Below are 56572 nucleotides of genomic sequence, written 5' to 3' on the forward strand. Positions count from 1 at the left end.
GCCGCGCTCGATCGGGCGGTTTGCATTACCATCGACGCCTGGCACCCGCAGCGGATGCCCGACCAGCACCGCGAGCCCGTCGAACGCCTTCAGCTCGGCCGCGAGCGTGTCGAGCGCCGCCGCCGACGCCGCGTAGAACGCGGGCCGCAGCAGCAGGTCCTCCGGCGGATAGCCGGACAGCGCGAGTTCGGGCGCGATCATCAGCTGCGCACCATCGTTGTGCGCGGCGCGCGCGGCCGCGACGATCCGCGCGACGTTGCCGGCGAAATCGCCGACGGTGACGTTGATTTGAGCGAGAGCGATACGGGTCTTCATGACGGGATCGGCGCTGCCCGGCGGCGCGCCATGAACGGCTGACGAAATCGTCCCGGGGGCGTGCCGCGGCAGGCGGCGCGCGTCCGGCGACATCCAACGGTACGCATTCAAACGGTTGACACGGTTGAAACACGAACGCATCGATTATCGCACGGGCATCCTGTCGTCCCCGGCCGAAGTGCCGGCCGCCGAATGGAACGCGCTGCTCGCCCGCGACGCGCGCCCGACGCCGTTCCTGCGCCACGAATTCCTCGACGCGCTGCACGTCGCGCGCTGCGCGGTGGACGCGACCGGCTGGTCGCCGCGCTTCGTCACGCTGACCGACGAGCGCACCGGCCGGCTCGCGGCCGCCGCGCCCGTCTACCTGAAGGCCCATTCGTACGGCGAATACGTGTTCGACTGGGCGTGGGCGGACGCATATCAGCGCAATGGCGTGCCGTATTACCCGAAGCTGCTGTGCGCGGTGCCGTTCACGCCCGTGCAGGGCACGCGCGTGCTCGCGGCCGACGACGACGCGCGCCGCCGCCTCGCGGCCACGCTGCTCGCGCTCGCCGAGCAGAGCGACGTGTCGTCGCTGCACGTGCTGTTCCCGACCGAAGCCGAAGCGCAGCTGTTCGACTCGATGGGGATGATGCTGCGCCAGGGCGTGCAGTTCCACTGGATCAACGACGGCTATCGTCACTTCGACGACTTCCTCGGCACGCTCGAGCAGAAGAAGCGCAAGAACATCCGCGCCGAGCGGCGCAAGGTGCACGACGCGGGCGTGACGTTCCGGCGCCTGACGGGCGACGCGATCCGCGACGCCGACTGGCGCTTCTTCTCGCGCTGCTACCGGCAGACCTATCGCGACCACTATTCGAGCCCGTACCTGAACCTCGAGTTCTTCCGCACGATCGGCGCGACGATGCCGGACAACCTGCTGCTCGTGATCGCCGAAGCCGACGGCAAGCCGATCGCGAGCGCGCTCGCCGTCTACCAGCGCGACGCCGGCGGCGGCGGCACGCTGTACGGCCGCTACTGGGGCGCGGTCGAGCACGTGCCTTGCCTGCATTTCGAGACTGCGTACTACCAGCTGCTCGAGTTCTGCATCGAGGCCGGGCTCGATACGTTCGAAGGCGGCGCGCAAGGCGAGCACAAGCTCGCGCGCGGCTTCCTGCCGACCGTCACGCATTCCGCGCACTGGCTCGCGCATCCGGCGTTCTCGGACGCGGTGTCGCGCTTCCTCGAACGCGAGACGAACCACATCCACGCGTACGTCGACGAATTGCACGACCACAACCCGTTCAAGCGCGGCGCGGACTAGCGCGCGGCGCGCGCCTTTTCTGAGACACTGGCGGCTTCGCCGAATTTCGCCACATTCCGCCGTCCTGTCATGTCCTGGTTCCTGTATCTGATCGAATGCGCCGACGGCAGCGTCTACACCGGCATCACGACCGACGTCGCGGCGCGCTTCGACGAGCACGCGGCCGGCAAGGGCGCGCGCTATACACGCTCGCGCAAGCCGCGCGCGGTGCTCGCGTCGTTCCCGCTCGCCGACCGGTCGAGCGCGTTGCGCGCCGAATATCGGGTCAAGCAGCTGACGGCCGCGCAAAAGCGCGAGCTGGCGGCGGGCATCAGGACGCTCGAATCGGTGTTGCCGGTGGTAGCAGCGGCCGCGGACGACGCTGATGACGATGGCGGAGAAAAGGCCGCGCCGGCCCGCGCGTCGCGCAAGCGCGCGCCGAAGGGCGACGTGACGGCAACGGACGCCGCCGCGGTCGATACGGCCGCCCCGAACGGCGACGCGCCGAAGCGTGGACGCGCGTCGGCCAAGACATCGCCGGCTCGCACGGCCCCTGCCTCAAAGACGACGCCCAAGGCACGCACGCGCCCGGCCTTGAAGGCCCAACCCGCGCCCGCCGCCGCGCCGAAGAAAACCGCCCGCGCAAAACAAAACCGCGCGGCCTCGTAACGAGGCTCGCGCGGTTTCTTCGCATCGAACGGACCGGCCGTCGCGGCCGGCACGCCGCTTACTTCTTGAAGTTCGCGGCGCCGTCGGTGATTTCCTTGTGCGCGGCGTCGATGCCGGCCCAGCCCTCGACCTTCACCCACTTGCCCTTCTCGAGCGCCTTGTACTGCTCGAAGAAGTGCTTGATCTGGTCCTTCAGGTACTCGGGCACGTCGTCGATCGATTTCAGGTTCGCCGTCATCGGGCAGACCTTGTCGTGCGGGACCGCGATCAGCTTCGCGTCGACGCCCGACTCGTCGGTCATCTGCAGCATGCCGAGCGCGCGCGAACGCACGATCGAGCCGGCCAGCAGCGGGAACGGCGTGATCACCAGCACGTCGACCGGATCGCCGTCGCCCGACAGCGTCTGCGGAATGTAGCCGTAGTTCACCGGGTAGCGCATGCCCGTGCCGATGAAGCGGTCGACGACGAGGAGGCCGAGCTCCTTGTCCGCTTCGTACTTCACCGGGTCGCTTTGCGCGGGAATCTCGATGATGACGTTGAAATCTTGCGGCAGGTCCTTGCCGGCCGGAACATGGTTGAAGCTCATGTGCGTTCTCTGTTGGTCGAAGGGAATTTCGGGACAGGGCACGCCGCGGTCGAGGCACGCGCCGCCGGCATGTCCGGAAAGAATGCGCCATTATAGCCAATCGACCGATGGCGTCCGGATGACGAACGGCGCGATAATCGCGCTGACGTCCGGCCATCGAACAATTGCGGCGTGGCATTCGAGCACGAAGCATGGGATCGGAGTAACCGCTACAGCGCTAACTCCGATCGACAGGAGCAAGCATGGAAGAGGCAAGGCACTTCATCGCGGGCGAATGGACATCGCCCGCGCAACCGGACTCGATTCCCGTCCTCGATCCGTCCGACGGCCAGCCGTTCGCGTCGATCGCGCGCGGCACCGCCGCCGACGTCGACCGCGCGGTCGCGGCGGCCCGCGCCGCGTTCGCAGGCGCATGGGGCGCGGCGAGCGCCGCCGAGCGCGGCCGCGTGCTGTTCCGGCTGTCGATGCTCGTCACCGCCCATCACGACGAGCTCGCCGCGCTCGAGGCGCGCGACACCGGCAAGCCACTCAGGCAAGCGCGCGCCGACGCGGCCGCCCTCGCGCGCTACTTCGAGTTCTACGCGGGCGCCGCCGACAAGCTGCACGGCGAGACCCTCCCCTACCAGGCCGGCTACATGGTGCTCACCGTGCGCGAGCCGCACGGCGTCACCGGCCACATCGTGCCGTGGAACTACCCGATGCAGATCTTCGGGCGCAGCGTCGGCGCGGCGCTCGCGGCCGGCAACGCGTGCGTCGTCAAGCCGGCCGAGGACGCGTGCCTGTCGGTGCTGCGCGTCGCCGAGCTGGCCGCCGAAGCCGGGCTGCCGGCCGGCGCGCTGAACGTCGTCACCGGCTACGGCCACGAGGCCGGCGCGGCGCTCGCCCGCCATCCGGGCATCGACCACATCTCGTTTACCGGCTCGCCCGCGACCGGCAAGCTCGTCGCGCAAATGGCCGCGGAAAACCACGTGCCCGTCACGCTCGAACTCGGCGGCAAGTCGCCGCAAATCGTGTTCGCGGACGCCGACCTCGACGCGGCGCTGCCGGTGCTCGTCAACGCGATCGTGCAGAACGGCGGCCAGACCTGCTCGGCGGGCAGCCGCGTGCTGATCGAGCGCGCGGTCTACGAGCCGCTCGTCGAACGGCTCGCGACCGCGTTCAACGGCCTGAGGGTCGGCCCGAGCCGCGCGGATCTCGACTGCGGCCCGCTGATCAACGCGAAGCAGCAGCAGCGCGTGTGGGATTTCCTGTCCGACGCGCAGCACGACGGCATTCCGATGGCCGCGCACGGCCAGGTGGTGCCGGACGCGCCCGAAAGCGGCTTCTACCAGGCGCCCGCGCTGCTGCGCGACGTGCCGCCAGCGCACCGGCTCGCGCAGGAGGAAGTGTTCGGCCCGGTGCTCGCCGCGATGCGCTTTGTCGACGAGGACGAAGCGGTCGCGCTCGCGAACGGCACGCCGTACGGCCTCGTCGCGGGCGTCTGGACGCGCGACGGCGCGCGCCAGCTGCGCGTCGCGCGGCGTATCCGCGCGGGCCAGGTGTTCGTCAACAACTACGGCGCGGGCGGCGGCGTCGAGTTGCCGTTCGGCGGCGTCGGCCATTCGGGCCACGGCCGCGAAAAAGGCTTCGAGGCGCTGTATGGCTTTACCGTGCTGAAGACGATCGCGATCCGGCACGGCTGAAGGGTCGGCGCCGGGGCGGCGCACGGCGATGCGGTAAACGGTAATTCGGCAGCCCATCACATACACATCCAGTCAGGAGACACACCATGCGGTTGAGCGGCAAGACGGCGATCGTCACGGGCGGCGGCTCGGGCTTCGGCGAAGGCATCGCGAAAACGTACGCGCGCGAAGGCGCGAACGTCGTCGTCAACGACCTGAACGGCCCGGCGGCCGAGCGCGTCGCGAGCGAGATCGCGCTCGCGGGCGGCAAGGCGATCGCGGTCGCGGGCGACGTGTCGCGCCGCGACGACTGGCAGGCGCTGCTCGCCGCCGCGCTCGACGACTTCCACGCGGTGCAGATCGTCGTCAACAACGCCGGCACCACGCACCGCAACAAGCCGGTGCTCGACGTGACCGAAGCGGAGTTCGACCGCGTCTACGCGGTCAACATGAAGAGCCTCTACTGGTGCGTGCAGACCTTCGTGCCGTATTTCCGCGAGCAAGGCGGCGGCGTGTTCGTGAACGTCGCGTCGACGGCCGGCGTGCGGCCGCGCCCCGGCCTCGTCTGGTACAACAGCACGAAGGGCGCGATGATCACCGCAAGCAAGTCGCTGGCCGCCGAGCTCGGTGCGGACCGCATCCGCGTGAACTGCATCAACCCGGTGCTCGGCGAGACCGCGCTGATGACCGAATTCATGGGCTGCGAGGACACGCCGGAAAACCGCAGGCGCTTTCTCGCGACGATCCCGCTCGGCCGCTTCTCGACGCCGCAGGACATCGCGAACGCGGCGCTCTACCTCGCGTCGGACGAAGCGGAATTCGTCACCGGCGTCTGCCTCGAGGTGGACGGCGGGCGCTGCATCTAGCCGCACCGGGCCCACGGGCCCGCATCATACAAATGACGACAGGAGACAACATGGCGACATCGACGCATTCGCTGCCGGGCTCGTCCGGCGCGTTCGAGGAAGCGACCTACCGCAAGGTGTCGTGGCGGCTCACGCCGCTCCTGCTGCTGTGCTACGTGGTCGCGTACCTCGATCGCGTCAACGTCGGCTTCGCGAAGCTGCAGATGGCGAGCGACCTGAACCTCAGCGACACCGTCTACGGCCTCGGCGCCGGAATCTTCTTCTTCGGCTACTTCCTCTTCGAAGTGCCGAGCAACATCATCCTGCACAAGGTCGGCGCGCGCGTGTGGATCGCGCGCATCATGGCGACGTGGGGCGTGATCTCGATCCTGACGATGTTCGTCACGACGCCGGCGATGTTCTACGTGATGCGCTTCCTGCTCGGCGTCGCCGAAGCAGGCTTCTTCCCCGGCGTGATCCTCTATCTGACCTACTGGTATCCCGCGCACCGGCGCGGCCGGATGACGACGTTCTTCATGACGGCAGTCGCGTTGTCCGGCGTGATCGGCGGGCCGATCTCGGGCTTCATCCTGAAGACGTTCGACGGGCTGAGCGGCTGGCACGGCTGGCAGTGGCTGTTCCTGCTCGAAGGCACGCCGTCGGTGCTGGCCGGCGTGCTGGTGTTCTTCGCGCTCGACGACCGGATCGCGAAGGCGACCTGGCTGACCGACGAGGAAAAGGCGCTGCTCGCCCGCAACGTCGATGCGGAGGAAGCGACCAAGGAGGACCCGTCGCTCGGCACCGTGATGTCGAGCCCGCGCGTGTGGCTGATGGCGCTGATCTACTTCTCGTTCGTGATGGGGCTCTACGGCGTCGGCTTCTGGCTGCCGACGATCATCAAGGCGACCGGCGTCACCGATACGTTCGCGATCGGCCTGCTGTCGGCGGTCCCGTATGCGGCTGCGGTGGTCGCGATGATCCTGATCGCGCGCAGCGCGGACAAGCGCCGCGAGCGCCGCTGGCACCTTGCCATCCCCGCCGCGTTCGGCGCGCTCGGGCTCGTGCTGTCGGTGGTCTGGGCGCACGAGACCGCGCTCGCGATGCTCGGCCTCACGCTCGCGACAATGGGCATCCTGACCACGCTGCCGCTGTTCTGGAGCCTGCCGACCGCGTTCCTCGGCGGCACGGCGGCCGCGGCGGGCATCGCGATGATCAACTCGATCGGCAACCTCGCGGGCTTCCTGAGCCCTTACCTGATGGGCTGGCTCAAGCAGGCGACGGGCGCGAACGACTCGGGCATGTACATGCTCGCCGGCTTCCTCGTGCTCGGCGGCCTGCTCGCGCTGTCGGTGCCGAAGCGGCTGGTCGACAAGTGACGCGCGACCATGAAAAAACCCCGAACTCCTGCCGGTGTTCGGGGTTTTTCGTACGCGCGGCGCGGCCGCGCGTCAGACCACGGTGATCGCGAGCGCGCTTTCGCGGTAGTGCTTCGCTGCCTTGTCGGTTTCGCCGAGGTGCTCGAACAGGCGTGCGAGCGCGCGATGCGTGCGCACCCTGAGCGCCTCGTTGTCGGCAAGCTTGAGCGCCGACTCGAGGAACGACTGCGCCTTGCCCCACAGCTGCTGCTGCTGGCACAGGCGGCCGAGCGCGAACAGCAGGTCCGCGTCGTCCGGGTGATCCTTCTTCCACCCTTCCGCCTTCTGGATCAGCGGCAGCGCGTCCGCGCCGGCGGTGTCCGGGTAGCGGCGCAGCAGGCGCGCATCCCAGTTGTGCGCGAGCGCGTCCTCGACGATGCGGCGCGCTTCCGGCCGGCGTTCGAGCGACACGAGCAGGTCCGCCGCGAGATCGGCGAGACGCGGCGACTGCCGCTCCGCCGTCGACAGCGACTGCCACACCTCGAGCAGCGCGTCCGGATCGTGACGGCGCTCGCGCAGCAGGTTCTCGGCCGCCTGCTGGCGCAGCCGCACCGCCGCGGCAGGATGCAGCGCCTCGCGCTTCTCCAGCGCCTTCGCGAGCTTCAGCACCTCGGCCCAGTTCTTCAGCTGCTGCTGCGCGCGCAGCGCGACCTGCTGCGCGTGGATGCGCTTGCCGCCCGCCTGCATCTCGGACAGCGCGGCGAGCGCGCCGTCGGCGTCGTGCGCGTCGGCGCGCATGTCGGCCGCCGCGAGCAGGCGCGCGTCCTGCCACTCCGGCGCGCCGACCTTCGACAGCCAGTCGTCGCGGCGCGCGTATTCATGCATCCGGTGCGCGGCGGTGGCCGCGACGAGGCTCGCCGCGCCCTGGTTCGCGTCGATCGACAGCGCGTCGCGCGCGGCCTTCTCGGCGCGCGAGAAGCGGCCCGCGTACAGGTTCGCGATCGCGTCGCGCAGCGACGCCTGCGCCTTCTCGTTGCGCGCGCGGGCGCGATACGCGGCGACCCGCTGCGGCATGCGCCAGATGTTGCGCACGATGCGCATCAGCGCGTAGACGACGATGAACAGCACGACGATGCCGACCACGAACAGGTTCAGCGACAGGTCGACCCGGTACGGCGGATAGACGAGCAGCACCTGGCCGGTATCGAAGCGGCCGACGGTGGCGAGCGCCGCGGCGATCGCGAACAGGACCGCGAGCCAAACGATTCCTCGAAGCGTCATCGTTACCCCCGGCTCTTGAACTGCTGAACGGCGTTCAGGCTCGTGTTCAGGTTCGGCACCGCGACCGTCAGCGACGCGCCGTCGACCTGCTTGAGCAGATCCTCGACGGTCTGCGTGTCCTTCGCCGCCCGGTCGAAGTACTTCGCGAGCGACGCTTGCGCCGCGTGCAGGTCCGCCTTCATCGCGGCGTCGTTGCGCGCGAGCAGCGACAGCCGGGCGGTCAAGAGGCGCAGCTTCACGTTCTCGCGCACGAAGTAGCCCTGGTCGGGCGACGCGAGCATCGCGTCGGCGTTGTCGATCCGGCGCACCTGCACGAGACCCTTCAGCTGCTCGCCGATGCCGGCCGAGAAGCCGTGCCACCAGACCTTCCAGCGCGGCTCGCCGGTCGCGGCGGCCGTCTTCGCGACGTCGGCCGCCGTATCTGCCTTCGGCGCCGCATGCGGCACGATCGCCTCGCCGGCGAGCGGCAGCGCGTCGATCTTCGCGATCGCGTCGTCGAGCCTGATCGCGAGGCCCGTGAGATCCGCCGACGGCGCGGCCTTCAGCTTCTCGATGTCCTGCGCGAGCGCCTTGCGCACCGTGACGGCCTGCGCGCTCTGCGAGCTCGCGAGGCGCGCATCGGCGTTCTGCAGCGCGATCAGCGCGAGCTGCGTGTTGCCCGTCAGCTGCAGTTGCTGGCTCGCGCTCGACAGCATCTGGTCGACTTCCTCGAACATCCACGCGTCGCGGTTGCGCGCGAGATCCTGGTATTGCTGCTGCAGCGCCTGCTGCGCGTTCTGCGCATCGGCGAGCTTGCCGTCGAGCTGCGCGAGCTGCGTATCGACCTGGTGCGCGCTCGCGAGCGCCTGCTCGGTCTTCGTGCGCGTCTCGGCGGCCTGCGCGTCGAGCGTCTTCTGGCGCGCCGCCAGCGTGGCGTCGAGCCGGTCGACCTTGCGGTTCAGCGCATAGCCGCCGACGCCCGCCGCGCAGCCAAGCACGACGACGACGAGCCACAGGAACGCGCTGCCGCCCCGGCGCGCGGTCGGCTCGGGCGACAGGTAAGGCGGACTGGACGGCGTTGCGGATGCAGCGGCCGGCTGGGAAGCGACGCTTTTGGAATCGTTGGTATCTGTCATGCGTTTAGTCACCGGTGCGGCTGTCGCCGGTTGGACGGCCTCGTCGGCCATCGATCGAAACGCGCGGACGATGCGCTCATCGCCCGCGCCGGTCAGCGTAATCCTATCAAAACCCAATGCGCGCGCGGTCTGCTCGATCCGCGGGTGCGGCGTCACGAGCGGCGCGTGCTTCAGCGCGTCGATCTCCGCCTCGGTGAGATGCGCCTGCGCGAGCTCGTGCAGGTTGCGCACGCCTTCCGAGCTCGTGACGAGCCACGCGTGCGGCTCGCCGCCGAGCAGCGCATGCACGCGCTCCCACGCGCCGATGCGCGGCTCCGGCACGACGCGCCGATACGCGGCGACGAGGTGAACGTCCGCGCCCGCGTCGCGCAGCCGGTCGGCGAGCCATTCGCGGCCGCCGTCGCCGCGCACGATCAGCACGCGCCGGCCGGCGAGCGCGGCCGCGCCGCCGAACGCGGCTTCGATGCACGCGAACAGGCTTTCGGAATCGTAATGCGGCGCGCCGCCGTCGGCGGGCGCCTGCGGTGCGATCACCCGGTATGCGGGCGCCGCGATGCCGTGACGTTCGAGCGCGGCGACGCTGCCCGGCCCGACGACGCCGACCGGCAGCGCGTTCGGCCAGATCGCGCCGTACTGCGCGAGCGCGCGGTCGATCGCGTTCGGCGACACGAAGATCACGAGCGCATAGTCGGCCAGCGCCGCGAACGCGGCGTCGAGCGGCGCCGGATCGTCGAGCGGCGCGATGTCGATCAGCGGGAAATCGAGGACGTCGCAACCGGCCTGGGCCAGTTGCGCCGCGAGCCCGGCGGACTGGCCGTCCGGGCGCGTCAGGACGGCGGTGAACGCGCGTGCGCCGCCCGCCATCAGGCGTCGCCCTTGCCGGCCTGCGAGCCGGCAAGCAACGCGTGGACGATGTCGAGCGCGCCCTGCGCCTCGAGCTCGTCGGCGACCGCGCGGCCGAGCGCGAGCGCGTCGGCGACGGTCATCACCGAAGCGCATTCCTCGGACGTCAACACGCGCTTGCCGTCGGTCGTCGACACGCGGCCCGTCAGGTACAGCTCGCCCGCGCGCCACACCGCATGCGCGGCGAGCGGCACCTCGCAGCTGCCGCCGAGCGCGCGCGACACCATCCGCTCGGCCTCGACCGCCAGCGCGGTCGCGTGGTCGTGCAGCGGCGCGAGCCACGCGGCGACGTCCGCCCGGTGCGATGCGATCTCGATGCCGAGCGCGCCCTGGCCCGCCGCGGGCGGGCTGTCGTCGACGCCGATGAGCGCGCGGATCCGCGCGTCGAGGCCGAGGCGCTTGAGCCCGGCCGCCGCGAGAATGATCGCCGCGTAGTCGCCGCGGTCGAGCTTCGAAAGGCGCGTGTCGAGGTTGCCGCGCAGCGGCTGCACCTGCAGGTGCGGGTAGCGCGCGCGCAGCATCGCCTCGCGGCGCAGGCTGGACGTGCCGACGACGGCGCCGGCCGGCAGTGCGTCGAGCGACGCGTAGTCGTTCGACACGAACGCGTCGCGCGGGTCTTCGCGGTTCAGGATCGCCGCGAGCGAGAAGCCGTCGGGCAGCGCCATCGGCACGTCCTTCAGCGAATGCACGGCGAGGTCGGCGCGGCCGTCCGCGAGCGCGTTCTCGAGTTCCTTGACGAACAGCCCCTTGCCGCCGACCTTCGACAGCGTCCGGTCGAGGATTTGATCGCCGCGGGTCGTCATCCCGAGGATTTTCACGTCGCAAGCTGGATATAATTTGCGCAGCGCATCACGCACATGTTCGGCTTGCCACATCGCCAGGCGGCTCTCGCGCGAAGCAATCGTCAATGTCGCGGGCGGCTGTGCCGAAAGAGTCTCGGAATTCATTGCAGGAACATCGAAGAACGGGATTGAAGATCGAACAATGGTAGCACGCACGCCCACGCCCGCCCGGGCGCGGAGCCGGCCCGCCGCCGCCTGGCACGGGCCGCGGCGCGGATGCGCGGAAGTGCCGCAGTAGTCGCAGTCGCTGGATCGCAGTTCCCTTTCACTCGAGCTTTCCCAAGGAAACCCATCGTGAAGTCTTCCGGATCGGCGCGCGCGGCGCGCCGCAATGCTGCCTTGCCCTCCTCCGACGCCCAGACGGGCTCCATCGCCGCCGCAGCGAACGGTCGTGCGAAATCGGCAACCCAGCCGGCAACGAAACCGAAAGACCCGATACGACAGACGAAACGCGCGGCCAAGCCCGCCGCGAACGGCGCGGCCGCCGTCGCCGCGAAGCCGGGCGCCCGCACCCGCGAGGACAAGGACCGCCCGCTGTTCGAGGACATCCGCTTCCTCGGCCGCCTGCTCGGCGACGTCGTGCGCGAGCAGGAAGGCGACGCGGTGTTCGACGTCGTCGAGACGATCCGCCAGACCGCGGTGAAATTCCGCCGCGAGGACGACCGCGACGCCGCGCAGACGCTCGAGAAGAAACTGCGCAAGCTGACGCCCGAGCAGACGGTGAGCGTCGTGCGCGCGTTCAGCTATTTCTCGCACCTCGCGAACATCGCCGAGGACCGCCACCACAACCGCCGCCGCCGCATCCACGCGCTCGCGGGCTCCGCGCCGCAGCCGGGCACCGTCGCGTACGCGCTCGACCAGCTGAAACAGGCGGGCGGCGCGTCGAAGGGCGTGCTGCAGCGCTTCTTCGACGACGCGCTGATCGTGCCCGTGCTCACCGCGCACCCGACCGAGGTGCAGCGCAAGAGCATCCTCGACGCGCAGCACGACATCGCGAGGCTGCTCGCCGAGCGCGACCAGGAGCTGACCGCGCGCGAGCGCCAGTACAACGAGTCGATGCTGCGCGCGCGCGTGACCGCGCTGTGGCAGACGCGGATGCTGCGCGACGCGCGCCTGACCGTCGGCGACGAGATCGAGAACGCGCTGTCGTACTACCGCGCGACGTTCCTCGACGAGCTGCCCGCGCTGTACGGCGACATCGAGGCCGCGCTCGCCGAGCACGGCCTGCCCGCCCGCGTGCCGGCGTTCTTCCAGATGGGCAGCTGGATCGGCGGCGACCGCGACGGCAACCCGAACGTGACCGCCACGACGCTCGACGAGGCGATCCACCGCCAGTCCGCGGTGATCCTCGAGCACTACCTGGAACAGGTGCACAAGCTCGGCGCCGAGCTGTCGGTGTCGAACCTGCTGGTCGGCGCGAACGACGCGGTGAAGGCGCTCGCCGCCGCATCGCCGGACCAGTCGCCGCACCGCGTCGACGAGCCATACCGCCGCGCTCTGATCGGCATCTACACGCGGCTCGCGGCAAGCGCGCGCGTGCGCCTCGGCGAAGGCACGGTGCCGGTGCGCAGCGCCGGGCGTGGCGCGGCGCCCGTGCGCGCGACGCCGTACGCCGATTCCGAGGAATTCGTCCGCGACCTGAAGGTGCTGATGGAATCGCTCGACGAGCATCACGGCACGTCGCTCGCCGCGCCACGCCTAGCGCCGCTCGCGCGCGCGGCCGAGGTGTTCGGCTTTCACCTCGCGAGCATCGACCTGCGGCAGAGCTCCGACATCCACGAGGCGGTCGTCGCCGAGCTGTTCGCGCGCGCGGGCGTCGTGGCCGACTACGCGGCGCTGTCCGAGGACGACAAGCTGATCGCGCTGCTCGCCGCGCTCGCCGATCCCCGCCCGCTGCGCTCGCCATACTTCGAATACTCGGCGCTCGCGCAAAGCGAGCTCGGCGTGTTCGAGAAGGCGCGCGCGGTGCGCGCGCAGTTCGGCCCGCGCGCGGTTCGCAACTACATCATTTCGCATACCGAGACGGTCAGCGACCTCGTCGAGGTGCTGCTGCTGCAGAAGGAAACCGGCCTGCTCGACGGCGCGTTCGGCGCGAAGCACGGCGGCGCGAAGAACGGCCTGATGGTGATCCCGCTGTTCGAGACGATCCCCGACCTGCGCGACGCGTCGCGGATCATGCGCGAGTACTTCGCGCTGCCGGGCGTCGACGCGCTGGTCGCGCACCAGGGCGGCGAGCAGGAAGTGATGCTCGGCTACTCGGACAGCAACAAGGACGGCGGCTTCCTCACGTCGAACTGGGAGCTGTACCGCGCGGAGCTCGCGCTCGTCGACCTGTTCCACGAGCGCGGCATCACGCTGCGCCTGTTCCACGGCCGCGGCGGCACGGTCGGCCGCGGCGGCGGCCCGACCTACCAGGCGATCCTGTCGCAGCCGCCCGGCACCGTGAACGGCCAGATCCGCCTGACCGAGCAGGGCGAGGTGATCGCCAGCAAGTTCGCTAACCCGGAAATCGGCCGCCGCAACCTGGAGACGGTCGTCGCCGCGACGCTCGAGGCGTCGCTGCTGCCGCAGTCGAACGCGCCCGCGCAGCTGCCCGCGTTCGAGACGGCGATGCAGACGCTGTCCGACACCGCGATGGCCGCGTACCGCGCGCTCGTCTACGAGACGCCCGGCTTCACCGACTACTTCTTCTCGTCGACGCCGATCACCGAGATCGCCGAGCTGAACATCGGCAGCCGTCCCGCGTCGCGCAAGCTGCAGGACCCGAAGCAGCGCCGGATCGAGGACCTGCGCGCGATTCCGTGGGGCTTCTCGTGGGGCCAGTGCCGGCTGCTGCTGACCGGCTGGTACGGCTTCGGCAGCGCGGTCGCCGCGTACCTCGACGGCGCGCAGGACGATGCCGAGCGCGGCAAGCGCCTCGCGCTGCTGAAGAAGATGAACAAGACCTGGCCGTTCTTCTCGAACCTGCTGTCGAACATGGACATGGTGCTCGCGAAGACCGATCTCGCGGTCGCGTCGCGCTACGCGCAGCTCGTCGCCGACAAGAAGCTGCGCAAGCACGTGTTCGAGCGGATCGTCGCCGAGTGGGAGCGCACGTCGCAGGCGCTGGCCGAGATCACCGGCCAGGACACGCGGCTCGCAACGAACCCGCTGCTCGCGCGGTCGATCAAGAACCGCTTCCCGTATCTCGATCCGCTCAACCACCTGCAGGTCGAGCTGATCAAGCGGCACCGCGCGGGCGACACCAACGCGCGGCTGCGGCGCGGGATTCACCTGACCATCAACGGGATCGCGGCCGGCCTGCGCAACACGGGCTGATCCGCGCGAGCGCGAGCGCGTGCGACGCACGCGCCACGCAGCACGCACAGCGGCCGCGACACGCCTTGCCGGGCGTCGCGGCCGTTTCGTTTCAGCGCGCGTCGATCAGCAGCGCATCGTGCTCGAACGAGCCGTCCGGCTGCACCGCGTAATGGCTGCGCACCTCGTCCGGCGCGTGCGCCCACAGCGCGCGGATGCCGGTCACGCTGTCGGCCGGCGTGCGCATCCGCGCGACCCACGAATCGAACTCGATCGGCAGGCGCCAGCGGCTCGCCACCTGCGCGTCGAAGCCCGCGCCGCGGAACATCGCGAGCCATTCGTCGGCCCGGTAGTTGCGTACGTGCGACGCGTCGCGCAGCACTTCCAATGCCTGCAGATAGGTGTCGAGCAGCGGATGGCCGGGGCCGGCGATGTCGATCATCAGTACGCGGCCGCCCGGCTTCAGCACCCGGCGCGCCTCGGCGAGCGCCGCGGGCACGTCGTGCCAGTGATGCGCGCTCATCCGGCTCACGACCCAGTCGAACGTCGCCGCGTCGAACGGCAGCCGCTCGGCCGGCCCGTGGCAGGTGCGGATGTTCGCGAAGCCGCGCTCGCCCGCCGCCGCGTCAACGGTCGCGAGCATCTGCGGCGCCAGGTCGTACGCGACCACTTCGCGCGCGTGCGGCGCGACCGCGAAGCTCGCGTGGCCCGCGCCGCAGCCCAGGTCGAGCACCGCGGCGTCCGGCGTCGCCCGCACCGCGTCGGCAAGCGCCTGCAGGTCGGCGCCGGTCGCATGGACCGCGCTCGTCAGATAGGCGGCGGCAGTCGAGCCGAACGCGTCGGCAACCTGGTCGTGATGTTTCATCGCACTCTCCTTGATGGGAACCGTCCGCGCCGATGCGGGCAGACGCGTGAGCCGCTACAATAGGCCCGCCCATGTACCAGTACAAGTTGAGCAGTTATTCTGGTATTCGATCCACCCGCCTGACGATTTCGCATGAGTCTTCCGCCCGCCGCCCCCACCCCGCCGCTCGACGCGACGCCCGCCCGCGCGCTGGGCGACTTCATCCGCGCGCACCGCGAGCGCCTGTCGCCGCAGGCGGTCGGCCTGCCGCCCGGCCCGCGCCGCCGCACGCCGGGGCTGCGGCGCGAGGAAGTCGCGCAGCTGTGCGGCGTCAGCCCGACCTGGTACACGTGGATCGAACAGGGCCGCCCGGTGTCCGCGTCGGCCGACGCGCTCGCGCGGATCGCGGTCGCGCTGCAGCTGTCGCGGGCCGAGCGCGCGTACCTGTTCGAACTGGCCGCGCAGCGCGACCCGGCCGAGCCGGACGTCGCCGCCGGCGACCTGCCGCCGACGCTCGCCGCGACCGTCGCCGCGATCGCGACGCCCGCATATGTGCTCGACCGCCAATGGAACGCGCTCGCGTGGAACCCGCCCGCCGCCGCGCTGTTCACCGGCTGGCTCGACGGCGGCCACGACCGCAACCTGCTGCGCTTCGTGTTCATGTCGGCGGCCGCGCGCACGCTGATCGTCGACTGGGAGACCCGCGCGCGCCGGCTCGCCGCCGAATTCCGCGCCGACTCGATCCGCCACCTGAACGACGTGCCGACGCGCGCGCTGATCGACGCGCTGACGGCCGGCAGCGACGCATTCGCGCAGTACTGGGCGTCGCAGGACGTGTTCGAGCGCGAAGGCGGCCAGCGCGCATTCGACCACCCGGCCGACGGGCGGCTCGTCTACCAGCAGATCACGCTGAAGCCCGCGCATCGCGAGGACCTGAAGCTCGTCGTGCTGGTGCGCGAGTGACGGCGGATCAGAAGCTGATCGTCGCGGTGATCGTGTCGCTGTAGCTGCCCGGCGCGGGCGTATTCTGCGCGGGCACGCGACCGTAGACCGTGACCGCCTGCGCGAGCCCGCTGCCGGTCCCCGTCGCCATCGACGTGCCACCGGTGCCGTCGCCCCACGGCGTCGAATGGCCGGCGTCCTGGTAGAGCTGATAGCCGACCGCGCCCCCGCCGCCCGAGCGCTGCATCGTGCGTGCGGCGACATTGCCGCTGCCGCCGCCGTTCAGCGCGATCTGGTACGCATCGCCGTTCGTGCACTGCGCGCTGATCGAGCCGGTCGCCACCAGCGGCGACGCCAGCACGCCCGATGCGGGAAATGCAACATTCGTCGCACTGATGAAGCAATTGTTCACGACGGTCGCGTTCGCCGCATACGAGAACGTGCCGGCCGACGCCTGCGACGTGCACGGCACCAGCTGGATGCCGAGCACCGCGAAGTTGTAGCTGTACGACGCCTCGTTCCCGGCGAACGTCTGCGAGTAGACCGTGCTGCTGTTGTTGACGGTCGGCACCGTCGGCTGGTTCGACGCGACGCGGCCGTAGACGGTCAGGTTCGCGTTCGCGGTCGTGCCGACCCCCGGCCTCGTCAGCGTGACCGACATCGGCGTCGTGCCGCTGGCGACCGCGCCCCAGGACTGCGTATAGCCCGCATCCTGGTACAGGTCGTACTGCATCTGGTTCGCCCCGTTGGTCAGTGCGCGCGGGGTCCCGGTGAGGTTCAGGCAGACGAGCGCGGTCGTATTGAGGCTGACCGTATCCCACGTGCACGTCACGCTCACCGTGCTGGTCGTCGGGTACGCGAGCTGGGTAATCGGGCTGACCGACCCGAAGCTCGTCGTCGGCGCGCTCACCGAGCAGCTGTCCGCGCGCGCGGACAGCCACGGCGCGCCCAGCACCGCGGCCAGCAGCCAGCACGCCACCCAGCGCAGGCGCCGGTGCGCCCGCCCGATCCGCTCGTCCGTCATGGTTTTCCCTGTCAAAAGACCTCCGGCATGACCGCCCGCCGAAACCGCCGCCGGCCCGTCTGCCGTGTCGGTGCTTGATCCAAATCAACCCGTCGACCCGCAACACCCCCAAATAATGCAAGCCGTGACAGCACTTCTACCATTGCATGCAACCAAATACGTAGAGTAGTCTAGTTCTGTCAGACGAATGTGCGGTTCCGTCGCATCGGCGGCGCATCACGCGGGTCGGGCACCGCGAGCCGGGCGACACTCCCTGAACGGCTGGAGACAATCACAATGAATGCCACCACACGTCGCGGACTTTCGGCTGCCTTCGCGGCCACCCTCGCCATCACGCCGGCATGGCGCCCCGTCGTCGCCGCCACCTACTCGAACGGCACCGCCACCGCGCAGTTCAACGTCACGCTGACGATCCAGGCAAACTGCTCGGTTTCTGCGAACCCGCTGGCATTCGGCACCAGCGGCGTGCTGACGTCGGCGATCAACCAGCAGACCACGCTGTCCATCACCTGCTCGAACTCGACGCCGTACAACGTCGGGCTCGACGCAGGCGGCGTCAGCGGCTCGACGGTCTCCGCGCGGCTGCTGGCCGGCACGGCCAGCGGCAACACGAGCACGACGCTCGGCTTCCAGCTCTACCAGGACTCCGGCCATACGACGATCTGGGGGAACACACAAGGCACCGACACCGTCGGCGGCACCGGCACCGGGTCCGCCCAGACGGTGAACGTATACGGCCAGGTGCAGACCCAAACCACGCCGAAGCCGGACACCTATCAGGCCACCGTCACCGCGACCGTCTATTTCTGACGCGTCGTGGCGATCCGCCTACGTCTTTTCGCCGCGCTGTGCGCCGCGTCCTGCGCAGCCGCGTCGGCGGCGACGCTGCAGATTTCGCCGGTGACGCTCGAACTGGCGCCGTCGGTGGCGGCCGCCGGCGTCACGCTCAGCAACTCGGGCGCGCAGCCGATCTACGGCCAGGTCCGCACGTTCCGCTGGACCCAGGAAAACGGCGAAGACGTGCTGACGCCGACCGATTCGCTCGCCGCGTCGCCGCCGCTGCTGCAGATCGGCGCGAACGCCGAGCAATTGATCCGCCTCGTGCGCACGACGCGCGCGGCGCCGGCCGCCGAGGAGAGCTTTCGCGTGCTGATCGACGAGCTGCCCGCGCCCGGCACGCCGGTGGCGAACGGCATCACGCTGCGCCTGCGCTACTCGGTTCCCGTGTTCGTCGAGCCGGACAGGACACCCGCGCCGCCGCGGCTCGACTGGCGCGTCGAATCCGACCCGCGGGGCTGGCGGCTGTCGGTCGCGAATCTCGGCGGCCGGCGCGCGCAGATCTCCGCGGTGCGGCTCGTCGATGCGCAAGGCAATGCGCACGAAGTCGCGCGCGGGCTGCTCGGCTACGCGCTGGCCGGCAGCGTGCGACGCTGGCCGCTCGAGCTCGAGACGCGCAAGGCGCCGTTCGTGAAGGTCCGGGCGACCGTCAACGCGCAACCGGTCGAGGCGCGGCTCACGCCGCCTTGAACCGGGCGCCGGCCTCCCTCCCTTCACGTTGCGCGTGCCGACGACGCGATCCGCCGACCGACCGACGCCCTGCGGGCGACATGCGCTGCTGGCCGCCGCGGCGTCGGCCGTCGTCGCGCTCGGGCCGCACGCCGCCTGCGCGGCACCGGCGCCCGTGCCGCCACCCGTCGCCCCGGCGCCCGGCGCGCTGTATCTCGACGTGTCGATCAACGGCGAACCGACCCGCCGGATCGCGCGCTTCCAGCTGGTCGACGGACGCCTGTTCGCGGCGTCGGCCGACCTGAACGACCTCGGCATCGCGGCCGGCGACCGCGCGCACGCGCCGTCGAACGCACTGGTCGCGCTCGACACGCTCGAGGGTGTGCACTACGACTACGACCCCGGCCGCCAGACGATCGACCTGCGGGTGCCCGACGCACTGCGCATTCCGCACACGTTCGACACGCGCGCGCTCGCCGCCACGCCACCGGCCGCGTCCGGGCGCGGCATCGTGCTGAACTACGATGCGTACGCGCAGACCGCTGCGCACGCGCCGCTCGCGATCTGGAGCGAGGCGCGCTACTTCGATCCGGCGGGCGTGTTCAGCAACACCGGCATCGCGTACCTGTACCGCGACCGGCAGCGCTACGTGCGCTACGACACGTCCTGGACGATGTCCGACCCGCGCGCGCTCGCGACGACGCAGATCGGCGACACCATCTCGTCGTCGCTGTCGTGGACCCGTTCGCTGCGTCTCGGCGGCGTGCAGTGGCGCAGCAACTTCGGGCTGCGCCCCGACCTCGTGACCTTCCCGGTGCCGGCGCTGTCCGGCAGCGCGGTCGTGCCGTCGGCGGTCGACCTGTACGTAAACAACGTCCGCCAGTTCAGCGGCGCCGTCCCGAGCGGCCCGTTCGTGATCAACAGCGTGCCGGGCATCACCGGCGCCGGCAACGCGACCGTGATCACGCGCGACGCGCTCGGCCGCACGATCACCACGTCGATCCCGCTGTACGTCGACACGCGCCTGCTCGCGCCCGGCCTCGCGAGCTATTCGGCGGAAGCGGGCTTCCTGCGCCGCGCGTATGGCGTCGACACGTTCGACTACGCGCGCACGCCGGCCGCGAGCGGATCGCTGCGCTACGGGATCGACGAGCGGCTGACCGCCGAAGCGCACGCCGAAGTGACGAGCGGCGTCTACAACGCCGGCGCGGGCGTGCTCGCGCGCATCGGCAACGCGGGCGTCGCGAACGCGTCGCTGGCCGTCGGCGCGGGCCGCTTCGCCGGCGCGCAGGCGGGCCTCGGCTACCAGTACGTGACGCCGCGCTACTCGATCGACGCGCAGACGCTGCGCGCGTTCGGCGGCTACGGCGACCTCGGCTCCCGGGAGGGCGTGCCGGTGGCGACCGCGAGCGACCGCGTCACGGTGTCGTTGCCGTTCCTCCACGCGCAGACGCTGTCGTTCAGCTATCTCGGCCTCAAGTATCCGGGCGCCCGCGCGTCGCGGATCGGTTCGGCTGCGTGGTCGGTGAACTTCGGGTGGCGCGCGTCGATGACCGTCAGCGCATTCCAGGACTTCCGGCAGCGCGACGCGCGCGGCTTCTTCGTCAGCCTGAGCATCGGCCTCGGCGACAACACGTCGATCGCCGCTAGCGCCGGCCGGCAGAACGGCAAGTCGAGCTACGCGGTCAACGCGTCGCGCGCGCCCGACTACGACGGCGGCTTCGGCTGGAACGTGCAGGCAGGCGGGAACGGCGGGATGCGCTACGGCCAGGGGCAACTGCAGTACCTCGGCCGCTCGGGCCAGGTCACGCTGCTCGGGCAGTCGTTCGCCGGCGAGCGCAATGCGGCGGTCGACGTCGCCGGCGCGCTCGTGCTGATGAACGGCCGGCTGATGACGGCGCGCCGCATCGACGACGGCTTCGTGCTCGTGTCGACCGACGCGGGGCGCGTGCCGGTGGTGCACCAGAACCGGCTCATCGGCGAAACCGATCGCGCCGGCTATCTGCTGGTGCCCGACCTCAACGCGTACCAGAACAACCGCGTCGGGATCGACGGCACGACGCTGCCGGCCGACGCGCGCCTCGCGGGCACGACGCTCGACGTCGTGCCGCAGGCCCGCTCCGGCGTGCTCGCGCGGTTTCCGGTCACGCGCTACCGCGCCGCGTCGATTGCGCTGCGCACGCCCGACGGCGCGCCGCTGCCGCCCGGCCTCGAAGTCGTGCACGTCGAAAGCGGGCAGCGCACGATCGTCGGCTACGACGGCCTCACGTTCGTCGACGGCCTCGCCGCCGACAATCATCTGGAGATTGGCAGCGACGGACGCCGCTGCAGCGTCGAATTCGCGTACCGGCGCCCGGACGACGGCACGCTGCCGCGCATCGGCCCGCTGACCTGCGCGCTGCGCTGACGCCCGCCCGGTCGCGCGGCCGCGAATGCTAGAATTCCCCGATTCCCTCGCGGCGCACGCCGCCCAACACCCTTCGAAGATTCGCCATGACGTCCCAACTGCACAAAAAGGGCGAGGCCTGGTCGGCCCGCTTCTCGGAACCGATGTCCGAGCTGGTCAAGCGCTACACGTCGTCGGTGTTTTTCGACAAGCGCCTCGCGCTCGTCGACATCGCCGGCTCGCTCGCGCACGCGAAGATGCTCGCGGCGCAGAAGATCATCAGCGCCGACGACCTGGCGGCGATCGAACGCGGGATGGCGCAGATCCAGGGCGAGATCGAGCGCGGCGAATTCGAATGGCAGCTCGACCTCGAGGACGTCCACCTGAACATCGAGGCGCGCCTGACCGCGCTGATCGGCGACGCCGGCAAGCGCCTGCACACGGGCCGCTCGCGCAACGACCAGGTCGCGACCGACATCCGCCTGTGGCTGCGCGGCGAGATCGACCGCATCGGCGGCCTGCTGGGCGACCTGCGCAGCGCGCTGATCGACCTCGCCGAGCAGAACGCCGACACGATCATGCCCGGCTTCACGCACCTGCAGGTCGCGCAGCCGGTCACGTTCGGCCACCACCTGCTCGCGTACGTCGAGATGTTCTCGCGCGACGCGGAGCGCATGCGCGACTGCCGCACCCGCGTGAACCGCCTGCCGCTCGGCGCGGCCGCGCTCGCGGGCACGAGCTACCCGATCGACCGTCACGCGGTCGCGAAGACGCTCGGCTTCGACGGCATCTGCGCGAACTCGCTCGACGCGGTGTCGGATCGCGACTTCGCGATCGAATTCACGGCCGCGGCCGCGCTCGTGATGACGCACGTGTCGCGCTTCTCGGAAGAGCTCGTGCTGTGGATGAGCCCGCGTGTCGGCTTCATCGACATCGCCGACCGCTTCTGCACCGGCAGCTCGATCATGCCGCAGAAGAAGAACCCGGACGTGCCCGAGCTCGCGCGCGGCAAGACCGGCCGCGTGAACGGCCACCTGATGGCGCTCCTCACGCTGATGAAGGGCCAGCCGCTCGCGTACAACAAGGACAACCAGGAAGACAAGGAACCGCTGTTCGACACGGTCGACACCGTCGCCGACACGCTGCGGATCTTCGCCGAGATGGTCGCGGGCGTCACCGTGAAGCCGGATGCGATGCGCGCGGCGGCGCTGCAGGGCTTCTCGACCGCGACCGACCTCGCCGACTACCTCGTGAAGCGCGGCCTGCCGTTCCGCGACGCGCACGAGGCGGTCGCGCACGCGGTGCGGATCTGCGACGATCGCGGCATCGACCTCGCCGACCTGACGCTCGACGAGATGAAGCAGGAGCTGCCGAACGTCGCGCACCTGATCGGCGACGACGTGTTCGGCTACCTGACGCTCGAAGGCTCGGTCGCGAGCCGCAACCACCCGGGCGGCACCGCGCCGGACCAGGTTCGCGCCGCGGTGAAGGCCGCGCGCGCGGCGCTCGGCAAGTAAGCTTCGCCGCGAACGGACGCCCCCGCGGCGTCCGTTTTTTGTTGGTGCGGGCCGCGCACGCTGCGTGCGTCGCCCGCCCTCTCCCCGACTTCCGGACCTCAGCAATGACGTTTTCCGCCGCGATCTTCGACATGGACGGCCTGCTCATCGATTCCGAGCGGACGATCATGAACACGTGGATCGACGTCGCCCGCGCGCACGGCGTCGGGCTGTCCGCCGCCGACTATGTGCAGATCGTCGGCCGCTCGTTCGCGGAAGGCCAGACGATTCTCGCGGGCATCATCGGCGACACCGGCACGTTCGACGCGGTACGCACGCGCGTGCGCGCACAGCTCGCCGCGCCCGAACCCCATCCGAAATTCCCGCTGAAGCCCGGCGCGCACGCGCTCCTGAGCGCGCTCGCGCAGGCCGGCATCCCGTGCGCGGTCGCGTCGTCGTCGGCGCGCGACGTGATCCGCGCGCGGCTCGACGCAGTCGGCGCGCTGCCGTTCTTCCACGCGCTCGCGGGCGGCGACGAAGTCGCGCGCGGCAAGCCCGACCCGGCCGTCTACCGGCTCGCCGCCGAACGGCTCGGCGTGCCGGCCCATGCGTGCATCGCGTTCGAGGACAGCGATTTCGGCGCGCAGGCCGCGGCCGGATCGGGCGCGTCGGTCGTCACCGTGCCCGACCTGAAGACGCCCACGCCGGAGATCGTCACGCTGAGCCTGCACGTGCTCGCGTCGCTCGATGACGCGCTCGCCCTCGTGCCGGCGTGGTTCGGGCTGCAAGACGCGCAGCGCACGTAGGCGCGCGTCGGCAGCAAACTTTCGCCGCAATGCAAACGGGCACCTCCCGGTGCCCGTCTTTTCTTGCCGCGATGCGTCACATGGCCGTCAATTGTTGCCGGCCGTCTCGGACAGACGCTTCATCGTCGCGATGCGCGCGCCGATCAGGTCGATCCGCCCGTCCTCGCCGACGAGCGGCGCGGTCGCGTCGCGGTACGCGACCCACGCGCGCTGCGCATGCACGAGCGTCGCGGCCGAATGCGCGGGCATCTTGCGCCGCAGCTTCTGGTAATAGCGGTTCAGGTCGAACAGCGCGTGCTCGCACGCGGCGTCCTGCTCGCACGGCCGGATGCGGCGCAACGGATCGCGCGCGTCATTCCTGGGCGTGTTCGCCGGGCCGCTCGTCGCTGCATTCGACGCGCCATTGTCGGCCGCCTTCGCCGCCGCCCCGCCCGGCCCGCCGGCCGGCGCCGCATAACGATCGGCCGCCGCCCGCAGCGCGAGCGCGCGCTCGCGCACCGGCTGCAGCTGCATGTCGGCGCTCGCCATCGTGTACATCGTGCCGCGCGTCGTGTCGTACACGGCCTTCAGCAGATGCGCGTCGTCCTTGCGCCACATGAGCCAGCGCCGCTGGCTCTCCTGCCAGCCGCGCTTCGCGTCGGCGGGCGCGTCGTTCAGCAGGCGCGTGTACGCGGCGTCCATCACCGTCTGCCACTGCTGCTGCGCTTCGCCCATGCACTGGATCTGCCCGGCCGTCGACGAGCGGTCGCGCTGCGCGAGGCACTGCCGCATTGCGACGTCGACCGGATCGGCCGCGGCGACTTCCGCGTGCGCCACCCCCAACCCCGCCGACCAGGCCGCCCAGGCGACGAGCGCGGCCGCGGCCGCGCGCATCGTCCCGATTCGATTCCGTTCCATCGTCAATCGCGCACGCAGTCGACGAAGTACTCGACGCGCCCGTTCACCTCTTCCGCGACGAGGCCGTGGATGTCGGTGTGGAAGCCCGGGAAGCGCTCGTTGAAGTCGCGCGCGAACCGCAGGTAGTTGACGATCGTCTTGTTGAAGCGCTCGCCCGGAATCAAGAGCGGAATGCCCGGCGGGTACGGCGTCAGCAGGATGCTCGTCACGCGGCCTTCGAGCTCGTCGAGCGGCACGCGGTCGATCTTGCGGTGCGCGAGCTTCGCGAACGCGTCCGACGGCTTCATCGCTGGCTCCATGTCCGACAGGTACATCTCGGTCGTCAGGCGGGCGATGTCGTTCGCGCGGTACACGTCGTGGATCTGCGTGCACAGGTCGCGCAAGCCGACGCGCTCGTAGCGCGGATGCTGCGCGACGAATTCCGGCAGCACGCGCCACAGCGGCTGGTTGTTGTCGTAGTCGTCCTTGAACTGCTGCAGCTCGGTCACCATCGAGTTCCAGCGGCCCTTCGTGATGCCGATCGTGAACATGATGAAGAACGAGTACAGGCCCGTCTTCTCGACGATGATCCCGTGCTCGGCGAGGTACTTCGTGACGATCGCGGCCGGGATGCCGGTCTCGCCGAATTCGCCGTCCACGTCGAGCCCCGGCGTGATGATCGTCGCCTTGATCGGGTCGAGCATGTTGAAGCCTTCCGCGAGCGGGCCGAAGCCGTGCCAGCGGTCGTTCGGCTTCAGCATCCAGTCTTCGCGCGAGCCGATGCCTTCCTGCGCGAGGTCTTCCGGCCCCCACACGCTGAAGAACCAGTCGTCGCCGTACTCGGCGTCGACCTTGCGCATCGCGCGGCGGAAGTCGATCGCCTCGGCGATCGATTCCTCGACGAGCGCGGTGCCGCCCGGCGGCTCCATCATCGCGGCCGCGACGTCGCACGACGCGATGATCGCGTACTGCGGGCTCGTCGACGTGTGCATCAGGTACGCCTCGTTGAAGCGGTGCTTGTCGAACGTGCGGTTCTCCGAATCCTGCACGACGATCTGCGACGCCTGCGAGATGCCGGCGAGCAGCTTGTGGGTCGAGTGCGTGGCGAACACGAGCGCGCCGGTGCGCGGACGGCCGTCGCCGATCGCGTGCATGTCGCGGTAGAAGTCGTGGAACGTCGCATGCGGCAGCCACGCTTCATCGAAGTGCAGCGTGTCGAGCAGGTCGCCGAGCAGGTCCTTGATCATCTCGACGTTGTAGACGACGCCGTCATACGTGCTCTGCGTGATCGTCAGGATCCGCGGCTTCATGTCGGGGTTCTGGCGCATCGCCTCGCGCGCGAACGGGTTCGCCTCGATCTTCTTGCGGATGTTCTCCGGCTTGAACTCGTCGCGCGGGATCGGGCCGATGATGCCGAAGTGGTTGCGCGTCGGCGTGAGGAACACGGGGATCGCGCCCGTCATCGTGATCGCGTGCAGGATCGACTTGTGGCAGTTGCGGTCGACGAGCACGATGTCGCCCGGCGCCACCGTCGCATGCCAGACGATCTTGTTCGACGTCGACGTGCCGTTGGTCACGAAGAACAGGTGATCGGCGCTGAAGATGCGCGCCGCGTTGCGCTCGGACGCGGCCACCGGGCCCGTATGGTCGAGCAGCTGGCCGAGTTCGTCGACGGCGTTGCAGACGTCCGCGCGCAGCATGTTCTCGCCGAAGAACTGGTGGAACATCTGGCCGAGCGGGTTCTTCAGGAACGCGACGCCGCCCGAGTGGCCCGGGCAGTGCCACGAGTACGAGCCTTCGTCCGCGTACTTGACGAGCTCCTTGAAGAACGGCGGCGCGAGCGAGTCGAGATAGACCTTCGCCTCGCGGATGATGTGGCGCGCGACGAACTCCGGCGTGTCCTCGAACATGTGGATGAAGCCGTGCAGCTCGCGCAGGATGTCGTTCGGCAGGTGGCGCGACGTGCGCGTCTCGCCGTACAGGAAGATCGGGATGTCCGCGTTGCGGCGGCGCACTTCGCTGACGAACGCGCGCAGTTCGATGATCGCGGTGGCCAGTTCGGGCAGCTCGCCGTCCGGACCGGTCTCGCCGAGCATGAGTTCGTCGTCGTCGATCGACAGGATGAAGCACGACGCGCGGCTCGACTGCTGCGCGAACGACGTCAGATCGCCGTAGCTCGTGAGGCCGAGGACTTCGACGCCCTCCTTCTCGATCGCTTCGGCCAGCGCCCGGATGCCCGAGCCCGAGATGTTCTCGGAGCGGAAATCTTCGTCGATGATCACGACGGGGAAACGAAACTTCATGGGCGAATCTCCAAAAAGAACGACCGCGGCGCGTCACGCGCAGCGGTCACCCGATAACCGGTCGGTGTTCAGCGGATATGCAACCAGATCAGGTTTTCGGCAGCGTGACACCCCGTTGCCCCTGATACTTGCCGCCGCGATCCGCGTACGACACGTCGCACACCTCGTCGCTCTCGAAGAAGAGCACCTGGGCGACGCCTTCGTTCGCGTAGATCTTCGCGGGCAACGGCGTGGTGTTCGAGAATTCCAGCGTGACGTAGCCTTCCCATTCGGGCTCGAACGGCGTCACGTTGACGATGATCCCGCAGCGCGCATAAGTCGACTTGCCGAGGCAGACCGTCAGCACGGTGCGCGGAATGCGGAAATATTCGACGGTGCGGGCCAGCGCGAACGAGTTCGGCGGGATGATGCACACGTCGCCCTTGAAGTCGACAAACGAACCCTCGTCGAAGTTCTTCGGATCGACGATCGTCGAGTTGATGTTCGTGAAGATCTTGAATTCGTCGGCGCAGCGGATGTCGTAGCCGTAGCTCGACGTGCCGTAGCTGACGATCCTGCGGCCGTCTTCGGACGCACGGACCTGATCGGGCACGAACGGCTCGATCATCTTGTGCTCTTCGGCCATGCGCCGGATCCACTTGTCGGACTTGATGCTCATAAATGGGCGCCAGAAAACGCTGCGTGACTGTCAGGGAAGGCCGTCCGCACAGGGCGGCGGCCGGGAAAGGCGCACATTTTACGCGATCGCGCGGGCACGCATGCGGCGCCTTTTCATCGGATCACGCCGCACGCGAGCGCGGGCCCCGCGCCGTGCTGCGGGAACGCCGGATCGCTCGGGTCGCGATGCACGAGCGCCGAGCGGCCGAACGCCGAGCGCACGCCGTCGAGGGCCAGGTCGGGCGCGACGATGAAGCCCGCCGCGACGCCGTTCGCGTCCGCGTGGATATTGCCGAGGTCGCCGGCGACGCGAGCGCCCGCGCGAAGCCGGTCAGCCGCCGGCGCGAACACCTGGCCGGCGCTCGAGCCGTCGCCCGCATTGCAGTCGCCGCGCTCGTGCACCTGCAGCGCGTGGTCGCTGTTCGGCGGCAGGCCCACCAGGTTGTAGGTGACCTGCACGCCGTCGGGGCGCTCGACGAGCGTCACCATGCCGCGCGCCTGCGACCCGACCGTCGGTTGCAGTTGCGCGTCGGCGCGCTTTTCGTGCGTCGATGAAAAGGAAGTACAGCCGGCCAAGAGGCCCAGCGCGGCGGCGGCCAGCAGCGCGTGCCGCACGCTGCCGGCGCGCGCGCCGTGATGTCGTTCGTTCATGCGTTCCTCATGCCGGCGGGTGCCGCGTGTGACGTGGCGCCCGCCGGGCGGGTAAAGGGACCCTGGAAAAGTCGCCATGATACCGCGCCTCGCGGCGGCGTAAACAGCGTCCGGCCCCGCCCCGCAAGGGTTTTACGTATTTTGAACAACGATGCTCGGAAACTTCGACGTCATGTCGCGCGCGCGCTCGGCAATCGCGAGCGCGACGCCGCGCGCAATTTCGCGATAACGCTGCGCGAGCTTGCCGTCCGGATCCGCCGCAACCGTCGGCGCGCCGCTGTCGGCCTGCTCGCGGATCGCGATGTCGAGCGGCAGGCTGCCGAGCACGTTCACGCCGTAGTCCTTCGACATCCGCTGCGCGCCGCCGGCGCCGAAGATGTGCTCTTCATGGCCGCAGTTCGAGCAGACGTGGATGCTCATGTTCTCGACGAGGCCGAGGATCGGGATGCCGACCTTCTCGAACATCTTCAGGCCCTTCTTCGCGTCGAGCAGCGCGATGTCCTGCGGCGTCGTGACGATCACCGCGCCCGTCACCGGCACGCGCTGCGCGAGCGTCAGCTGGATGTCGCCGGTGCCCGGCGGCATGTCGACGATCAGGTAGTCGAGCTCGCGCCAGTTGGTCTGGCGCAGCAGCTGCTCCAGCGCCGACGTCGCCATCGGGCCGCGCCACACCATCGGGTTGTCCTCCTCGATCAGGAAGCCGATCGAGTTGGCCTGCAGCCCGTGGCCGACGAGCGGGTTCATCGACTGGTTGTCCGGCGACTCGGGCCGCTGGCCATGGATGCCGAGCATCGTCGGCAGCGACGGGCCGTAGATGTCGGCGTCGAGGATGCCGACCGACGCGCCTTCCGCGGCCAGCGCGAGCGCGAGGTTGACGGCCGTCGTGCTCTTGCCGACGCCGCCCTTGCCGGACGCGACCGCGACGATGTTCTTCACGTTCGGCAACAGTTTGACGCCGCGCTGCACGGTATGCGCGACGATGTCCTGCGAGACGGCGACGCGCGCGTCGCGCACGCCCGGCACGGCCTTGAGCGCCGCGCTCACACGTGCGCGCACGTCGTCGTGAAGGCTCTTCGCCGGATAGCCGAGCACCACGTCGACGCTCACGACGTCGCCGTCGATCGCGACGTTGCGCACGCCTTTGCTGGCCGCATACGGGCGGCCGGTGTTGGGATCAACGACAGCCGCGAGCGCGGCGTCGACGAGTGCCCGGTCAATGCTCATCGAAACTCCGTGAAAACGTTCTTTTCGCGCTCAAACGTCAAGAATTATCAAATAACGCGGCGAAAATCGGGAAAAGTGAAAGAATCTGTTGCATGCCATTGCGCGAACGCGCGGGCCGGCGCAATCTGCGCGTGCGGCACGCCATGGGGCCAAATCGACCCCGTACCGCCTATATTGTAGAGGCTGACGCGTCGCGCTGCCCGAACAGCCACGCTGCCGGGCAGGGCATGCGGCCGCCGCGCGTGCAGGATCGCCCCCTTTTTCCGGGCGGGCCTGCCCAGGAAGCCGTACCTGTTGTTGTTGTCGTTGTCGACTCGTTCAACCAAGAGAGGAATCCCAGATGAACATGAAAATCGCGACCCGCTTGTCCGTCTTCGTATTGGCCGGTGCGGTTCTCGCCGGCTGCGCGACGTCGCCGCAAGGCACCAGCACGGCCGTCGGCACGGGCGCGGGCGCCGCGCTGGGCGCCGGCATCGGCGCGCTGGCGGGCGGCGGCAAGGGCGCGGCGATCGGCGCAGGCGTCGGCGCACTGGTTGGCGGCGTGACGGGTTACAACTGGCAGGCGATCAAGAACAAGCTCGCGCCGTCGGCGGCCCAGACCGGCACGCAGGTGACCGAGCAGCCGGACGGCTCGCTGAAGCTGAACGTGCCGAGCTCGGTGACGTTCGCGACGAACCAGTACGCGATCACGCCGGCGTTCACGCCGCTGCTGAACGACCTGGCCACGACGCTGAACCAGAACCCGCAGGTCACCGCGTCGGTCGTCGGCTACACCGACAGCACCGGCTCGGCGGGTCTGAACCAGACGCTGTCGCAGAACCGCGCGCAGAGCGTCGTCAACGCGCTGACGCAGCGCGGCGTCTCCGGCGGCCGCCTGTCGGCGCAAGGCATGGGCGCGTCGAACCCGATCGCCGACAACGCGACCGAAGCCGGCCGCGCGCAGAACCGCCGCGTCGAGATCTACCTGCGCGCTGCCCAGCAGCAGTAAGGCGCGCGGGCGGGGAATGCGCGGGCGCGCCGCCCGCACTGCCCCGCCGGACAACGCTTCCGGCGGGGCATTAACAAATCGAAAAAAATTTCGAACTTTTGTCACGGCCCGTGGTCTTTCTTTACGGTACGTGGCTGGTGTTGCCGGCGCGTCACCATTCTCCTCTTGTCGTTGTTGCTCCGGGGCCGTATCCGCCCCGGTTTTTTTTGCCTGCGCAATTTGTGCCGCAGCGCAACATCCGACACCCCGGCACGCCGCTTGCGGTGCTCTGCGTCCCGCCCGCGCCGCCTGCGCCGGCCACCCGCCTGTCCGGCCCGCGCCCCTGCTAGAATCGCAATTTCCAGTGGTTTCCCGCCGTTCCTCTACAGACCCTATGTCCGCATCCGACCTCACTTCCGTGCAGGCCGCGCCGCAAGGCCGCCGCCAGATTCTCGTCACGTCCGCTCTGCCGTACGCCAACGGCCAGATCCACATCGGCCACCTGGTCGAGTACATCCAGACCGACATCTGGGTGCGGACGCTGCGAATGCACGGCCATGAGGTCTACTACATCGGCGCCGACGACACGCACGGCACGCCGGTCATGCTGCGCGCCGAGAAGGAAGGGCTGACGCCGAAGCAGCTGATCGACCGCGTCTGGACCGAGCACAAGCGCGACTTCGACAGCTTCGGCGTGTCGTTCGACAACTTCTACTCGACCGATTCGGACGAGAACCGCGTGCTGAGCGAGCAGATCTACGTCGCGCTGAAGGAAAACGGCCTGATCGCCGAGCGCGAGATCGAGCAGGCGTACGATCCCGTCAAGGAAATGTTCCTGCCGGACCGCTTCATCAAGGGCGAGTGCCCGAAGTGCCACGCGAAGGACCAGTACGGCGACAGCTGCGAGGTGTGCGGCTCGACCTACCTGCCGACCGAGCTGCTGAATCCGTATTCGGTGGTGTCGGGCGCGACGCCGGTGCGCAAGACGTCGACGCACTACTTCTTCCGCCTGTCCGATCCGCGCTGCGAAACGTTCCTGCGCGACTGGGTCGGCGGCCTCGCACAGCCGGAAGCGACCAACAAGATGCGCGAATGGCTCGGCGACGCCGGCGAGGCGAAGCTCGCCGACTGGGACATCTCGCGCGACGCGCCCTACTTCGGCTTCGAGATTCCGGGCGCGCCCGGCAAGTACTTCTACGTGTGGCTCGACGCGCCGGTCGGCTACTACGCGAGCTTCAAGAACCTGTGCGACAAGCGCGGCATCGATTTCGACGCGTGGATCCGCAAGGGCTCGACCGCCGAGCAGTACCACTTCATCGGCAAGGACATCCTGTACTTCCACACGCTGTTCTGGCCCGCGATGCTCGAGTTCTCCGGCCACCGCACGCCGACCAACGTGTTCGCGCACGGTTTCCTGACGGTCGACGGCGCGAAGATGTCGAAGTCGCGCGGCACGTTCATCACCGCGCAGAGCTACATCGACACGGGCCTGAATCCCGAGTGGCTGCGCTACTACTTCGCCGCGAAGCTGAACGCGACGATGGAAGACCTCGACCTGAACCTCGACGACTTCCAGGCGCGCGTGAACAGCGACCTCGTCGGCAAGTACGTGAACATCGCGAGCCGCGCGGCGGGCTTCCTGCTCAAGCGCTTCGACGGCCGCGTGCAGGACAGCGCGATGAACCACCCGCTCGTCGCGAAGCTGCGCGACGCGATTCCCGGCGTCGCCGCGCACTACGAGGCCCGCGAATACGGCCGCGCGCTGCGCCACACGATGGAGCTCGCCGACGAAGTCAACGCGTACGTCGACGGCGCGAAGCCGTGGGAGCTCGCGAAGGATCCGGCGAACGCCGTCGCGCTGCACGAGACCTGCAGCGTCAGCCTCGAGGCGTTCCGCCTGCTGTCGCTCGCGCTGAAGCCCGTGATGCCGCGCATCGCGGAAGCGGTCGAGGCGTTCTTCGGCATCGCGCCGCTCGCGTGGGCCGACGCCGCGAAGCCGCTGTCGTCGGAACAGCCGATCAGGGCGTACCAGCACCTGATGACCCGCGTCGACACGAAGCAGATCGACGCGCTGCTCGCCGCGAACCGCGATTCGCTGGCCGGCGCGGGCACCTCGACGGACGCGGCCGGCAGCGCGAAGGCCGCGAAAGCCGCGACGGCCGACGCCAAGGCCGCGAAGGCGAACGCGAAGCCCGCCGCCGCCGCGAACGGCGCGGACGACGCCGACGCGCCCATCTCGATCGACGATTTCGCGAAGATCGACCTGCGCATCGCGAAAATCGTCGCGTGCCAGGCGGTCGAAGGCTCGGACAAGCTGCTGCAGCTCACGCTCGACGTCGGCGAGGAGAAGACCCGCAACGTGTTCTCCGGGATCAAGTCCGCGTACCAGCCGGAGCAGCTCGTCGGCAAGCTGACCGTGATGGTCGCGAACCTCGCGCCGCGCAAGATGAAGTTCGGCCTGTCCGAAGGGATGGTGCTCGCGGCGTCGGCAACCGACGAGAAGGCCGAGCCGGGCCTCTACATCCTCGAGCCGCACAGCGGCGCGAAGCCGGGCATGCGCGTGAAGTAAGCGGCACGCGCCGCCGCTGGCGCGACAGCCCCGCACGATGCGTGCGGGGTTTTTTTATGCTTGAGCCGCACGGGTCGCCGCCCGGTGCGTACCGCGGACGGATTCCGCTACCATGTCGCGTTGCGCGGCAGCCGCTCGCGCATGCCGATGCACTATGCAGCACCGGAACCCGCCGGATTCCGAAGACCGCCGCGAGCGGTCGGCCACGGGCCGTGGCGGCGGGCTCCGTCCACAGAACAACGAAATGAAAACGCACCCGATGCCCTCCCGGCCGGCCGGACGCGCGCGTCGTCCCGCATGAGCCGCGCCCGTTCCCCGATGCCGATCCCGCTCGTGCCGGTCGCCGACGCGAACGGCGTCGCGCCGCTCGTCGCGCGCAGCCGCGCGTTCGGCGCGCTCGCCGAGCGCTTCGCGTGGCTCGCGCTGCGCGAGCCGCCCGCCGACGACAATGCCCGCTGGCACGCGCACATGCTCGGCAAACGCGCGATCCGCTTCGCGCAGCCGCTGACGTTCACGCCCTACGCCGCCGCGCAGCCCTGCTCCGCGCGCTGCCGGTTCTGCTCGGAAACGCTCATCGACGAGACCGCGTCCGGCCCGATGGCCGCGAGCCAGCGCCCGGGCGCGAACTATTTCGACAGGCTCGGCCGCGCGCTGCGGGCGCTGCGCGGCGTGCCGCTGTCGTATTCGCTGTCCGGGCTCGAGAACACCGACGATCCGGGCTGGCTGCTGTCGCTCGTCGCAACCCTCGGCGCGGCCGGCGACGACGGCCCCGACGTCGGCGGCAGCGTGCTGTACACGAACGGCGCAGGCCTCGTCGAGCACGGCGACGCGCTGCTGCCCGCGCTCGCGACCTTCGGGCTGTCGTGGCTCGAATGGTCGCGCCATCACGATCGCGACGACGTGAACCAGTCGATCATGCGCTTTCGCCCCGGCCAGCCCGTGATGCGCGACACCGCGTTCGAGACGGCGTTCGCCGCCGCGCGCGAGCGCTTCCCGGTCAAGCTCGTCTGCATCGTGCAGCGCGGCGGCATCGAGACGCCGGCCGACGTGCTCCGTTATCTGGACCGCGCACGCACGCTCGGCGCGAGCGCCGTGATCTTCCGCGAGTTCTCCGCACTGCCCGACACGTACCGGCACAACGCGACGCGGCGCTACGTCGATCAGGCGCGGATCGCGATCGACGCGCTGCTGCTCGCGTGCGTCGCCGACCCCGCGTTTGCCGCCCGGTGCGAGCCGATCGCGCTGACGGGCGGCTACTACTTCTGGAATGCGCGCTGGGCGCACCGCGACGGGTTCGAGGTCGTGTTCGAGGCGTCCGACTACGGCGCGATGCGCGAGCATGAACTGCGCGACGCCGTGTACAAGCTCGTATTTCATCCGAACGGCAACCTGTGCGCGGGCTGGCAACCGACGCGCGACATCCTGTGGAGCGACGATGACCACCGTGACTAGCTGGCTGCGCCTGACCGAAGAGGCCGCCGACACCACCCTGCCCGCCGACCTGCGCGCGCGGGATTCATTCGCCGCGCGCGATTGCGGCTGGGTCGAGCAGATGGTGCCGTTCATCGGCAGCCACGCGACGCCGGGCGGCTGGATCGTCGATCCATTCTGCGGCTTCGGCACGACGCTCGTCGCCGCCGCGCAATGCGGCGCGCCGGCGCTCGGCGTCGAGGTCGATCCGGAGCGCGCGGCGTTCGCGCGCGAACGGCTCGCGCGGGCGGGCGCCCCGGCCGGCCGCCATCCGGTGCTCGCGGGCGACCTGTCGACCACCGCGACGCAAGCCGCCGCGCGTGACGCCGGCGGCCCGTTCACGCTGTGCCTGACGAGCGTGCCGTACTTCGGCTGCGACGAGCTGCCCGGCAAGGCAGCCGACGGGCAGCTGTACGGCGTCGCGCACTACGCGCCGTATCTGGAACGGATGCGCAACGTATTCGCGGGCGTACACGCGCTGCTCGAACCGGGCGGCTGGTTCATCGCGATGGCGCAGAACCTGCGCCTCGGCGGCCGGTTCGTGCCGCTCGCGTGGGATGTCGCGCGACTGCTCGGCGAACGCTTCGTGCTGCACGAGGAGCGCGTGCTGATCTACGAACGCGCGGGCGGCCCCGCGCCGCACGGCGACGGCGCGACCGATCGCACGCACGAGTACGCGCTCGTGTGCCGCAAGGCGCCGCTTGCGAGCGACGCCGACGCCGCCCGTGCGCTCTTCGCCGCGCTGACGCGCGACGGCTTCGCGTTCGCCGTGATCGGCGGCTTCGCACGCCGGCTCGCGGCCGAAGCGGGTCATGCCGATGGCGGCGCCGCCGGCGACACCGATACGCCGCTGAACGACGTCGACCTCGTGGTGCCGCCCGACGACGCGGGCGTGTCGCGGCTGCTGCAATGGCTGGAAGCCGACGGCTTCTCGCTGGAATCGTGGAATGCGCGGATCACGCCGCCTGTCGCGGCCGCCGCGCTGCGCTACCGTCACTACTTCCGTGCGCGGCGGGCCAACCGGGCGCGACGACAGGAGCGAACGACCGCTGAGCCGGTTGCGCGCGCGACGCGACGCGCGCCGCCGTCACCGTCGGCCGAACCACCGGTCGAAGCGCCGCGTGTAGTTCAGGTCGACGCCCTGGAACGTGCCGCCGTACGCGGACACCGACCAGAAGCGCGTCAGGTTGATCGTCGCCTTGAACGCGTTGCTCGCCGATTGCAGCCCCTGCTCGTAGCCGAGCACGAAGCGCTCGTTGATCGCCTTCGAGATCTGCACGACCTGCGGATCGGTCAGGCCGACGTCGCTGCGGCCGATCGAGAATTCGTCGAGGCCGATGCTCTGCGCGACGCGCTTGCCGGTTGCGCTGCCGAGCAGCGCGAGCGCGGCGGTCATCGCGTTCTGCTGGCCGACGTTGTTGCCCTGGTCGGTGCCGTGGCCGAACAGCAGCCACGACAGCTTCTCGTTGTCGGTCACGTTCGGCTCCGACACGAGCCTGACCGTCGGCGACTGGATCGTGCCCGTCACCTGCACGCCCGCCTCGACTTCCTGGTTGCGCCGCATCGCGAGGATGTTGACGCCCGGGTTCGACACCGGGCCGTTGAACGTGAAGAAGCCGTTCTCGATCGCGAGCTTGCGGCCGAACGACGTGTACGTCGAGCCTTCCGTCACGCGCACGTTGCCGACCGCGCGCAGCGGCACGCCGGGCGCGCTCATCACGGTGATCGTGCCGCGCAGCCCGAGATCCGCGCCGTGGCCCTTGAAGCGGAAGTCGTTGCCGAGGCCGATGTCGACGTTCGCGCGCGGTGCGAGCGACGGCGCGGGCTTGTCGGTCGCCGGCTGCGGCTTCGCGATCGCGGTGCCCGTCTGCGTCTCGCCGCGCACCGTGCCGTCCGGACGCATGATCACGACGTCGTCGGACAGGTGCGGCGCCGCCTGTTCCGGCAGGTCGAACAGCGCATGGTCGACGACGAACTTGCCGTCGATCGCGAGCCCGCCGTGCGCCCCCTCGTTCGCGACGGTCGCCTTGCCCGACAGCGACAGCTTGCGGTCAGGCGCTGCGAACAGTTCGAGCTTGTCCGCGACGATGCTCGCGGTCAGGTCGGGCGCCTCGTTGTCGAGCCGCACGCGGCCGATCGCGCGCAGCGTGCCGCTGCCGCCGTGGAACTCGACCTGCTGGAATTCGACGAGGTTCTCCGCCAGCCGGATGCGCACGATGCCGTCCTTCAGCTGCACGCCCTGGTCGACGAGCGTCGCGGACAGCTCGTCGCCCGTCAGCATCCCGGACACGTTCGGCTTCGCCGGCGTGCCGGCGACCGTCAGCTTCAGCGCCGCGCGCCCGCCGAGCAGGTAGCTCGGCCCGAACAGGTTGCCGGTCGCCTTCAGCGACGGGATGTCGGCATCGATGCGGCCCGACAGCGGGCCGTCGTCGGCGACCGCAAGCGCGCCGTCGCGCGGCGCGAACGGCACCGCGACGCTCGCGTCGAGCGTGCCGACCCGATTCGCCTTGCCCTGCACGGTCACGTTCAGCCGGTTGCCCGCGCCGAACGCGGCGCGCGCCTGCAGGTCGGTGAGCCCGAGCGACGCGATCCCGCGCGCGGTCTCGACGGTCACGTCGCCGCTGCGCCGCCTGACCTGCAGATAGCCGGTCGCGGACGTGCCGAGCGCGAAATCCCAGTCGGCGTCGAGCACCACGTCGGTCCGCACCGGCGGCCGCCGGCCCGTCAGCTCCTGGCGGACCTCGAGGAAGCGCGCGACCGACGCGCCGCTCACCGTGCCCACGGAGCGCAGCAGGCCGTGGTCGAACACGAAGGTCTTCAGGTCGATCGCCGCGCCTTCGAGCGTCAGCTTCGCCGCGCCGAGCGTCACGCGCCCGGCGCCCGCCGATACGGCGAGCGGCGTCTGCAGCGCGAGCGCCGGCGTGCCGCGGTTCGCGAGGCGCGTCACGGTGCCGTCCCAGCGCATCCCGTCGCGGCTTTCGACGACGCCGCCGTTCGCCGCGACCGTCAGGTCGATCACGCGCCCGCCGGCCATCCCGACCGCCGACGCGTCGAGCGTGTGCTTCGCGCGCGTGCCGTCGAGGTTCGCGCGCAGCGTCTTCAGCTGCAGCGAGCCGAGCGCCACGTCGCTCGCGTCGACGGTGAACACCAGCGCGCCGTGCGCGCCGTCGCGGATATCGGCGCGCCCCTGTGCGGCGCCGATCCGGTTCGCGCCGAACACGACGCCCTGCGCCTTGTAGGTCGCGGTCACGTTCGGATGCGCGAAGCTGCCCGTCAGGTCGCCCTGCGCCTCGACGAGCCCCGCGACGCCGAAGCCGAGCCGGTCGAGCTGCGGCGCATCGACGACGAAGCGCAGCCGGTCGCCGGGCGCGCCGAAGCTGCCGCGCAGGTCGACGCGGTTGCCCGCGATCGACAGGTTCGCGTTGCTCGGCAGGATCCGCGTGCCCGCGAGCTGCACGACGCCCGCGCCGGTCAGCGGCACGCCGTCGTACAGGCTGTCGCCGAGCTTGAAGGTCGCCTTCGTCGACACCTGCGGCGCGAACGCGCCCGACGCGGTCAGCGTGCCGTTCACGCGCGTCTCGCCGCCCTTCGCGGGCGCAGCCTTCGTCACCTTCGCGGCCGCCTTGCCGGCGGCGGCCGGCGGCGCGCGCATCGCGGCGAGCAGCAGCGGATCGAAGTTGGCGAGCGTCGCCTTCGCGTCGTAGCTCGAATGCGCGTCGTGGCGGAACACGCCGGTCAGGTCGATGCGCCCCTTGGCCGCAGTCACGCGCGCATCGGTCAGCACCGTCTGCTGCGGCGTCAGCGCAACCTTCGCACGCGCGCCGAGCGCGAGCTTCGGATCGGTCAGGTCGAACTCGACGGTCTGCACGCCGCTCGCGAGCGTCACGCCGACCGGCCCGCCGAGCCGCATCGGGCGCAGCTCCGCCACGAACGCATTGAGGTCGAGATTCGCGACCTTCAGGTCGAAACGGCCCTTGCCGAGCGCGACCGCGCCGCCGCCCGTCACGCTGCCGTCGCGGATCAGCTTCAGCGCGAGGCCGTCGATCCGCTGCGCGTGCGCGTCGAGCCGCACGGTCGCGTTCGCATCGACGACCGGCAGCAGATGGTCGCCGAGCGTGCCCGGCTTCGCGTTGACGATCGACACCGGCCCCGTCACCGCGAACGCGTGCGGATGCGCGGGATCGGCCGGCGCGGGCGCGAGCTCGGCGCGCACCGCGAGGTCCGCGGCCGGCGCGCCCGGCGCCAGCGACTGCGGGTTCACATGATCGAACGCGAGCGACGCGCGCGTGAGCGGCACCGCGCCGAACGGCGCCGCCTCGACGTGCGCGCGCCCGTTGAGCTTCAAGCCGCTCGCGTCGACGTCGGCGACGAGCGCTTCGAGCGAGCCCGACACGCGCGCGCGCGCATCGACCGGCTCCTCGGCGAGCTTGCCCGCGTAGGTCGCATCGCCCGTCAGCGCGAATGGCCGCACGCCGTCGAGCTTCGCGCGCGCACTCAGCGCACCGTACTCCGTGTCGAGCCGCTCGAGCGCAAGCTCATGGTGGCGGCCGTCGCTGCGGCCGCTCAGCGCGAGATGGTCAAGCTGCGTCGTCGAGCCGCCCTCGTGGATCGCGAGACGGTCGAAGCGCAGGTCGACGATCCGCAGCTGCAGCGGCAGGCGCAGATCCTGCGGCATCACGGTCGGCGTCGACGGCCCCGGCGCGATCCGCACGTCGATCGTGCCTGCGCGCAGAGAGTCGACCGTCAGGCGCAGCGGTGCGCGGGTCAACGCCCAGCGGCCGTCGAGACGGTCGATCCGCACGTCGGTGCCCGTGCCGTCCGGGCTCGTCCACGCGAACGCGCGCAGGCGCACGCCGGTGGCCAGCGCGCCGCCCTCGAGCGTGCCCGACAGTCGCCCGCCGAGCACGCGCACCGCCGTCTGCCACGCGAGCCGGGTGCCGCGCTCGGTCGTGATCGCGGCGAGCGCGAGCCCCGCCACCAGCACGACGAGCAGCACGACGCCGGCCAGCGTCCACGCGACGCCGCGCAGGACCGGCGAGCCGCGCGGTGGGCGCGGCGCGTCCTCGGGCCGGCCGTCGGGCGTGTCCGGATCGTGGGGCGGCGGCGTGTCGTGGGCGTCCTTCGTCATGCGGTGTGTGATGGATGAATCGGTTCGGTCAGAATGCGACGCCGAGCGTCAGGTACGGGCGCACGCTGCGGTTGCGCAGCCCGTAGGCGAGGTCGAAATTGATCGGGCCGACCGGGCTGCGCCAGCGCGCGCCGATGCCGACGCCCTTGTAGAACACCTTCTCGCCCCATGCGTCGGTCGCGGTGCCGACGTCGAAGAACGTCGCGGCGCCCCAGTCGCGGTTGAACCAGTGCTGGTATTCGGCGGTGCCGGTCGTCAGGTACTTGGTCGGCAGCACCGAGCCGTCGACGCCGTTGCCGATGCTCTGGTAGCCGTAGCCGCGCACCGAGTTCGAGCCGCCCGCGCGGAACAGCAGCGACGCCGGCACGCCGGTCGAGCTGCCGCTCGTAAACACGCCGCCCAGCTCCGCGCGGAACACGAACAGGTCGCGCTTGCCGATCGGCACATACTGCTGGCCGCGCGCATAGCCGCGGATGAAGGTCTGGTCGGTGAGCACGTTCTTCACCGCGAAGCCGGCCTCCGCGTGAATCAGGTTGCCGGAGCGCGGGAACAGCGGATCGTCGACGTTGCGGCGCGTCCACGCCCACTGCGGCACGAGCGCGCGGCTCATGGTCGGTCCCGCGCCGTTCTGGTTGAGCCGGTCCTGATACAGCATCAGCGAATACGCATAGTCGATGTACTGTCCGGTGCGGGTGCGCTGCACGCCGACCCGCGCGCTGTAGATGCGCGTGTCCGACACGTCGGTGTTCGTATACGACGCGAGCACGCTGTTGGTCCACGCGCGCGGCCCCGGCGGCATCGACAGCTGGACCTGGCCGTACTGCTGGATCTGGTCGAGCCGGCCCGACACCGTCAGCGGCCAGGCCGCGCCGAACGTGTCGAGGTACGTGTACGCGCCCTGGATGTGCGGACCGGTGTCGGTCGCGTAGCCGATCCCGCCGCGCACGCTGTTGTACGGATACTCGCTGACCTTCACGTGCACGGGCGTCTGGTCCGGCTTCGCGGTGTCGTTGCCGACGTCGATCGCGACGCTCGCGTAGTACGGCGTGTTCTGCAGTTGCCGCTGCAGCTCCGTGATCCGCTGCACGTCGTAGATCTCGCCTTCGGACAGCGGATTGACGTTGGTGACGATCTTCTCCGGATAGCGGCGCACGCCTTCGACGTCGACCTTGCCGATCGTGAACGTCGGCCCGCTGTCGAACGTGACCGCGAGCGTCGCGCGCTGCGTGCGCGGATCGATGCGCGCCTCGGACGCGGTGATCTTCGCGCCGAGGTAGCGGCGCGATTGCAGCTGCCTGAGCGCGGCGCCCTTCGCGCCGTCCCAGCCCGCCTGCGTGAACGGCTCGCCCGCCTTCAGCGAGAACGCGAAGCGCGTCGCGGTCTCCTGCTTCGGGTCTTCCGAGCCGACCGGCCCGTTGAACGTCAGGTCGACCGACGACACGACGGTCTGCGGCCCCGGATCAACCGCGATCCTCACGTTGCGCTTGCCGTCGCGCGTGCGCACGTCGGTGCGCACGACCGGCGAGAAATAGCCTTCGGTCGCGGTCAGGTCGCGCACCTGCTGCGGCGTTGCGGTGACGAGGAAGTCGAACTGGTCGTCGCTGACGTCGTCGCGCTTCGCGAAGCGCGCGATGTCGAGGTGGGACTTTAGCAGCTTGCGGACCGTGCGCGGCCCGTCGATCTCGACGTCGTATTTCGCCCAGGCGGGCAGCGCGGCGAGCGCGGCCAGGCAGCCGGCGAGGATGCGCGCGGCCCGGGCCGCGCCGGCGTCGCCGCGTCGGGCGCCATCATGCGCCGTGTCTTGTTGCTGGTGTGCCTGCCCCGCCAACTATGACCTCGCCCTCAATGATGTGAATTGTTCGAAAAACCGTATTTGACCATACGGATGTCGCCACCCCCGCCCGCGCGCCGCTTTGATGCTTGCGCGCAACGGCGCGACGCCCGCGCGTTCGACGCGCGTTTCACGCCGGCCGTTCCCCGCGATGCGGTAAAATCCCGCCATCGCACAATCCGGCGCGTTGCGCGCCGACCTGAAACGGAAAGCCAAGCCATGCCGTACCAGTCCGACGTCACGCAATTCCTGAACCAGCTCAAGCAGCAGAAGCCGACGCTCGAGGAAGAGCAGCGCAAGGGCCGCGCACTGCTGTGGGACAAGCAGCCGGTCGACCTCGACGAGCGCGCCGCGCAGCAGGAATCGCGCGTGAAGCAGACGTCCTACGTCTACTACCAGAACTTCTGACGACGTGAGCGCCGCCGACGAGGCCAGCGCCGCCCGGCCTGACGCGGCCCGGCCCAATGCGGCCCAGCCGGAAGACGCGGTCGCCGCGCCCGCGGGCGCCGATTCGACGCCCGACACGGTCGACGGCGTCGCGGCGTTCGCGCGCCTGTACGGCGAGCCGCTCTTCAAGCTGCCGCAGGACCTGTACATCCCGCCCGACGCGCTCGAGGTGTTCCTCGAAACGTTCGAAGGCCCGCTCGACCTGCTGCTCTACCTGATCCGCAAGCAGAACTTCAACGTGCTCGACATCCCGATGGCGCAGGTCACCGCGCAGTATCTGGGCTATGTCGACCAGATCCGCGCGTCGAACCTCGAACTCGCGGCCGAGTACCTGCTGATGGCCGCGATGCTCATCGAGATCAAGTCGCGGATGCTGCTGCCGGTCAAGAAGGCCGACACCGGCGAGGAGGCGGAAGATCCGCGCGCCGAGCTGGTGCGCCGCCTGCTCGAATACGAGCAGATGAAGCTCGCCGCGCAGCGCCTCGACCGGCTGCCGCAGCTCGGCCGCGACTTCCTGCGCGCCGAGGTGTACATCGAGCAGAGCATCACGCCGCGCTTCCCCGACGTGAACGCCGACGACCTGCGCGCCGCGTGGGCCGACGTGCTCAAGCGCGCGAAGCTCGTCCAGCATCACAAGATCTCCCGCGAGGAGCTGTCGGTGCGCGAGCACATGAGCCTGATCCTGCGCAAGCTGCAGAACGCCCGCTTCATGGAGTTCGCCGAGCTGTTCGACACGTCGCGCGGCGTGCCGGTCGTCGTCGTGAACTTCATCGCGATGCTCGAGCTCGCGCGCGAATCGCTCGTCGAGATCACCCAGCCCGAACCGTTCGCGCCGATCTACGTGCGCCTCGCGTACCTGCCCGCCTGAATTGCGCCGCCGGGCGCCACGCCGAACCCGGCCCGCCCGCGCAGACGTATTCCCGATAAAAGCGAACGATCGTCCTTTTATCGGTGCGCCCGGCGGCCAAATCCTCTACAATCCGCCGACGCCCGACGCGCCGCCCGCGCGCGGATGCGTTTGCCGCTTCGACCCCGACGCCGCCTGCCGCGGCGTCAACGCGCGCCAGCGCGAGGAACCCGCTACCCGATCATGAAAGTCATCAGCTCGATCCAGGAACTGCGCGACCAGTTGCGCGGCCAGAACCGCACCGCCTTCGTGCCGACGATGGGCAATCTGCACGAAGGGCACCTGTCGCTGATGCGCCTCGCGCGCCAGCACGGCGATCCGGTCGTGGCGAGCATCTTCGTCAACCGCCTGCAGTTCGGCCCGAACGAGGATTTCGACAAGTATCCGCGCACGCTGCAGGACGACATCGAGAAGCTGCAGAAGGAAAACGTCTACGTGCTGTTCGCGCCGACCGAGCGCGACATGTATCCGGAGCCTCAGGAATACCGCGTGCAGCCTCCGGACGACCTCGGCGGGATCCTCGAGGGCGAGTTCCGGCCCGGCTTCTTCACCGGCGTGTGCACGGTCGTCGCGAAGCTGATGGCCTGCGTGCAGCCGCGCGTGGCCGTGTTCGGCAAGAAGGACTATCAGCAGCTGATGATCGTGCGCCGCATGTGCCAGCAGCTTGCGATGCCGGTCGACATCATCGCGGCCGAGACCGTGCGCGACACCGACGGCCTCGCGCTGTCGTCGCGCAACCGCTATCTCGCGCCGGCCGAGCGCCAGGAGGCGCCGGAGCTCGCGAAGACGCTGCAGCGCGTGCGCGAAAGCGTGCTCGGCGGCGAGCGCGACCTCGTCAAGCTCGAGCAGCACGCGCAGGCCCACCTCGCCGGCCGCGGCTGGGCGCCCGACTACATCTCGATCCGCCGGCGCGCGAACCTGATCGCGCCGAGCGCCGCCGAGCTCGAAGCCGGCGAGCCGCTCGTCGTGCTCGCGGCCGCGAAGCTCGGCGCGACGCGCCTCATCGACAACCTGGAAATCTGACGGCTTTCGTCCGCCAGCGCATCACGACGCATCAAGGAGGCCCCATGCAGCGCCACATGCTCAAATCGAAGATCCACCGCGTGGCCGTCACGCACTGCGAATTGCACTACGAAGGCTCGTGCGCGATCGACGAGAACCTGCTCGAGGCCGCGAACATCGCGGAAAACGAGCGGATCGACATCTGGAACATCAACAACGGCGAACGCTTCTCGACCTACGCGATCAAGGGCGAACGCGGCAGCGGGATGATCTCGCTGAACGGCTCGGCCGCGCGGCGCGCGCAGCTCGGCGATCTCGTGATCATCGCGGCGTTCGCGATGGTCGACGAAGCCGAACTGCAGGCCGGCTGGAAGCCGAACCTCGTGTTCGTCGACGACGACAACAAGATCAAGGGCAGCCGCGACCACGTGCCGACCCAGAGCTGGTCGTAAGCCGGCGCCGCCCAATGCAAAGGGCCGGATTCCGTCCAGCACGGAATCCGGCCCTTGTCACGTGCGCGCGGCGTGCAGGCGGTTGCCACCGGCGACCGAGCCGCGCCGCGCCGCGCCGTCATGCGCCCTTCGACGCCTTGCGCTCCGCCCACGCGACGATCGGGCCCCACTGTTCGAGATCCTTGTCGACGCGGCTCTTCGCGACGTCCCACAGCGTGAGCCCGTGCGCGGCGAGCTGCACATAGTTCTGCGTGTCGCGCACGTAGCCGAGCACCGGCAGCTTGAGCCCCTCGACGAAGCGGTGCAGCTGCTCGGACGAGCGCGTGCGCGCATCGACCCGCATCCCGACGATGCCGACTTCGACGCTGCCCTTGCGCACCGCCTTCTCGTTCGCGAGCTGTTCGAGGAAGTGCTGGGTCGCGAGGATGTCGAACATCGACGGCTGCAGCGGCACGATCACCTTGTCCGCGAGTTGCAGCGCGAGGTTGAGCCGGTTGCCGTGCAGGCCCGCCGGCGTGTCGATCACCGCGTATTCGAGGCCGCGCGGCGGCTTCGACGGCGCATCCGGATCAAGCCCCCACGCCTCGATGGCGGGCAGCCCGGCCGGACGCAGGTCGAGCCACGCATGCGCGGACTGCTGCCGGTCGAGATCGGCCAGCGCGACCCATGCGCCCTGCGCCGCGAAATAACCAGCGAGATTGGTGGACAGCGTGCTCTTGCCAACGCCGCCCTTCGGATTCGCCACCACGATCACCGTCATGAATTCCCCCGAAGAAGCCGTGCGGCGCCGGCCGGCAGGCGGGCGCCGCACAATTGCGGATACAGGGAGCGATGATATCGGCAAATGGGGCATCACCGGAACCGGTGGCATCGATCCGGCCCGGCGCCGCACCGCGTCACGCCGCGCGCTGCGCCGCGGCCCGCGGCGCGCCGAGCGCGAACGCGCCGCCGCCCAGGAGCGCCTGCACGGCGAGCGTCACGGCCCAGAACGCCGGATATTCCCAGCCGCCGTGCGGCGCCCCGAAGCTCCAGCCGTTCGGCAGGTGCGCGGCAGTCGCGCCGAGCATGAACGGCAGCAGCGCCAGCGCGGCGACCCGCACCCGGAAGCCGGTCAGGAGCGCGATGCCGCCCGCCAGCTCGACGACCGTCGTGACATACGCGAGCCACGCGGGCAGGCCGATCGACGCGAAGAATTGCGCGGTGCCGGGCAGCGTGAAGACGAACACCTTCTGCGCGACGTGCGCGAGATACAGCACGCCGAGCGCGACGCGCAGCAGCGTGGCGGCGAAATCGTTGAGGCGGTTCGGGTTCATGTCAGGGTTCCTTCGTGAGTGGATTGGAATGAACCGCACTCTATTCGAACCTTTTCCGCCAATAAATGCGCAACGCCGCTTAAATTATCTCCCGCAAAGAACGAATCGAAATAAAAAGGGGCATGACCCATCATGCCCCCCTTCGTGCGTCAGTAGCCGCCGCCCTTGCCCTGCGATCCGCTATAGCCGGACGAGCTGCCGCCGCCCGATCCGTAATCGCAGGCCTGCGCCCACGTCGGGACCGTCAGCAACGCCAGCAGCAATACGCCCAACCACCGTCGAGCCTTCATCGTCGCGCTCCTCCGGACGGATATCCGCCCTTCTTTGGTTGTACGCCACGCGACGAAAAAAGCGAGGTCGAATCGCTCAGCGGAATTCGGCGTACAGCGCCGGCAGGTCGAGATGCGCGGCGAACGTGTCGGCGAGCCGTTCGAGCGATGCCTCGCGCAGCGTCGGGTAGTCGATCCGCTCGGCCGCGTCGAGGCCCGCCCACGCGAGCAGCGCCGCGCACGCGTCCGGTGCGTCGAACAGCCCGTGCACGTAGGTGGCGAGGATCTGGCCGTCGTCGGACCGCGCGCCGTCCGCGTGCGCGGCGGCCGCTCCGTCGGCCGCCAGCTCGAGCGCCGGCGCCGCGAGCGCGGGGCCGCGCGTCTCGCCCATGTGGATCTCGTAGCCGCGCACCGCCGCGCCGCCCGGCAAAGCCAGGCGGCCCGTCACGTTCCTCAGCGTCTTGTCCGGCTGCAGCGTCGTGTCGAACTCGAGCAGGCCCAGCCCCGGCACGCTGCCGGGCGCCCCTTCGAGGCCCAGCGGATCGTCGAGCGAGCGGCCGAGCATCTGCATGCCGCCGCAGATGCCGATCACCTTGCCGCCATAGCGCAGGTGCCGCCGGATCGTCGCGTCCCAGCCGGCGTCGCGCAACCACGCGAGATCGCGCTGCACGCTCTTCGAGCCGGGCAGGATCAGCAGGTCGGCGGCCGGCACGGGCCCGCTCTTCCAGTACGTGAACTCGACCTGCGGATGCGCGCGCAGCGGATCGAAATCGGTGTGGTTGCTGATCCGCGGCAGCGCCGGCACGACGACGCGCAGCACGCGGCCGCCGGCGTGCGCGGCGCCGCTTCGCGCCTGCGCGGGCAGCATGTCCTCCGCGTCGAGCGCGAGGCCGTGCAGATAAGGCAGCACGCCGAACACCGGCTTGCCGGTCTGTGCGCGCAGCCAGTCGAGGCCCGGTTCGAGCAGCTTGAAGTCGCCGCGGAAGCGGTTGATCACGAAGCCGCGCACCCGCGCGCGCTCGCTGTCCGACAGGCACGCGAGCGTGCCGACCAGATGCGCGAACACGCCGCCTCGGTCGATGTCGGCGACCAGCACGACCGGGCAGTCGACGCGCTCGGCGAAGCCCATGTTCGCGATGTCGCCTTCGCGCAGGTTGATCTCGGCCGGGCTGCCCGCGCCCTCGACGATCACCGTGTCGTAGCCGGCGCGCAGCCGCGCATACGATTCGAGCACCGCGTCGAACGCGACCGGCTTGTAGTCGTGGTACGCCCGCGCGTTCAGGTTCGCGCGCGCCTTGCCGTGGATGATCACCTGCGCGCCGCGGTCGCTGGTCGGCTTGAGCAGCACGGGGTTGAAATCGGTATGCGGCGCGACGCCCGCGGCGAGCGCCTGCAGCGCCTGCGCGCGGCCGATCTCGCCGCCGTCGGCCGTCACCGCGCTGTTGAGCGCCATGTTCTGCGGCTTGAACGGCGCGACGCGCGCGCCGGCGCGGCGCGCCAGGCGGCACAGGCCCGCGACGAGCGTGCTCTTGCCGGCGTCCGACGTCGTGCCCTGGATCATCAGCGTGCCGCGCGGCCGCGGCTCGGGTGCATTCATCGTGTGAAAGGCGTGGCGAATCGAAGGCCGCATTATCGCCTGCGCCGTTACAATCACGCGATGATTCCGCACGATCTCACCTTCGTCCTCGGCGGCGCACGCTCGGGCAAGAGCGCGCATGCCGAGCGGCTCGCGGCCGACTGCGGCCGCCCCGTCACCTATATCGCGACCGCGCAGGCCGCCGACGCCGAATTCGCGCAGCGCATCGCGCATCATCGCGCGCGCCGGCCCGCGAGCTGGGGATTCGCCGACGCGCCCGTCGAGCTCGCCGAAACCGTCGCGCGGCTCGACGATCCCGGCGCGTGCCTGCTCGTCGACTGCCTGACGCTGTGGCTCACGAACCTGCTGTGCCCGGCCGAAGGCGAACCGCACGACGACGCGCACTACGAAGCGCGCGTCGCCGCGCTCGAAGCCGCGCTGCGCAACGCCCGCGCGAAGGTGATCGTCGTCAGCAACGAGATCGGGCTCGGCGTCGTGCCGCTCGGCGCGCTCACGCGCCGCTACGTCGACGAGCTCGGCCGCCTGAACCAGCGCGTCGCCGCGCTCGCGACGCGCGTCACGCTGCTCGTCGCCGGGGTGCCGGTCGCGATCAAGACGGAGCCCGCGTCATGCTGATGCTGTCGTTGCCCACGGTCGCGATGCTCGCGGTCATCGCGGTGATCGTCGACCGCGTGGTCGGCGAGCCGTCGGCCGCGCATCCGCTCGTCGCGTTCGGGCGGCTCGCCGCACGCATCGAAGCGGTGCTGAACACGGGCCGGCGCGGCCGCCTGACGGGCATCGCCGCGTGGCTCGCGGCCGTCGCGCCGCCGGTCCTGATCGCCGCGTGGCTGGCCGCCGCGCTGCCCACGCCGCTCGCGGCCGCGCTGCATGTCGCGCTGCTCTGGTTCGCGCTCGGCGCGAAGAGCCTCGCCGACCATCTCGCGCCGATCGCCGCCGCGCTGTTCCGGCACGACCTGCCGGGCGCGCGCGCGCTGACCGCGCGCATCGTGTCGCGCGACACCAGCGCCGCCGACGAGGGCGCGCTGTCGCGCGCGGCCGTCGAATCGGCGCTCGAGAACGGCAACGACGCGATCTTCGGTGCCCTCTTCTGGTTCGTCATCGCCGGCGGCCCCGGCGCGCTGATGTTCCGGCTCGCGAACACGCTCGACGCGATGTGGGGCTACCGCACGCCGCGCTTCCTGACCTTCGGCTGGGCCGCCGCGCGGATCGACGACCTGCTGAACTGGGTGCCCGCGCGCCTCACGGCCGCGAGCTACGCGCTGCTCGGCGACACCGCGTCGGCGTGGCGCTGCTGGCGCACGCAGGCCCGGCACTGGGACAGCCCGAACGCGGGCCCGGTGATGGCCGCCGGCGCCGGCAGCCTGAACGTGCAGCTCGGCGGCCCGGCCGTCTATCACGGCGAGCTCGAGCACCGCCCGGTGCTCGGCGCGGGTTCGCCCGCGAGCGCCGCGCACATCGTCGCCGCGCTGTCGCTCGTCACGCGCACGCTCGCGCTCTGGCTCGCGCTGCTGGTCGCGAGCGCCATCCTCGTCATGGGCACCCAACATGTCTGACACCCGAATCGCGCACGGCGGCAACCTGCATGACGCCGCGCGCCGCCACGGCATTCCGTACGACGCGTGGCTCGACCTGTCGACCGGCATCAACCCGGTCGGCTATCCGGTGCCGCCCGTGCCCGCCGACGCGTGGCGCCGGCTGCCCGACGACGGCGACGGGCTGGCCGCGCGTGCGGCCGATTACTACGGCGCGCCGGACCCGGCGCACGTGCTGCCGGTCGCCGGCAGCCAGGCCGCGATCCGCGCGCTGCCCGCGCTGCTGCCCGACGGCGACGTGGGCGTCGCACCGCTCGCGTATGGCGAATACGGGCCCGCGTTCGCGCGTCGCGGCCATCGCGTCGCCCCGCTCGACATCGCCGTCGACACGCTGCCCGCGACGCTGCGCCACGTGATCGTCGGGAATCCGAACAACCCGACTGCCGAGCGCGTCGCCGCCGAGCGCCTGCTCGGCTGGCACGCGCAGCTGGCGGCGCGCGGCGGCACGCTGATCGTCGACGAGGCGTTCGCCGATACGGGCGCGACCGGCTCGCTCGCCGCTTGCGTGAATCGCCCGGGTCTCGTCGTCCTGCGTTCGGTCGGCAAGTTCTTCGGCCTCGCCGGCATCCGCGCCGGTTTCGTGCTGGCCCATCCCGCGCTGATCGTCCCGCTGCGCGACACGCTCGGCGCGTGGACGGTCGGCGGCCCCGCGCGTCACGCGGTGGCCGCCGCGTTCGCCGACCGTGCGTGGCAGGCGGCCGCTCGCGAACGGCTCGCCGCCGACGGCGAACGGCTCGCGGCGCTGCTGCGCGGACACGGCTACGTCGTGCATTCGACGCCGCTGTTCAGCTGGACCGCCGATCCGCGCGCGGCGGACTTGCATGCGGCGCTGGCGCGACAGGGCATCTGGACGCGCCATTTCGCGCAGCCGTCGAGCGTGCGCTTCGGCTTGCCGGGCAACGGCGACGAATGGCGGCGTCTCGAGTGCGCGCTTGCACAGTGCGTGCCGGCATTGCTCGCGGAGCCACAATGACGAAAGAGGCGCGCCGCTGCCTGCCGGCGCTTGCGGCACTGATCGCGCTCGGCGCCGCCCCGTTCGCGCACGCGGACGTCAGCGCGCGCGACGACGCCGGCAACACGGTCACGCTCCCCGCGCCGGCGCAGCGCGTGGTCAGCCTCGCGCCGCACGCGACCGAGCTGATCTACGCGGCAGGCGGTGGCGCGAAGCTCGTCGGCACGGTCACGTACAGCGACTACCCGAGCGCCGCGAAATCGGTGCCGCGCGTCGGCGACAACAAGTCGCTCGATCTCGAGCGCATCGCCGCGCTGAAGCCCGACCTGATCGTCGTCTGGCGTCACGGCAACGCCGAGCGGCAGACCGATGCATTGCGCGCATTGCACATCCCGCTGTTCTACAGCGAACCGAAACGTCTCGACGACATCGCGACGTCGCTGCGCCAGCTCGGCGCGCTGCTCGGCACGCAGCCCGCGGCCGACGCGGCGGCCACATCGTTCACGCGCGACGTCGCTGCGCTGCGCACGCGCTATGCGGCGCGCGCGCCCGTCACGGTGTTCTTCCAGGTGTGGGACCGGCCGCTGATGACGCTCAACGGCGCGCATCTGATCAGCGACGTGATCGCGCTATGCGGCGGTCGCAACGTGTTCGCGTCGCTCAAGCCGCTCGTGCCGACGGTGACCGACGAGGCCGTGCTCGCGGCCAATCCCGAAGCGATCGTGACGACGAGCGCCGGTGCGACGCCGTCGAGCGACGCGCTGCCGAGCCTCGCGCGCTGGCGCGCGTGGCCGGCGCTGACGGCCGTCGCGCGCGGCAACCTGTTCGCGATCGACGGCGACCTGCTGACCCGCGCGTCGCCGCGCCTCGCGCTGGGCGCGGCCGCGCTGTGCGAGGACCTCGACGCGGCGCGCACGCGGCGGCCCGCACGCTGACGGACGTGCGACGCTCACGCGTCCCAGTGCACGATCTCCCACGCACTGGCCGCATCGCGCATGCGCAGCCACACGATGCCGCCGAACGGCACCGGCCGCGACAACAGCGCGTCGAGCGGCACGCGCAGCACCTGCGACGCAAACGCGCGGATCACGCCGGCATGCGTGACCGCCCATTGCGGCGCGTCGGCCTGCACGGTCGCGTCGACGCCTTGCGCGACCCGCGCGGCGAAGCGCGCGACGCTTTCGCCGCCATGCGCACAGGCATGCATCAGATCGGCGGCCCACGCATCGAGCGCCGCGCGGTCGATGTCGTCCCAGCGCTGCATCTCCCACGCGCCGAAGTCCATCTCCCGCCAGCATCCGTCGCACTGCAACGGCACGCCGAGCGCCTGCGCGAGTTGTTCGCCGACCGACGCGCACCGCGCGAGCGGGCTCGACCAGATGCGCTGCGGCAATGGCGCGCGCAACGCGTCGAGCCGTTCGCGCACCACCTGCGCGCCGGCCTGCGCCGACGCGGCGAGCGGCACGTCGCTGCGTCCGTAGCACACGCCCGGATCGACGGCGACCGCCGGATGGCGAATCAGGACGACGTCCATCCGAGCACCACGAGGCAGATCGTCAACTCGCTCAGTTGCTGCGCGAAGCCCAGGCAATCGCCGGTATAGCCGCCGATCCGCCGGACCAGGTAGCGCGCGAGCCACGCGCGCAGCAGCACGAGCGCGCCGAGCGCGGCGACGCCCATGCGCCAGTCCGGCCAGAACAGCCACGGCAGCCCGAACGCCGCCGCGACCAGCGCGGCGCGCGGCCCCATCCGCTGCGCGACCGGCTTGGCCTTGCCTTCCGCCCGCACGTAGTCGAGCGACATCAGCAGGCTCACCGCCGCCACACGGCTCGCCGCGTGCGCGGCGATCATCGTCCACGCGGCGCGCAGCGGCGGCAGCGCGGCGAGCGCCTGCCACTTCAGGCCGAGCGCGATCACGAGCGCGACGGCGCCGAACGTGCCGATCCGCGAGTCGTGCATGATGCGCAGCACGTCGTCGCGCGTATAGCCGCCGCCGAACGCGTCGCAGCTGTCGGCCAGCCCGTCCTCGTGGAACGCGCCGGTCGCGACGAGCGTCGCGGCGATCGACAGGCCGACCGCGATCGATGCCGGGAACACGCGCAGCGCGGCCAGGTAGACGAGCGCGCCCCACGCGCCGACGCATGCGCCGACCAGCGGGAAGTAGCGCGCGGCCTGATCGAGATCGCCCGCCGCATAGCCGATCGCGCGCGGCACCGGCACGCGCGTGAAATAGCCGAGCGCGACGAAGAAGTAACGCAGCTCGGCGCGCAGGCCGGTCGTCCGGTCAGGCGTCACGATCGTCGACGCCCGCGGATTCGAAGCTCGCCATCTCGCGCATGAACGCCGCCGCCGCGCACACGAGCGGCAGCGCGAGCGCGGCGCCGGTGCCCTCGCCGAGCCGCAGGTCGAGCGCGAGCAGCGGCTTCGCGCCGAAATGCTCGAGCATCCGGCGGTGCCCCGCCTCGTGCGACGCGTGCGAGAACACGCAGTAGTCGCGCACCGCCGGCGCGAGCCGCTCGGCGACCAGCAGCGCGGACGTCGCGATGAAGCCGTCGACGAGGATCGTCATCCGCTCCCTCGCCGCCGCGAGAAACGCGCCCGTCATCATCGCGATCTCGAAGCCGCCGAACGTCGCGAGCACGTCGAGCGGCGTGATCGCATGCGAATGCCGCGCGAGCGCGTGCCCGAGCACCGCGCGCTTGTGCGCGAGCCCCTTGTCGTCGAGGCCGGTGCCGCGCCCGACGCAGGCGTCGATCGGCACGTCGAGCAGGCGGCTCATCAGGCATGCGGCGGACGACGTGTTCGCGATGCCCATCTCGCCGAAGCCGATCACGTTGGTGCCGAGCGCCGCATGATGGCGCACGCGCGCCGCGCCGGCCTCGAGCGCGGCGACGGCCTCGTCGCGCGTCATCGCGGGCTCCTGCGCGAAGTTGCGCGTGCCGCGCGCGATCGGCAGCGCGATCAGCCGGTCGGACGCGGGCAGCGGTGACGCGACGCCCGCGTCGACGATCTCGAGCGTGCTCTGCGCGACGCCCGAGAACGCGTTGATCGCCGCGCCGCCGGCGAGGAAGTTCGCGACCATCTGCGCGGTCACGGCCTGCGGATACGGACTCACGCCTTCGGCCGCGATCCCGTGGTCGGCGGCGAACACGATCGTCACCGGACGCTGCACGAGCGGACGCTCGGTGCGCTGGATCATGCCGAGCTGCAGCGCCAGCGCCTCGAGCTGGCCAAGGCTGCCGGGCGGCTTGGTCTTGTGGTCGATCACATGTTGCAGGCGCGCGCGCAGCGAAGCGTCGAGCGGCGCGATCTCGGGCAGGAAGTCGGTCGGTGTCATCAGGAGTTCACCTCATGGGCGCGGCAACCGCCGCGCGTCGAAAGAAAGGCATTCATCGCCGCTCCGGCCACGCGGGCAGCAGCGCATCGCGGCCGTCCTGGCGGATCAGCACGAGCGGATAGCCGAACGCGTCGCTCGCGCGTTCGGGCGTCAGCACGTCATGCACGAGCCCCGCCCATGCGCGGCCGCGTCCATCAAGCAGCAGCGCGTGCGTCGCGAAGCGCCGCGCGAGATTCAGATCGTGGCACGAAAACAGCACGGTGCGCTGGCCGGCTTCGAGCCACTCGGCCAGCGCGGTCAGGCAGTCGATCTGGTGATGCAGGTCGAGATGCGCAAGCGGCTCGTCGAGCAGCAGCAGCGGCGCGCCTTGGCACAGCGTCGCGGCCAGCGCGACGCGCTGCCGTTCGCCGCCGGACAGCGACAGCACGTCGCGCCCGGCGAACGCCGCCAGGCCGAAGGTCGCCAGCGCATCGCGCGCGGCCGCGCGATCGCCGTCGCGCTCCCAGCCCCAGCCGCCGAGATACGGGAAGCGGCTCAGCAGGACCGTATCGAACACGGTCGCGCTGAACGCGTCGTGCAGTTGCTGCGGCATCAGCGCGCGCCGCTGCGCGAGCTGCGCGGCCGGCCACGCGACGAGCGGCCGGCCATCGGCTTCGACGTGGCCGCCCGATGGCGCGGAGAGGCCCGCGAGCGTCGCGAGCAGCGTCGTCTTGCCGGCGCCGTTCGGCCCCGCGACGCACCAGATCTCGCCGGGCCGGAACGACTGCGTGAAACCGCTCAGCAGCGTGCGCGCGCCGGCCCGCAGCGTCAGGTCGACGGCCGCGTATCCGGCATCGCCGGAACGACGGGATTCGGTCACGCTCATCGCATCGGCCTCCTCAGCAACATCCACAGGAACACCGGCACGCCGATCAGCGCGGTCATCACGCCGACCGGCAGTTGCGCGGGCGCGATCACGGTGCGCGCGAGCAGGTCGGCCGCCATCACGCCGCCGCCGCCCGCGAGCATCACGGCGGGCAGCAGCATGCGCTGGTCGTTGCCGAACGCGAGGCGCAGCGCGTGCGGAACGACGAGCCCGACGAAGCCGATCGTGCCGGCGGTCGTGACCGCGGCCGCGGCGGCCAGCGACGCGACGAGATAGATCCGCACGCGCAGCCGCGCGACCGGCACGCCGAGCGCGAGCGCGGTCGCGTCGCCGCGCAGCAGCACGTTCAGTTGCGGCGCGGCCGGCAGCGCGACGCCCGCGGCGAGCGCGAGCGCGGCCCACGCGAACCACGGCATCGCGGCGCCGTTCAGGTCGCCCGTCAGCCAGAAGATGATGCCGCGCAGCCGCGCATCAGGCGCGAGCGACAGCAGCAGCGTGACGAGCGCGCCCCACCCGGCCGCGATCACGACGCCGGTGAGCAGCAGCCGCGGCGACGCGTCGCGCGCGTCGCCGCGCCACAGCTCGCGACGCGCGAGGCCGAGCACGAGCAGCATCGACACGAGCGCGCCGGCGAACGCCGACGCATCGACGAGCCACCACGCGCCGCCCGCGATCATCGCGACCAGCGCGAAACCGGCCGCGCCACCCGACACGCCGAGCACGTACGGCTCGGCGAGCGGATTGCGCAGCAGCACCTGCAGCAGCGCACCCGCGAGCGCGAGCAGCGCGCCGCACGCGAAGCCGGCGAGCGCGCGCGGCACGCGCAGCGTACGGACGATGTCGGCGAACAGCGCCGTGCCGCCCGACGCGTCGCCGCCGTGCGGCACGAGCGACGCGAGCGCCCGCAGCGGCGAGATCGGCACGCTGCCGATCGTCAGCGACGCGACGAACAGCGCGGCGACCGCGGCCGCGAGCGTGGCCCAGATCGCGGCGGCGCGGGCGGGGCTCATGCGGGGTCCTGTCCCGCGCGCGCGGGCGCGCCGCCCGGCCGCCTACTGCTGCTGCCAGCCGAGCGTGACATAGGCGCCGCGTCGCGGTGTGTTGTAGGCGTAGGCAAGCTCGTAGTCCTTGTCGAAGAAGTTGTCGATGCGCGCGCTGACGTACCACGCCTTCGTGATGTCGTAGCGCGCGGACAGGTTGACGAGCCCGTAGCCGCCGAGCCGCCCGCCGCCCGAATCGTTGCGCGCGCCACTGACGAGCCATTCGCCGCCGACGCGCACGGGACCGAACGCACGGCTCACCGCGGTCGACGCGAAACGCCGCGCGCGGCGGTCCAGGTCCTGATTTTGCGATTCGTCGACCGGGTTCTGCAAGGTGGCCGCGACCCGCACGTCGGTCGCGCCGACATGCCCCTGCCACGATGCTTCGAGCCCCTGCACCTTTGCACGGCCGACATTCTGCGCGACATAGAAGACACTGTTCGCGGCGGGACGATAGTTGATCAGGTTCGAGTAGCGCGTCTGGAACGCGGTGACGCGCACGACGCCGACCGCATCCGATGCATACTGCACCGCGGCCTCGACCGAATGGCTGCGCTCCGGCTGGATCGACGGATTGCCGGCCATCGGGAAATAGAGGTCGTTGAAGCTCGGCGCGCGAAACGCGCTCGAATAGCTCGCGGTGACCTTCCACCGATCGGTGAGATCGAGACCGTAACCGAGATAGTACGAGTTCGCGCCCCCGAAATCCGAATACTGGTCGCGCCGCACGTTCGCCTGGAACTGCTGACGGCCGACGCGCGCCGTGTAGCCGAGCCAGCCGGAATTCACGTGACGCTGCGGCGCCGAATAGACATTCGACGTGAACTGCTGGTCGAGCCGCTCGTAGCCGGCCTGGATCACGTGGTCCGGCACGATCCGGAAATCGTTCTGCCACGTGTACTGGCGGTTGTCGGTATTGAAGTGGTCGGTGTACGCGCCATTCAGTTCCGACTGGCTGCGGTCGTTGCCGATCGCGGCGCTCACGTGCGTCGTCCACCAGGCGAACAGCTTGCCGTTCGCGAATGCGCGCGCCTGCTGCACGCGCGAATACAGGTTGTTCAGGTCGGTCGGCGCGCCGAACGCGTTGTCGTAGCTGTTGTTGCCGTTCGACTGGAAATAGCTGACGCCCGCGTCCCACCGCGCGTCGAAGCGGTGCCGCAGCGACGCGGTGACGCTCTCGTTCAGGTAGCCGTTCGCGTTCGGGTTCGCCTTCGGCCGCTTCGCCGGATCGAGCGCGGAGAACCCATTGTCCTTCTCGCGCGCGACCGACACGCTGAAGGTCGTCCTGCCGTCGCCGTCGAGCCGGCCCGACACGCCCGCCTGCTGCGTCTGCGTACCGTAGCTGCCGAGGCCGACCGCGAAACTGAAACGCGGCGGATGATTGCCGCCGTGCTTCGTGAACACCTGCACGACGCCGCCGATCGCGCCGGAGCCGTACAGTGACGACACGTTGCCGTTCACGACCTCGACGCGCTCGATCTGGTCGAGCGGCAGCTGGCTCAGTTGCGCGGCGCCGAGACTCGCGGAATCGACCCGCACGCCGTCGATCAGCACGAGCGACTGCGTCGATTGCGCGCCGCGCAGGAACAGCGTCGCCGTCGCGCCCGGCCCGCCGTTGCGCACGATCTGCGCGCCCGGCGCGAGCGCGAGCAGCGTCGGCAGGTCGGCGCCGGGATGCGCGGCAATGTCCTGCGCGTCGAACACGGTGGTTTGCGGGATCGCGTCGGCGAGCGCCTGCGGCGCGCGCTGCGCGGTGACGACGACCGGCGCGAGCTGCGCGGCGTCGATGGCATGGCCGGTGAACGTGGCCGCGGGTGCGGCGGGGCCATCGCCGTCGGCCGCAGCCGTCTGCGCGGCGGCGGCGAGCGGCAGCCCGCAAAGCGCGCCGAGCGCCGTGCGAGCGATTGGGGTCAGCATCGAAGAAAGTCCTGTGAACCGCAGCGCGCCCCGCTTCCCCGCAGGCCGCGC

Annotated in this window: 48 protein-coding genes and 1 pseudogene (1 of these 49 cut by a window edge); 24 read left to right on the forward strand and 25 right to left on the reverse strand. The window is 70.5% G+C overall.

Features of this window, described 5'->3' with window-relative positions:
• Positions 1 to 315 carry the 5' portion of an NAD+ synthase gene (locus ACFIMZ_RS14855; protein WP_431820170.1) on the reverse strand. Its footprint begins 1371 nt before the window's first position, so only the first 315 of its 1686 coding nucleotides appear in the window; the start codon lies at positions 313 to 315; the stop codon falls past the left edge of the window.
• A gap of 124 nt (positions 316 to 439) precedes the next feature.
• Between ACFIMZ_RS14855 and ACFIMZ_RS14860 the strand changes: the two genes are divergently transcribed.
• Together ACFIMZ_RS14860 and ACFIMZ_RS14865 are read left to right on the forward strand one after the other, a co-directional pair.
• The gene (locus tag ACFIMZ_RS14860) at positions 440 to 1618 is read left to right on the forward strand and encodes a GNAT family N-acetyltransferase (protein WP_431820171.1); all 1179 of its coding nucleotides are present in this window, start codon (positions 440 to 442) and stop codon (positions 1616 to 1618) included.
• A 69-nt stretch (positions 1619 to 1687) separates the two neighbouring features.
• Positions 1688 to 2266: a GIY-YIG nuclease family protein gene (locus ACFIMZ_RS14865; RefSeq protein ID WP_431820172.1), complete on the forward strand. Its 579-nt coding sequence runs from the start codon at positions 1688 to 1690 to the stop codon at positions 2264 to 2266.
• A gap of 58 nt (positions 2267 to 2324) precedes the next feature.
• Here ACFIMZ_RS14865 and ppa read toward each other — a convergent pair whose 3' ends face one another.
• Positions 2325 to 2852 carry an inorganic diphosphatase gene (gene ppa, locus ACFIMZ_RS14870; protein WP_040127945.1) on the reverse strand — a complete coding sequence of 176 codons (528 nt, stop codon included), beginning with the start codon at positions 2850 to 2852 and terminating at the stop codon, positions 2325 to 2327.
• 242 nt (positions 2853 to 3094) lie between these two features.
• On the opposite strand from ppa, the gene ACFIMZ_RS14875 reads away from it, so the two are divergent.
• The 3 genes from ACFIMZ_RS14875 to ACFIMZ_RS14885 all read left to right on the forward strand — a co-directional run bounded on the left by ACFIMZ_RS14875 (position 3095) and on the right by ACFIMZ_RS14885 (position 6734).
• Positions 3095 to 4534: an aldehyde dehydrogenase family protein gene (locus ACFIMZ_RS14875; protein WP_431820173.1), complete on the forward strand. Its 1440-nt coding sequence runs from the start codon at positions 3095 to 3097 to the stop codon at positions 4532 to 4534.
• A gap of 86 nt (positions 4535 to 4620) precedes the next feature.
• On the forward strand, positions 4621 to 5379 hold the full coding sequence (locus ACFIMZ_RS14880) for an SDR family oxidoreductase (protein ID WP_431820174.1): 759 nt from the start codon (positions 4621 to 4623) through the stop codon (positions 5377 to 5379).
• A 50-nt stretch (positions 5380 to 5429) separates the two neighbouring features.
• Positions 5430 to 6734 (forward strand): MFS transporter, encoded by a 1305-nt coding sequence (locus ACFIMZ_RS14885; RefSeq protein ID WP_431820175.1) that lies wholly within the window; start codon positions 5430 to 5432, stop codon positions 6732 to 6734.
• Between the two features lie 72 nt (positions 6735 to 6806).
• Here ACFIMZ_RS14885 and ACFIMZ_RS14890 read toward each other — a convergent pair whose 3' ends face one another.
• Genes ACFIMZ_RS14890 through hemC form a run of 3 tightly spaced genes read right to left on the reverse strand, consistent with a single transcriptional unit; the run spans position 6807 to position 10959 of the window.
• Positions 6807 to 7994: a heme biosynthesis protein HemY gene (locus ACFIMZ_RS14890; protein ID WP_431820176.1), complete on the reverse strand. Its 1188-nt coding sequence runs from the start codon at positions 7992 to 7994 to the stop codon at positions 6807 to 6809.
• Positions 7995 to 7996: 2 nt separating this feature from the next.
• Positions 7997 to 9973, reverse strand: coding sequence for a fused uroporphyrinogen-III synthase HemD/membrane protein HemX (gene hemDX / locus ACFIMZ_RS14895; RefSeq protein WP_431820177.1), 1977 nt, complete (start codon positions 9971 to 9973; stop codon positions 7997 to 7999).
• Positions 9973 to 10959: a hydroxymethylbilane synthase gene (gene hemC / locus ACFIMZ_RS14900; RefSeq protein WP_431820178.1), complete on the reverse strand. Its 987-nt coding sequence runs from the start codon at positions 10957 to 10959 to the stop codon at positions 9973 to 9975. Before hemC ends, hemDX begins: the two co-directional genes overlap by 1 nt.
• A gap of 189 nt (positions 10960 to 11148) precedes the next feature.
• Here hemC and ppc point away from each other — a divergent pair, with 189 nt between their 5' ends.
• Complete coding sequence (gene ppc / locus ACFIMZ_RS14905; RefSeq protein ID WP_431820179.1) at positions 11149 to 14172, forward strand: phosphoenolpyruvate carboxylase; 3024 nt, start codon at positions 11149 to 11151, stop codon at positions 14170 to 14172.
• 91 nt (positions 14173 to 14263) lie between these two features.
• Here the strand turns inward: ppc and ACFIMZ_RS14910 are convergent, their stop codons facing one another.
• Positions 14264 to 15016 carry a class I SAM-dependent methyltransferase gene (locus ACFIMZ_RS14910; protein WP_431820180.1) on the reverse strand — a complete coding sequence of 251 codons (753 nt, stop codon included), beginning with the start codon at positions 15014 to 15016 and terminating at the stop codon, positions 14264 to 14266.
• Positions 15017 to 15148: 132 nt separating this feature from the next.
• Here ACFIMZ_RS14910 and ACFIMZ_RS14915 point away from each other — a divergent pair, with 132 nt between their 5' ends.
• Positions 15149 to 15958, forward strand: a complete 810-nt coding sequence (locus tag ACFIMZ_RS14915; protein ID WP_431820181.1) for a helix-turn-helix transcriptional regulator — start codon at positions 15149 to 15151, stop codon at positions 15956 to 15958.
• A 7-nt stretch (positions 15959 to 15965) separates the two neighbouring features.
• On the opposite strand, the gene ACFIMZ_RS14920 is transcribed toward ACFIMZ_RS14915, so the two are convergent.
• Entirely contained in the window at positions 15966 to 16961 is a 996-nt protein-coding gene (locus ACFIMZ_RS14920) for a Csu type fimbrial protein (protein ID WP_431822502.1), read from the reverse strand.
• Positions 16962 to 17237: 276 nt separating this feature from the next.
• Here ACFIMZ_RS14920 and ACFIMZ_RS14925 point away from each other — a divergent pair, with 276 nt between their 5' ends.
• The 5 genes from ACFIMZ_RS14925 (at position 17238) to ACFIMZ_RS14945 (ending at position 23155) form a co-directional block, all read left to right on the forward strand.
• On the forward strand, positions 17238 to 17771 hold the full coding sequence (locus ACFIMZ_RS14925) for a Csu type fimbrial protein (protein ID WP_431820182.1): 534 nt from the start codon (positions 17238 to 17240) through the stop codon (positions 17769 to 17771).
• A gap of 12 nt (positions 17772 to 17783) precedes the next feature.
• Positions 17784 to 18488 carry a fimbrial biogenesis chaperone gene (locus ACFIMZ_RS14930; protein ID WP_431822503.1) on the forward strand — a complete coding sequence of 235 codons (705 nt, stop codon included), beginning with the start codon at positions 17784 to 17786 and terminating at the stop codon, positions 18486 to 18488.
• An 85-nt stretch (positions 18489 to 18573) separates the two neighbouring features.
• Entirely contained in the window at positions 18574 to 20874 is a 2301-nt protein-coding gene (locus ACFIMZ_RS14935) for a fimbria/pilus outer membrane usher protein (RefSeq protein ID WP_431822504.1), read from the forward strand.
• Positions 20875 to 20960: 86 nt separating this feature from the next.
• Positions 20961 to 22370: an argininosuccinate lyase gene (argH, locus tag ACFIMZ_RS14940; RefSeq protein ID WP_431820183.1), complete on the forward strand. Its 1410-nt coding sequence runs from the start codon at positions 20961 to 20963 to the stop codon at positions 22368 to 22370.
• 104 nt (positions 22371 to 22474) lie between these two features.
• The gene (locus tag ACFIMZ_RS14945; RefSeq protein ID WP_431820184.1) at positions 22475 to 23155 is read left to right on the forward strand and encodes an HAD family hydrolase; all 681 of its coding nucleotides are present in this window, start codon (positions 22475 to 22477) and stop codon (positions 23153 to 23155) included.
• Between the two features lie 87 nt (positions 23156 to 23242).
• On the opposite strand, the gene ACFIMZ_RS14950 is transcribed toward ACFIMZ_RS14945, so the two are convergent.
• The 6 genes from ACFIMZ_RS14950 to ACFIMZ_RS14975 all read right to left on the reverse strand — a co-directional run bounded on the left by ACFIMZ_RS14950 (position 23243) and on the right by ACFIMZ_RS14975 (position 29192).
• Complete coding sequence (locus tag ACFIMZ_RS14950; protein WP_431822505.1) at positions 23243 to 24028, reverse strand: lysozyme inhibitor LprI family protein; 786 nt, start codon at positions 24026 to 24028, stop codon at positions 23243 to 23245.
• Between the two features lie 26 nt (positions 24029 to 24054).
• Entirely contained in the window at positions 24055 to 26334 is a 2280-nt protein-coding gene (locus tag ACFIMZ_RS14955; RefSeq protein WP_059537053.1) for an arginine/lysine/ornithine decarboxylase, read from the reverse strand.
• Between the two features lie 88 nt (positions 26335 to 26422).
• Positions 26423 to 26992 (reverse strand): dCTP deaminase, encoded by a 570-nt coding sequence (gene dcd / locus ACFIMZ_RS14960; protein ID WP_006398615.1) that lies wholly within the window; start codon positions 26990 to 26992, stop codon positions 26423 to 26425.
• Between the two features lie 113 nt (positions 26993 to 27105).
• Entirely contained in the window at positions 27106 to 27642 is a 537-nt protein-coding gene (locus ACFIMZ_RS14965; protein ID WP_059969093.1) for a superoxide dismutase family protein, read from the reverse strand.
• A gap of 132 nt (positions 27643 to 27774) precedes the next feature.
• Positions 27775 to 28866 carry an iron-sulfur cluster carrier protein ApbC gene (gene apbC, locus ACFIMZ_RS14970; RefSeq protein WP_431820185.1) on the reverse strand — a complete coding sequence of 364 codons (1092 nt, stop codon included), beginning with the start codon at positions 28864 to 28866 and terminating at the stop codon, positions 27775 to 27777.
• 47 nt (positions 28867 to 28913) lie between these two features.
• The gene (locus ACFIMZ_RS14975; RefSeq protein WP_431820186.1) at positions 28914 to 29192 is read right to left on the reverse strand and encodes a hypothetical protein; all 279 of its coding nucleotides are present in this window, start codon (positions 29190 to 29192) and stop codon (positions 28914 to 28916) included.
• A gap of 14 nt (positions 29193 to 29206) precedes the next feature.
• Here ACFIMZ_RS14975 and ACFIMZ_RS14980 point away from each other — a divergent pair, with 14 nt between their 5' ends.
• The 4 genes and pseudogenes from ACFIMZ_RS14980 to ACFIMZ_RS14995 all read left to right on the forward strand — a co-directional run.
• A complete protein-coding gene (locus tag ACFIMZ_RS14980) occupies positions 29207 to 29854 on the forward strand; it encodes an OmpA family protein (protein ID WP_431820187.1) in 648 nt (215 codons plus the stop codon).
• A 373-nt stretch (positions 29855 to 30227) separates the two neighbouring features.
• Entirely contained in the window at positions 30228 to 32402 is a 2175-nt protein-coding gene (metG, locus tag ACFIMZ_RS14985) for a methionine--tRNA ligase (RefSeq protein ID WP_431820188.1), read from the forward strand.
• Between the two features lie 297 nt (positions 32403 to 32699).
• A complete protein-coding gene (locus tag ACFIMZ_RS14990; protein WP_431820189.1) occupies positions 32700 to 33854 on the forward strand; it encodes a hypothetical protein in 1155 nt (384 codons plus the stop codon).
• Between the two features lie 100 nt (positions 33855 to 33954).
• Positions 33955 to 34038: pseudogene (locus ACFIMZ_RS14995) on the forward strand (hypothetical protein); the annotation flags it as partial.
• A gap of 921 nt (positions 34039 to 34959) precedes the next feature.
• On the opposite strand, the gene ACFIMZ_RS15000 reads toward ACFIMZ_RS14995, so the two are convergent.
• Both ACFIMZ_RS15000 and ACFIMZ_RS15005 read right to left on the reverse strand, forming a co-directional pair.
• On the reverse strand, positions 34960 to 39000 hold the full coding sequence (locus ACFIMZ_RS15000) for a translocation/assembly module TamB domain-containing protein (RefSeq protein WP_431820190.1): 4041 nt from the start codon (positions 38998 to 39000) through the stop codon (positions 34960 to 34962).
• A 28-nt stretch (positions 39001 to 39028) separates the two neighbouring features.
• Complete coding sequence (locus ACFIMZ_RS15005; protein WP_431820191.1) at positions 39029 to 40828, reverse strand: autotransporter assembly complex protein TamA; 1800 nt, start codon at positions 40826 to 40828, stop codon at positions 39029 to 39031.
• 222 nt (positions 40829 to 41050) lie between these two features.
• On the opposite strand from ACFIMZ_RS15005, the gene ACFIMZ_RS15010 reads away from it, so the two are divergent.
• The 4 genes from ACFIMZ_RS15010 (at position 41051) to panD (ending at position 43639) form a co-directional block, all read left to right on the forward strand.
• Positions 41051 to 41239: a DUF3460 family protein gene (locus ACFIMZ_RS15010; RefSeq protein WP_431820192.1), complete on the forward strand. Its 189-nt coding sequence runs from the start codon at positions 41051 to 41053 to the stop codon at positions 41237 to 41239.
• A 4-nt stretch (positions 41240 to 41243) separates the two neighbouring features.
• On the forward strand, positions 41244 to 42146 hold the full coding sequence (locus tag ACFIMZ_RS15015; protein ID WP_431820193.1) for a segregation and condensation protein A: 903 nt from the start codon (positions 41244 to 41246) through the stop codon (positions 42144 to 42146).
• 222 nt (positions 42147 to 42368) lie between these two features.
• Positions 42369 to 43208 (forward strand): pantoate--beta-alanine ligase, encoded by an 840-nt coding sequence (panC, locus tag ACFIMZ_RS15020; RefSeq protein WP_431820194.1) that lies wholly within the window; start codon positions 42369 to 42371, stop codon positions 43206 to 43208.
• 44 nt (positions 43209 to 43252) lie between these two features.
• On the forward strand, positions 43253 to 43639 hold the full coding sequence (gene panD, locus ACFIMZ_RS15025) for an aspartate 1-decarboxylase (protein WP_059612749.1): 387 nt from the start codon (positions 43253 to 43255) through the stop codon (positions 43637 to 43639).
• Between the two features lie 118 nt (positions 43640 to 43757).
• Here panD and ACFIMZ_RS15030 read toward each other — a convergent pair whose 3' ends face one another.
• The 4 genes from ACFIMZ_RS15030 to ACFIMZ_RS15045 all read right to left on the reverse strand — a co-directional run bounded on the left by ACFIMZ_RS15030 (position 43758) and on the right by ACFIMZ_RS15045 (position 46818).
• On the reverse strand, positions 43758 to 44399 hold the full coding sequence (locus ACFIMZ_RS15030) for a ParA family protein (RefSeq protein WP_431820195.1): 642 nt from the start codon (positions 44397 to 44399) through the stop codon (positions 43758 to 43760).
• Positions 44400 to 44535: 136 nt separating this feature from the next.
• Positions 44536 to 44952, reverse strand: coding sequence for a DoxX family protein (locus ACFIMZ_RS15035; protein ID WP_431820196.1), 417 nt, complete (start codon positions 44950 to 44952; stop codon positions 44536 to 44538).
• Between the two features lie 149 nt (positions 44953 to 45101).
• On the reverse strand, positions 45102 to 45242 hold the full coding sequence (locus tag ACFIMZ_RS15040; RefSeq protein WP_431820197.1) for a hypothetical protein: 141 nt from the start codon (positions 45240 to 45242) through the stop codon (positions 45102 to 45104).
• Positions 45243 to 45318: 76 nt separating this feature from the next.
• Entirely contained in the window at positions 45319 to 46818 is a 1500-nt protein-coding gene (locus ACFIMZ_RS15045) for a cobyric acid synthase (protein WP_431820198.1), read from the reverse strand.
• A 60-nt stretch (positions 46819 to 46878) separates the two neighbouring features.
• Here ACFIMZ_RS15045 and cobU point away from each other — a divergent pair, with 60 nt between their 5' ends.
• From cobU to ACFIMZ_RS15065, 4 genes are read left to right on the forward strand one after another with little or no spacing between them, the layout of a single operon-like run.
• Positions 46879 to 47433 (forward strand): bifunctional adenosylcobinamide kinase/adenosylcobinamide-phosphate guanylyltransferase, encoded by a 555-nt coding sequence (cobU, locus tag ACFIMZ_RS15050; RefSeq protein WP_431820199.1) that lies wholly within the window; start codon positions 46879 to 46881, stop codon positions 47431 to 47433.
• Positions 47427 to 48371, forward strand: a complete 945-nt coding sequence (gene cbiB / locus ACFIMZ_RS15055) for an adenosylcobinamide-phosphate synthase CbiB (protein WP_431820200.1) — start codon at positions 47427 to 47429, stop codon at positions 48369 to 48371. Before cobU ends, cbiB begins: the two co-directional genes overlap by 7 nt.
• Positions 48364 to 49383, forward strand: coding sequence for a threonine-phosphate decarboxylase CobD (gene cobD, locus ACFIMZ_RS15060; RefSeq protein WP_431820201.1), 1020 nt, complete (start codon positions 48364 to 48366; stop codon positions 49381 to 49383). The genes cbiB and cobD overlap by 8 nt, the downstream gene beginning before the upstream one ends.
• Complete coding sequence (locus ACFIMZ_RS15065; protein ID WP_431820202.1) at positions 49380 to 50297, forward strand: cobalamin-binding protein; 918 nt, start codon at positions 49380 to 49382, stop codon at positions 50295 to 50297. Before cobD ends, ACFIMZ_RS15065 begins: the two co-directional genes overlap by 4 nt.
• Before the next feature lie 14 nt (positions 50298 to 50311).
• Here ACFIMZ_RS15065 and cobC read toward each other — a convergent pair whose 3' ends face one another.
• The 6 genes from cobC to ACFIMZ_RS15095 are packed head-to-tail and all read right to left on the reverse strand — an operon-like array spanning position 50312 to position 56521.
• Positions 50312 to 50896, reverse strand: a complete 585-nt coding sequence (gene cobC / locus ACFIMZ_RS15070) for an alpha-ribazole phosphatase (protein WP_431820203.1) — start codon at positions 50894 to 50896, stop codon at positions 50312 to 50314.
• A complete protein-coding gene (locus ACFIMZ_RS15075; RefSeq protein WP_431820204.1) occupies positions 50881 to 51657 on the reverse strand; it encodes an adenosylcobinamide-GDP ribazoletransferase in 777 nt (258 codons plus the stop codon). The genes cobC and ACFIMZ_RS15075 overlap by 16 nt, the downstream gene beginning before the upstream one ends.
• Positions 51647 to 52702: a nicotinate-nucleotide--dimethylbenzimidazole phosphoribosyltransferase gene (cobT, locus tag ACFIMZ_RS15080; RefSeq protein ID WP_431822506.1), complete on the reverse strand. Its 1056-nt coding sequence runs from the start codon at positions 52700 to 52702 to the stop codon at positions 51647 to 51649. Before cobT ends, ACFIMZ_RS15075 begins: the two co-directional genes overlap by 11 nt.
• Positions 52703 to 52751: 49 nt before the next feature.
• On the reverse strand, positions 52752 to 53564 hold the full coding sequence (locus tag ACFIMZ_RS15085; protein WP_431820205.1) for an ABC transporter ATP-binding protein: 813 nt from the start codon (positions 53562 to 53564) through the stop codon (positions 52752 to 52754).
• Positions 53561 to 54574, reverse strand: a complete 1014-nt coding sequence (locus tag ACFIMZ_RS15090) for a FecCD family ABC transporter permease (protein ID WP_431820206.1) — start codon at positions 54572 to 54574, stop codon at positions 53561 to 53563. Before ACFIMZ_RS15090 ends, ACFIMZ_RS15085 begins: the two co-directional genes overlap by 4 nt.
• 42 nt (positions 54575 to 54616) lie before the next feature.
• Positions 54617 to 56521 (reverse strand): TonB-dependent receptor plug domain-containing protein, encoded by a 1905-nt coding sequence (locus ACFIMZ_RS15095; RefSeq protein ID WP_431820207.1) that lies wholly within the window; start codon positions 56519 to 56521, stop codon positions 54617 to 54619.
• Positions 56522 to 56572: the final 51 nt, after the last annotated feature.

The sequence above is a fragment of the Burkholderia sp. F1 genome (assembly GCF_050813845.1).
Taxonomy (GTDB): Bacteria; Pseudomonadota; Gammaproteobacteria; order Burkholderiales; family Burkholderiaceae; genus Burkholderia; species Burkholderia ubonensis.

What these genes read in the sequence shown, in the direction of transcription:
- ACFIMZ_RS14980 (WP_431820187.1), top strand. Translation starts at nt 29,207, where the DNA reads ATGAACATGAAAATCGCGACCCGCTTGTCCGTCTTCGTATTGGCCGGT.
- hemC (WP_431820178.1), bottom strand. Translation starts at nt 10,959, where the DNA reads ATGAATTCCGAGACTCTTTCGGCACAGCCGCCCGCGACATTGACGATT.
- ACFIMZ_RS15040 (WP_431820197.1), bottom strand. Translation starts at nt 45,242, where the DNA reads ATGAAGGCTCGACGGTGGTTGGGCGTATTGCTGCTGGCGTTGCTGACG.
- ACFIMZ_RS15085 (WP_431820205.1), bottom strand. Translation starts at nt 53,564, where the DNA reads ATGAGCGTGACCGAATCCCGTCGTTCCGGCGATGCCGGATACGCGGCC.
- panC (WP_431820194.1), top strand. Translation starts at nt 42,369, where the DNA reads ATGAAAGTCATCAGCTCGATCCAGGAACTGCGCGACCAGTTGCGCGGC.
- ACFIMZ_RS14925 (WP_431820182.1), top strand. Translation starts at nt 17,238, where the DNA reads ATGAATGCCACCACACGTCGCGGACTTTCGGCTGCCTTCGCGGCCACC.
- ACFIMZ_RS14890 (WP_431820176.1), bottom strand. Translation starts at nt 7,994, where the DNA reads ATGACGCTTCGAGGAATCGTTTGGCTCGCGGTCCTGTTCGCGATCGCC.
- ACFIMZ_RS14910 (WP_431820180.1), bottom strand. Translation starts at nt 15,016, where the DNA reads ATGAAACATCACGACCAGGTTGCCGACGCGTTCGGCTCGACTGCCGCC.
- panD (WP_059612749.1), top strand. Translation starts at nt 43,253, where the DNA reads ATGCAGCGCCACATGCTCAAATCGAAGATCCACCGCGTGGCCGTCACG.
- ACFIMZ_RS14875 (WP_431820173.1), top strand. Translation starts at nt 3,095, where the DNA reads ATGGAAGAGGCAAGGCACTTCATCGCGGGCGAATGGACATCGCCCGCG.
- metG (WP_431820188.1), top strand. Translation starts at nt 30,228, where the DNA reads ATGTCCGCATCCGACCTCACTTCCGTGCAGGCCGCGCCGCAAGGCCGC.
- ACFIMZ_RS15045 (WP_431820198.1), bottom strand. Translation starts at nt 46,818, where the DNA reads ATGAATGCACCCGAGCCGCGGCCGCGCGGCACGCTGATGATCCAGGGC.
- ACFIMZ_RS14920 (WP_431822502.1), bottom strand. Translation starts at nt 16,961, where the DNA reads ATGACGGACGAGCGGATCGGGCGGGCGCACCGGCGCCTGCGCTGGGTG.
- ACFIMZ_RS15030 (WP_431820195.1), bottom strand. Translation starts at nt 44,399, where the DNA reads ATGACGGTGATCGTGGTGGCGAATCCGAAGGGCGGCGTTGGCAAGAGC.
- ACFIMZ_RS15035 (WP_431820196.1), bottom strand. Translation starts at nt 44,952, where the DNA reads ATGAACCCGAACCGCCTCAACGATTTCGCCGCCACGCTGCTGCGCGTC.
- ACFIMZ_RS15065 (WP_431820202.1), top strand. Translation starts at nt 49,380, where the DNA reads ATGACGAAAGAGGCGCGCCGCTGCCTGCCGGCGCTTGCGGCACTGATC.
- ACFIMZ_RS15095 (WP_431820207.1), bottom strand. Translation starts at nt 56,521, where the DNA reads ATGCTGACCCCAATCGCTCGCACGGCGCTCGGCGCGCTTTGCGGGCTG.
- ACFIMZ_RS14955 (WP_059537053.1), bottom strand. Translation starts at nt 26,334, where the DNA reads ATGAAGTTTCGTTTCCCCGTCGTGATCATCGACGAAGATTTCCGCTCC.
- hemDX (WP_431820177.1), bottom strand. Translation starts at nt 9,973, where the DNA reads ATGGCGGGCGGCGCACGCGCGTTCACCGCCGTCCTGACGCGCCCGGAC.
- ACFIMZ_RS14865 (WP_431820172.1), top strand. Translation starts at nt 1,688, where the DNA reads ATGTCCTGGTTCCTGTATCTGATCGAATGCGCCGACGGCAGCGTCTAC.
- ACFIMZ_RS15000 (WP_431820190.1), bottom strand. Translation starts at nt 39,000, where the DNA reads ATGACGAAGGACGCCCACGACACGCCGCCGCCCCACGATCCGGACACG.
- ACFIMZ_RS14885 (WP_431820175.1), top strand. Translation starts at nt 5,430, where the DNA reads ATGGCGACATCGACGCATTCGCTGCCGGGCTCGTCCGGCGCGTTCGAG.
- ACFIMZ_RS14965 (WP_059969093.1), bottom strand. Translation starts at nt 27,642, where the DNA reads ATGAACGAACGACATCACGGCGCGCGCGCCGGCAGCGTGCGGCACGCG.
- ACFIMZ_RS14950 (WP_431822505.1), bottom strand. Translation starts at nt 24,028, where the DNA reads ATGCGCGCGGCCGCGGCCGCGCTCGTCGCCTGGGCGGCCTGGTCGGCG.
- ACFIMZ_RS15010 (WP_431820192.1), top strand. Translation starts at nt 41,051, where the DNA reads ATGCCGTACCAGTCCGACGTCACGCAATTCCTGAACCAGCTCAAGCAG.
- cobC (WP_431820203.1), bottom strand. Translation starts at nt 50,896, where the DNA reads ATGGACGTCGTCCTGATTCGCCATCCGGCGGTCGCCGTCGATCCGGGC.
- ACFIMZ_RS15090 (WP_431820206.1), bottom strand. Translation starts at nt 54,574, where the DNA reads ATGAGCCCCGCCCGCGCCGCCGCGATCTGGGCCACGCTCGCGGCCGCG.
- cbiB (WP_431820200.1), top strand. Translation starts at nt 47,427, where the DNA reads ATGCTGATGCTGTCGTTGCCCACGGTCGCGATGCTCGCGGTCATCGCG.
- cobD (WP_431820201.1), top strand. Translation starts at nt 48,364, where the DNA reads ATGTCTGACACCCGAATCGCGCACGGCGGCAACCTGCATGACGCCGCG.
- ACFIMZ_RS14880 (WP_431820174.1), top strand. Translation starts at nt 4,621, where the DNA reads ATGCGGTTGAGCGGCAAGACGGCGATCGTCACGGGCGGCGGCTCGGGC.
- dcd (WP_006398615.1), bottom strand. Translation starts at nt 26,992, where the DNA reads ATGAGCATCAAGTCCGACAAGTGGATCCGGCGCATGGCCGAAGAGCAC.
- apbC (WP_431820185.1), bottom strand. Translation starts at nt 28,866, where the DNA reads ATGAGCATTGACCGGGCACTCGTCGACGCCGCGCTCGCGGCTGTCGTT.
- ppa (WP_040127945.1), bottom strand. Translation starts at nt 2,852, where the DNA reads ATGAGCTTCAACCATGTTCCGGCCGGCAAGGACCTGCCGCAAGATTTC.
- cobU (WP_431820199.1), top strand. Translation starts at nt 46,879, where the DNA reads ATGATTCCGCACGATCTCACCTTCGTCCTCGGCGGCGCACGCTCGGGC.
- argH (WP_431820183.1), top strand. Translation starts at nt 20,961, where the DNA reads ATGACGTCCCAACTGCACAAAAAGGGCGAGGCCTGGTCGGCCCGCTTC.
- ACFIMZ_RS14945 (WP_431820184.1), top strand. Translation starts at nt 22,475, where the DNA reads ATGACGTTTTCCGCCGCGATCTTCGACATGGACGGCCTGCTCATCGAT.
- ACFIMZ_RS14915 (WP_431820181.1), top strand. Translation starts at nt 15,149, where the DNA reads ATGAGTCTTCCGCCCGCCGCCCCCACCCCGCCGCTCGACGCGACGCCC.
- ACFIMZ_RS14990 (WP_431820189.1), top strand. Translation starts at nt 32,700, where the DNA reads ATGAGCCGCGCCCGTTCCCCGATGCCGATCCCGCTCGTGCCGGTCGCC.